The sequence below is a fragment of the Gluconobacter potus genome (assembly GCF_015244705.1).
GTDB lineage: Bacteria > Pseudomonadota > Alphaproteobacteria > Acetobacterales > Acetobacteraceae > Gluconobacter > Gluconobacter potus.
In genome coordinates, this window is record NZ_JABCQF010000005.1 from 1 (window position 1) to 57,671 (window position 57,671).

The 57,671-nt window shown below is 60.3% G+C and carries 43 protein-coding genes and 1 riboswitch (1 of these 44 running past the window's edge); of the genes, 26 read left to right on the top strand and 17 right to left on the bottom strand.

Features of this window, described 5'->3' with window-relative positions:
- Window positions 1-238: 238 nt before the first annotated feature.
- Both HKD31_RS09245 and HKD31_RS09250 read right to left on the bottom strand, forming a co-directional pair.
- Complete coding sequence (locus HKD31_RS09245) at window positions 239-1,930, bottom strand: alginate export family protein (protein ID WP_194264832.1); 1,692 nt, start codon at window positions 1,928-1,930, stop codon at window positions 239-241.
- A gap of 99 nt (window positions 1,931-2,029) precedes the next feature.
- Window positions 2,030-2,617, bottom strand: coding sequence for an IMPACT family protein (locus HKD31_RS09250; RefSeq protein WP_194264833.1), 588 nt, complete (start codon window positions 2,615-2,617; stop codon window positions 2,030-2,032).
- A gap of 80 nt (window positions 2,618-2,697) precedes the next feature.
- On the opposite strand from HKD31_RS09250, the gene HKD31_RS09255 reads away from it, so the two are divergent.
- The 4 genes from HKD31_RS09255 to HKD31_RS09270 all read left to right on the top strand — a co-directional run bounded on the left by HKD31_RS09255 (window position 2,698) and on the right by HKD31_RS09270 (window position 10,389).
- The gene (locus tag HKD31_RS09255; RefSeq protein ID WP_194264834.1) at window positions 2,698-5,286 is read left to right on the top strand and encodes an MMPL family transporter; all 2,589 of its coding nucleotides are present in this window, start codon (window positions 2,698-2,700) and stop codon (window positions 5,284-5,286) included.
- Window positions 5,287-5,397: 111 nt separating this feature from the next.
- A complete protein-coding gene (locus tag HKD31_RS09260; protein WP_194264835.1) occupies window positions 5,398-5,961 on the top strand; it encodes a VOC family protein in 564 nt (187 codons plus the stop codon).
- Complete coding sequence (locus HKD31_RS09265) at window positions 5,958-6,473, top strand: cupin domain-containing protein (protein WP_194264836.1); 516 nt, start codon at window positions 5,958-5,960, stop codon at window positions 6,471-6,473. The genes HKD31_RS09260 and HKD31_RS09265 overlap by 4 nt, the downstream gene beginning before the upstream one ends.
- A gap of 712 nt (window positions 6,474-7,185) precedes the next feature.
- The gene (locus tag HKD31_RS09270) at window positions 7,186-10,389 is read left to right on the top strand and encodes a TonB-dependent receptor domain-containing protein (RefSeq protein WP_228120436.1); all 3,204 of its coding nucleotides are present in this window, start codon (window positions 7,186-7,188) and stop codon (window positions 10,387-10,389) included.
- A gap of 140 nt (window positions 10,390-10,529) precedes the next feature.
- Here the strand turns inward: HKD31_RS09270 and HKD31_RS09275 are convergent, their stop codons facing one another.
- The 3 genes from HKD31_RS09275 to HKD31_RS09285 are packed head-to-tail and all read right to left on the bottom strand — an operon-like array spanning window position 10,530 to window position 13,020.
- Window positions 10,530-11,765 carry an NAD(P)/FAD-dependent oxidoreductase gene (locus tag HKD31_RS09275; RefSeq protein ID WP_062496435.1) on the bottom strand — a complete coding sequence of 412 codons (1,236 nt, stop codon included), beginning with the start codon at window positions 11,763-11,765 and terminating at the stop codon, window positions 10,530-10,532.
- A 38-nt stretch (window positions 11,766-11,803) separates the two neighbouring features.
- A complete protein-coding gene (locus tag HKD31_RS09280) occupies window positions 11,804-12,772 on the bottom strand; it encodes a nucleoside hydrolase (RefSeq protein ID WP_194264837.1) in 969 nt (322 codons plus the stop codon).
- Window positions 12,769-13,020, bottom strand: a complete 252-nt coding sequence (locus HKD31_RS09285; protein ID WP_041112680.1) for a DUF3297 family protein — start codon at window positions 13,018-13,020, stop codon at window positions 12,769-12,771. The genes HKD31_RS09280 and HKD31_RS09285 overlap by 4 nt, the downstream gene beginning before the upstream one ends.
- Before the next feature lie 181 nt (window positions 13,021-13,201).
- Between HKD31_RS09285 and HKD31_RS09290 the strand changes: the two genes are divergently transcribed.
- The 4 genes from HKD31_RS09290 (at window position 13,202) to HKD31_RS09305 (ending at window position 20,623) form a co-directional block, all read left to right on the top strand.
- Window positions 13,202-14,407, top strand: a complete 1,206-nt coding sequence (locus HKD31_RS09290) for a lipase family protein (protein ID WP_194264838.1) — start codon at window positions 13,202-13,204, stop codon at window positions 14,405-14,407.
- Window positions 14,408-14,487: 80 nt separating this feature from the next.
- Entirely contained in the window at window positions 14,488-15,291 is an 804-nt protein-coding gene (locus tag HKD31_RS09295) for an SDR family NAD(P)-dependent oxidoreductase (protein ID WP_194264839.1), read from the top strand.
- Window positions 15,292-15,371: 80 nt separating this feature from the next.
- Window positions 15,372-18,677 carry an efflux RND transporter permease subunit gene (locus HKD31_RS09300; protein ID WP_194264840.1) on the top strand — a complete coding sequence of 1,102 codons (3,306 nt, stop codon included), beginning with the start codon at window positions 15,372-15,374 and terminating at the stop codon, window positions 18,675-18,677.
- Between the two features lie 20 nt (window positions 18,678-18,697).
- A complete protein-coding gene (locus HKD31_RS09305; RefSeq protein WP_194264841.1) occupies window positions 18,698-20,623 on the top strand; it encodes an alpha/beta hydrolase family protein in 1,926 nt (641 codons plus the stop codon).
- A 34-nt stretch (window positions 20,624-20,657) separates the two neighbouring features.
- On the opposite strand, the gene flgA is transcribed toward HKD31_RS09305, so the two are convergent.
- From flgA to HKD31_RS09335, 6 genes are all read right to left on the bottom strand, one after another.
- On the bottom strand, window positions 20,658-21,650 hold the full coding sequence (gene flgA, locus HKD31_RS09310; protein ID WP_194264842.1) for a flagellar basal body P-ring formation chaperone FlgA: 993 nt from the start codon (window positions 21,648-21,650) through the stop codon (window positions 20,658-20,660).
- A 2-nt stretch (window positions 21,651-21,652) separates the two neighbouring features.
- Window positions 21,653-22,444, bottom strand: coding sequence for a flagellar basal-body rod protein FlgG (gene flgG / locus HKD31_RS09315; RefSeq protein ID WP_011252520.1), 792 nt, complete (start codon window positions 22,442-22,444; stop codon window positions 21,653-21,655).
- A gap of 34 nt (window positions 22,445-22,478) precedes the next feature.
- On the bottom strand, window positions 22,479-23,219 hold the full coding sequence (gene flgF, locus HKD31_RS09320) for a flagellar basal-body rod protein FlgF (protein ID WP_041111478.1): 741 nt from the start codon (window positions 23,217-23,219) through the stop codon (window positions 22,479-22,481).
- A gap of 82 nt (window positions 23,220-23,301) precedes the next feature.
- Window positions 23,302-24,483 (bottom strand): GNAT family N-acetyltransferase, encoded by a 1,182-nt coding sequence (locus HKD31_RS09325; protein ID WP_194264843.1) that lies wholly within the window; start codon window positions 24,481-24,483, stop codon window positions 23,302-23,304.
- Window positions 24,484-24,508: 25 nt separating this feature from the next.
- The gene (locus HKD31_RS09330; protein WP_062496420.1) at window positions 24,509-24,976 is read right to left on the bottom strand and encodes a RidA family protein; all 468 of its coding nucleotides are present in this window, start codon (window positions 24,974-24,976) and stop codon (window positions 24,509-24,511) included.
- Window positions 24,977-25,075: 99 nt separating this feature from the next.
- Entirely contained in the window at window positions 25,076-26,854 is a 1,779-nt protein-coding gene (locus HKD31_RS09335; RefSeq protein ID WP_062496418.1) for a chloride channel protein, read from the bottom strand.
- A gap of 167 nt (window positions 26,855-27,021) precedes the next feature.
- Between HKD31_RS09335 and HKD31_RS09340 the strand changes: the two genes are divergently transcribed.
- From HKD31_RS09340 to HKD31_RS09350, 3 genes are all read left to right on the top strand, one after another.
- A complete protein-coding gene (locus HKD31_RS09340; protein ID WP_194264844.1) occupies window positions 27,022-27,789 on the top strand; it encodes an alpha/beta fold hydrolase in 768 nt (255 codons plus the stop codon).
- A 221-nt stretch (window positions 27,790-28,010) separates the two neighbouring features.
- Window positions 28,011-28,739, top strand: coding sequence for a hypothetical protein (locus tag HKD31_RS09345; protein ID WP_194264845.1), 729 nt, complete (start codon window positions 28,011-28,013; stop codon window positions 28,737-28,739).
- Between the two features lie 209 nt (window positions 28,740-28,948).
- On the top strand, window positions 28,949-31,312 hold the full coding sequence (locus HKD31_RS09350; RefSeq protein ID WP_194264846.1) for a putative bifunctional diguanylate cyclase/phosphodiesterase: 2,364 nt from the start codon (window positions 28,949-28,951) through the stop codon (window positions 31,310-31,312).
- Window positions 31,313-31,327: 15 nt separating this feature from the next.
- Here the strand turns inward: HKD31_RS09350 and HKD31_RS09355 are convergent, their stop codons facing one another.
- Window positions 31,328-31,978, bottom strand: coding sequence for a DNA-3-methyladenine glycosylase family protein (locus HKD31_RS09355; protein ID WP_370543917.1), 651 nt, complete (start codon window positions 31,976-31,978; stop codon window positions 31,328-31,330).
- Window positions 31,979-32,215: 237 nt separating this feature from the next.
- Here HKD31_RS09355 and HKD31_RS09360 point away from each other — a divergent pair, with 237 nt between their 5' ends.
- The 7 genes from HKD31_RS09360 to HKD31_RS09390 all read left to right on the top strand — a co-directional run bounded on the left by HKD31_RS09360 (window position 32,216) and on the right by HKD31_RS09390 (window position 41,370).
- Window positions 32,216-33,334 (top strand): energy transducer TonB, encoded by a 1,119-nt coding sequence (locus HKD31_RS09360; protein WP_062446193.1) that lies wholly within the window; start codon window positions 32,216-32,218, stop codon window positions 33,332-33,334.
- A gap of 77 nt (window positions 33,335-33,411) precedes the next feature.
- The gene (locus HKD31_RS09365) at window positions 33,412-34,347 is read left to right on the top strand and encodes a hypothetical protein (protein WP_194264848.1); all 936 of its coding nucleotides are present in this window, start codon (window positions 33,412-33,414) and stop codon (window positions 34,345-34,347) included.
- A gap of 267 nt (window positions 34,348-34,614) precedes the next feature.
- Entirely contained in the window at window positions 34,615-35,337 is a 723-nt protein-coding gene (locus tag HKD31_RS09370; protein ID WP_228120438.1) for a hypothetical protein, read from the top strand.
- Window positions 35,338-35,489: 152 nt separating this feature from the next.
- A complete protein-coding gene (locus HKD31_RS09375) occupies window positions 35,490-36,422 on the top strand; it encodes a ribose-phosphate pyrophosphokinase (protein ID WP_062496406.1) in 933 nt (310 codons plus the stop codon).
- A gap of 50 nt (window positions 36,423-36,472) precedes the next feature.
- Complete coding sequence (locus HKD31_RS09380) at window positions 36,473-37,132, top strand: histidine phosphatase family protein (protein WP_194264850.1); 660 nt, start codon at window positions 36,473-36,475, stop codon at window positions 37,130-37,132.
- Window positions 37,122-39,026 (top strand): glycosyltransferase family 2 protein, encoded by a 1,905-nt coding sequence (locus HKD31_RS09385; protein WP_194264851.1) that lies wholly within the window; start codon window positions 37,122-37,124, stop codon window positions 39,024-39,026. The genes HKD31_RS09380 and HKD31_RS09385 overlap by 11 nt, the downstream gene beginning before the upstream one ends.
- 403 nt (window positions 39,027-39,429) lie before the next feature.
- Window positions 39,430-41,370 (top strand): M61 family metallopeptidase, encoded by a 1,941-nt coding sequence (locus HKD31_RS09390; protein WP_194264852.1) that lies wholly within the window; start codon window positions 39,430-39,432, stop codon window positions 41,368-41,370.
- Between the two features lie 127 nt (window positions 41,371-41,497).
- On the opposite strand, the gene HKD31_RS09395 is transcribed toward HKD31_RS09390, so the two are convergent.
- The 4 genes from HKD31_RS09395 to HKD31_RS09410 all read right to left on the bottom strand — a co-directional run bounded on the left by HKD31_RS09395 (window position 41,498) and on the right by HKD31_RS09410 (window position 48,362).
- On the bottom strand, window positions 41,498-43,018 hold the full coding sequence (locus HKD31_RS09395; RefSeq protein ID WP_228120439.1) for an efflux transporter outer membrane subunit: 1,521 nt from the start codon (window positions 43,016-43,018) through the stop codon (window positions 41,498-41,500).
- Window positions 43,015-46,125 carry an efflux RND transporter permease subunit gene (locus tag HKD31_RS09400; protein WP_194264853.1) on the bottom strand — a complete coding sequence of 1,037 codons (3,111 nt, stop codon included), beginning with the start codon at window positions 46,123-46,125 and terminating at the stop codon, window positions 43,015-43,017. Before HKD31_RS09400 ends, HKD31_RS09395 begins: the two co-directional genes overlap by 4 nt.
- Before the next feature lie 18 nt (window positions 46,126-46,143).
- Window positions 46,144-47,280, bottom strand: coding sequence for an efflux RND transporter periplasmic adaptor subunit (locus HKD31_RS09405; protein ID WP_194264854.1), 1,137 nt, complete (start codon window positions 47,278-47,280; stop codon window positions 46,144-46,146).
- Window positions 47,281-47,558: 278 nt separating this feature from the next.
- Window positions 47,559-48,362 (bottom strand): OmpW/AlkL family protein, encoded by an 804-nt coding sequence (locus HKD31_RS09410; protein WP_062495070.1) that lies wholly within the window; start codon window positions 48,360-48,362, stop codon window positions 47,559-47,561.
- A gap of 271 nt (window positions 48,363-48,633) precedes the next feature.
- Between HKD31_RS09410 and HKD31_RS09415 the strand changes: the two genes are divergently transcribed.
- Window positions 48,634-49,230: a Crp/Fnr family transcriptional regulator gene (locus tag HKD31_RS09415; protein WP_194264855.1), complete on the top strand. Its 597-nt coding sequence runs from the start codon at window positions 48,634-48,636 to the stop codon at window positions 49,228-49,230.
- A gap of 73 nt (window positions 49,231-49,303) precedes the next feature.
- Entirely contained in the window at window positions 49,304-49,759 is a 456-nt protein-coding gene (locus HKD31_RS09420; RefSeq protein ID WP_194264856.1) for a hypothetical protein, read from the top strand.
- A gap of 44 nt (window positions 49,760-49,803) precedes the next feature.
- Here HKD31_RS09420 and HKD31_RS09425 read toward each other — a convergent pair whose 3' ends face one another.
- Entirely contained in the window at window positions 49,804-51,243 is a 1,440-nt protein-coding gene (locus tag HKD31_RS09425; RefSeq protein ID WP_194264857.1) for a cryptochrome/photolyase family protein, read from the bottom strand.
- 200 nt (window positions 51,244-51,443) lie between these two features.
- Between HKD31_RS09425 and HKD31_RS09430 the strand changes: the two genes are divergently transcribed.
- The 6 genes from HKD31_RS09430 to HKD31_RS09455 all read left to right on the top strand — a co-directional run.
- The gene (locus HKD31_RS09430; protein WP_024716914.1) at window positions 51,444-51,635 is read left to right on the top strand and encodes an entericidin A/B family lipoprotein; all 192 of its coding nucleotides are present in this window, start codon (window positions 51,444-51,446) and stop codon (window positions 51,633-51,635) included.
- Between the two features lie 163 nt (window positions 51,636-51,798).
- A riboswitch (FMN riboswitch) is annotated at window positions 51,799-51,956 on the top strand.
- 117 nt (window positions 51,957-52,073) lie between these two features.
- Window positions 52,074-53,123 (top strand): bifunctional diaminohydroxyphosphoribosylaminopyrimidine deaminase/5-amino-6-(5-phosphoribosylamino)uracil reductase RibD, encoded by a 1,050-nt coding sequence (gene ribD, locus HKD31_RS09435; RefSeq protein WP_228120441.1) that lies wholly within the window; start codon window positions 52,074-52,076, stop codon window positions 53,121-53,123.
- On the top strand, window positions 53,105-53,743 hold the full coding sequence (locus HKD31_RS09440; RefSeq protein WP_062495078.1) for a riboflavin synthase: 639 nt from the start codon (window positions 53,105-53,107) through the stop codon (window positions 53,741-53,743). Before ribD ends, HKD31_RS09440 begins: the two co-directional genes overlap by 19 nt.
- Window positions 53,740-54,993 (top strand): bifunctional 3,4-dihydroxy-2-butanone-4-phosphate synthase/GTP cyclohydrolase II, encoded by a 1,254-nt coding sequence (locus HKD31_RS09445; protein ID WP_062495079.1) that lies wholly within the window; start codon window positions 53,740-53,742, stop codon window positions 54,991-54,993. Before HKD31_RS09440 ends, HKD31_RS09445 begins: the two co-directional genes overlap by 4 nt.
- The gene (ribH, locus tag HKD31_RS09450) at window positions 54,990-55,469 is read left to right on the top strand and encodes a 6,7-dimethyl-8-ribityllumazine synthase (protein WP_062495082.1); all 480 of its coding nucleotides are present in this window, start codon (window positions 54,990-54,992) and stop codon (window positions 55,467-55,469) included. Before HKD31_RS09445 ends, ribH begins: the two co-directional genes overlap by 4 nt.
- Window positions 55,470-55,738: 269 nt before the next feature.
- A protein-coding gene (locus HKD31_RS09455) for a hypothetical protein (RefSeq protein WP_155723135.1) crosses the window boundary here: on the top strand, window positions 55,739-57,671 show its 5' portion. The gene runs 182 nt beyond the window's last position; 1,933 of the gene's 2,115 nt are visible here — the first part of the coding sequence; its start codon is at window positions 55,739-55,741; its stop codon lies off the right edge, out of view.

Consider the following 57,671-nt stretch of genomic DNA (forward strand, 5'->3'; position numbering starts at 1 on the left):
CAACATCAAAGAAACCAGGCTGCTTCATCTGCCATCATCCCCAATCAACGCAGGAGAGATGGAATCACAGAGGAACCCTCAAATCCAGAAGGTTTTTCGAACCCTCCAGGTCCGGGCCGGACGGCGGCTTCTGAAAACCCGTTTCTCGGCACAGGCCGTTATCGCCGCCCTCTCCCCTGTCCTGCCAGAGGTCTTTCCAGCGGCCGAATCCGGCCCGCCCGTCCTGAACTGAGACGCCTCAGAAGCGGAACACGACATTGGACTGGGCGTAGCTTCCGCTTTTACCGCCCGCCGCATGCAGCCCGTTCGAGGCCATGAACCGTGCGCCATAGATCTGCCAGGTCAGATGCCGGTTGAGCTGGAGCTTGAGCGACGCCTGCGGCACCACACCAATATAACCACCGTGATAGGTCTTCGAGAATGTGTACGGACCGGACGAGTTCCAGATCGCGCCATCCGCATTGTCCCGCCACATGAACGGCACCTTGAACTGGATGCTCGCAAAGCCTTTCCAGGGCGTGACACTGAGGACCGGTGAAACACTGACGAGGTTGGACGGCTGGATATAGGTCGTGGTGTCCAGATAGTTCGTCTGCGGATTGAAGGGCGCCATATAGGTCTGGACCGGCCCGTTCGTTCCGTCCGCGCCGCCGGAATACAGATCCGCCTGAACGCCGATGAACGGATGCAGCGGAGACGGCGTATGGCGGTATCCCACGATCGTGTTGACCGAATAGGCCTGGACAGCACTTTTGTGCTCGCTCCCGGATTTCTGGAACGTTCCGTCCTGATAGAGGCCGCCGAACGAATATTCGAAAGACGCAGCGGTGCCGTACCAGCGGAAACCCACATTCCCGCGTGAGGACGTCCCCTTCAGGGAGCCGGATGCGAGCGGCACGACCGACAGACTGCCGCCATAGCGGTATCCGTAATAGAAGATGTCCAGAAACGAGTGCACCGTTTCTCCGCCAATGAAGAACTGCGGCACCAGAGCGGTGATATCCCCGCCATACAGGCGCGTGCCGTAATCTTCGGTGTCATGGAACATCAGGGTCGCGTCCGTCTTGGTCTGGACGAAATCGAACGCATCGACCCGGATATTGGGCCAGATCGCATAGATGCGGCCACCATTCCAGGACAGCGGCACGTTGGGCGTCTCGCGGTTATACAGAACGTAGGACGGCGCATCGAGGAACTGCTGACGACCGAACATGAAGCCGGTCTGCGCCCCCGCCAGCTTGCCCTTGAACTCGATGAAAGCCTGCTGAAGATCCAGCCGCTTGCGGTACGTCGTGTTGTAACCAAAACCTTTCCAGCCGCCTGCATCGGCGTTGATGAGTTGCCCAAACAGCCGGACATGCTCGCCTAAATGCAAATCCGCGCCATACAGGTTCCGCACGCCGAAACGGCCGGAATTGCTACCGCCCTTCTTTCCCAGAAAGGGCGTCTCTTCATACCAGTTTCGTAGCCGCGTCTCGCCGGAAAAGGAGAGCCAGATCGTCTTTGCATCGTTCAGGGCAATGAATTTGAGCGGATCGAACGGATCATCGCGCCGGCTTTTGTCCCGCAGGAAGCTCCAGTCTTCTGCCCAGGGCGCCACACCATAACGACCAACCGGCCCGAAGCCCGCTGATTCGCCGTTGCCGTAGCTGAACGCGCCCCACGGGCCCTGCCGTCCCTGCGGCGCATGGTTCTGACTGGCCACGACACGGCGCGGCTGACCCACGACACCGGCATGGGGATAGTTCTGGATGGGCGGACGTTCCGTAGACGGGACATGGATCCATTCCTCCGTCTGCGTGACTTGCGCAGGCGTCACCGGCGCTGCGGGTGATGAGGGCTGAGCTGCCACAGCCACATGCGGTGCGCAGATTTCCAGCGCCATCAGGGCCAGAAGGGACCGGTTCCGGTATGAATGATGACGCGACATGCCCTGAAAACTCCAGACGGGGTTCGCAGAACATTAGGCAGCGCCGCAAAAACATCAATCGTCATAGTTTTAAATAATTTATACGATTTATTTTAGTTTTTATTCAGGTCGCGTGATGTCCATCTGTCCCCGCGTCAGATCCCGCAGCCAGTCCGTGATGGCGTCCGCTTCTTCGACCGGCACGGCCAGCGTCATCCAGGCGCCTTCCCCATCGAAATCACATTCCAGCCGGGTCGCACGCCAGCCATCGATCTTCGATTCCACCATCGCAAAGCTGGAAAACGGACAGTGAAACCGCAGCTTCACGGTCTCGATCCGCTCGATCCGGTCCGCTTCGCGCAGACAGGCCGACGCCGCGCCGCCATAGGCCCGGACAAGCCCCCCGGCCCCGAGCTGCACGCCGCCATACCAGCGCGTAACGACGATCATGACATTGTCGAAATCCTGCCCTTCGATGGCAGACAGAATCGGCCGCCCCGCCGTGCCCCCCGGCTCTCCGTCATCGCTGCACCGGAAGCGCTGGCCCGTTTTGAAAGCCCAGCAGTTATGGGTCGCATCCAGGACGGCCACCTCGCGAAAGAAGGCCATGGCGGCGGCTTCATCTTCCACCGGGGCGGCGGAAGCACGGAAAACACTGTTCCGAATCACACTTTCGTAAGTCGCAGGGCCGGGAAGAGTCCATGTCATGGCTTTCCTTCTGCCTCAGGATCGCTGAAATGTCAGGATGGGGTAGGGAAACGCTGCACGTTCTGTTAAGGGTAGGCCCCATGTTTTCGGATCTGACCGGTCGGCTGAATGCCGTCTGCGCGCGTCGTGCGCCCCTTGTTCTGGCGCTGTTCGCACTGCTCTGTGCTGGCTGCGTTGCCCTGAGTGTCACACGGATCAGTGTAACGACTGACACGAGCAAGATGTTTGCCAACACTCTGCCGTGGAAAAAGCGGAGCATGGAGCTGACGCGCCTGTTCCCGCAGGACAGCAACCAGCTCGTCGCCATCATCGACAGCCGCATCCCCGAACAGGGACGCATGGCCGCGAGACAGCTCGCTGCGACGCTGGGTCAGGACCACACGCATTTCAAGACGGTCAGCCTGCCCGGCGACAACGCCTTCTATAACAGCCACGGCTTCCTGTTCCTCGACACGAAGGATCTGGAGCCGCTGCTGGATTCGATCGTCTCCGCGCAGCCCTTCCTCGGCACGCTGGCGGCTGACCCGTCCGCCCGCGGCCTGTTCGGCGCGCTGGGCCTGATCGGCGAGGGTATCAAGGCCGGACAGGGCATCCCGAGCGGCTTCAATGGCGCACTGGACGGTTTCGCCAACGCCCTGACAGCGGCGGCAAACGGCCATCCGCAGGACATGTCCTGGCAGAACCTGCTGATCGGCAAGCTGGCAGAGCTGGGCTCGCAGTACGAATTCGTCGTCACGCAGCCGAAGCTCGACTACAGCTCTTTCCAGCCGGGCGAGGGCGCCACGACCGCCATGCGGCAGGCGATCAACAATCTCGAATTTGTGAAGACGAAGCAGGCGTCGGGCATCATCACCGGTGAAGTGAAGCTGTCGGACGAAGAGTTCTCCACCGTCGCACACGGCATGGTGCTGGGCCTCGTCATCTCGCTCGTCCTCGTGGCGGTCTGGCTGATCCTCGCTGTCCACTCCCCGCGCGTCATCATCCCCATCCTGCTGACCCTCATCAGCGGCCTGCTCCTGACGACGGGCTTTGCGGCTCTGGCAGTGGGTGAACTGAACCTGATCTCAGTGGCCTTCGCGATCCTGTTCGTCGGTATCGCCGTCGATTTCGCCATCCAGTACAGCGTGCGCCTGCGCGGACAGCGCAATCCGGACGGCTCACACCCGTCCCTGCATGACGCCATCATCCTGACAGGTCAGGAAAGCGGCGCACAGATCCTTGTCGCAGCCCTCGCGACAGCCGCGGGCTTCCTGGCGTTCTATCCCACGAGCTTCATCGGTGTGGCACAGCTCGGCCTGATCGCAGGCTTCGGCATGCTGATCGCCTTCTTCTGCACCATGACGCTGCTGCCAGCGCTGCTGTCCATTTTCCATGCGAAACTGGGCAATGGCACCCCGGGCTTTGCCTTCATGGCCCCCGCAGATGCATTCCTGCGCCACAAGCGGCACAAGGTCGTCGGCGTCTTCGCGCTTCTGGGAATCGTGGGGCTGGCCCTCATGCCGCTCCTGAAATTCGATGCCGATCCGCTTCACACGAAAGACCCGAACACCGAGGGCATGCGCGCCCTGCATCTGCTGGAAGCTAACCCGCTCACCACGCCCTACAGCGCGCAGGTCCTGACGCCGAACCTGACGGAAGCCGCCCGGCAGGCCGCAGCGTTCTCGAAGCTGCCGAGCGTGCATGACGTGCTCTGGCTCGGCGCTCTGGTTCCCGATGACCAGAAGACCAAGCTGGCCATGATCGAGGACACGGCCTCCATTCTGCTGCCGACCATCACGGTGCCCAATCCTGCACCCGCGCCGGACGCCGCGGCCATCCGCGCCGCCGCCGTTACGGCCGCGCAGAAGCTCGATGCCGTAAAGGATCAGCTCCCCGCCCCGCTGGAAAAGATCCGCCAGGCCCTGCACACGCTCTCGACGGCCCAGGACAACACGCTGCTTCAGGCCAGCACGTCCCTGACGCGTTTCCTGCCGGACGAACTATCGATGCTGCGCACGGCACTTCAGCCCACGCCGGTCACGATGGAAAGCATCCCGCAGGATGTGCGTCAGGACTATGTCCTGCCCGATGGTCGCGCCCGCCTGACGATCCACCCCAAGGGCCAGATGTCCGAAACCCCGGTGCTGCACCGCTTCGTCAAGGAGTTGCGCTCAGTGAATCCGGACGTCGCCGGCCCTGCGATGGAAATCACGGAGAGCGCCAACACGATCGTCCATGCCTTCACGGTCGCGGCCATCTGCGCGCTCATCGTGATCGCCATCATCCTGCTGGTCGTCTTGCGCCGCCTGCTGGACGCGGCCCTCGTCATGGCACCGCTGCTGATGTCCGCGCTGCTGACGGTCATTCTGGTCGTCACGGTGCCGGAGACGCTGAACTACGCCAACATCATTGCCCTGCCCCTGCTGCTGGGCGTGGGCGTGTCGTTCAACATCTATTTCGTCATGAACTGGCGCGAGGGCGTGAAGGGTCCGCTGACATCGCCCACGGCGCGCGCGGTGCTGTTCTCGGCCCTGACGACCGCCACGGCCTTCGGTTCGCTGGCGCGCTCCGGCCATCCGGGTACGGCCAGCATGGGTCGGCTGCTGCTGATGTCGCTTGGCTGCACGCTGCTGTGCACGATGGTCTTCGTCCCGGCCCTGCTGCCCAAGCGTCCGATCGACGAGGCCTGACCCAGGGCACGCTCTACCGGCCTCTGACATGGTTTGCAGCAATGTGACACACATTCTGGCAACCGTGCGTTTCCTCAGGGGTTGAGATCTTCCAGAACGGAGGATCTCCCCTTGAGCACAGAGCATTCAGGCCTGCCGCGTGGCATCGACCATGTCGGCGTCACCGTCCCGGACATCAACGCCGCCATCCGCTTTCTTGAAGAAGCCTTTGGCGCCGTTGCCCTCTACCGCAACGTCACCCGCACCAAGCCCCAGAAAGGCCCGGAGACGGAAAAGATCCTCGGCCTGCCTCAGGGCACCGCCGTCATCGAGATGTGCATGATGGCGCTGGGGCATGGGCCGGGAATCGAACTGTTCGAAATGAAGGGCCCAGACCAGCGCGAGGCCGCACGTCCGTGTGACTGGGGCCTTCAGCATTTCGCAGTCTATGTCGATGACATCCATGCCGCCTGTCACCGTTTCCAGGAAGCAGGCGGCACCCTCCTGACCGAACCGCAGGGTCAGCCCTCGCTCGAAGCCGCGCCGGGCAACATGTTCTGCTACGGCCGCACGCCCTGGGGCATGATCGTGGAACTGATCAGCACTCCCCATCAGGAACGCTTCAACGACATCGCCCCTATGGACCGTTACCAACCGCCCCCGCGTGCCACCCCGCATAAAGGATCAGACGCATGACCCGCTTCATTCCTCTGGCCGCGGCCCTGCTGGCCGCTTCCGTTTTTGGGAACGCGCATGCTGCCGATCCCACTCCGCCAACAGCCTGGTACTGGCACAACTGGACCGATCATGACGGTGTCAGCCACATGACCCGCTGCCCGTTCCATGATTACGATCTGAAAACCATGTCCAAACCTGCCGGCCCGCAATGGCAGGATCATGTGCATGAAGGCAACGCGCACATCATTTCCACCGTGCAACCTGCCCATTGGGATGGAAGCTGGCACCCCGATCCGAAAGTCCAGTGGATCATTCCGCTGAAGGGGTCCTGGTACGTTACGGCCATGGACGGAAAGAAAGTCGTCATGGGGCCTGGCGACGTCTCTCTTGGCGAGGACCAGATGAGCCGCCGGGACGCAAAGGGACATATCGGTCATTTCGCCGGGAATATCGGCGACGGCCCCGTCACACTGATGGTCATCCAGACCGACGAACAGCCGACCGTGGATAAGCCCTGCCGCTTTCATTAAAACTTCAGAACAAACTGCTGTTCAGTTCAGATCCGAACTGGCCCACCCGTTCGCGCACCCCTGTTATGGGAACCGCAACAGGATATAGAATCGGGTAACAACACTCCGTTCTTGTTAAGAGTTCGCAAAAGAGCTGAACAAACCGATTTTTCCTTGGTTTTCAAACAATCACGCCATGAAAGATCCCTCGCAAAGACACCATGACAAACCGTGACTAAGTAACATTGCCAAAAATACAGAATGACAACCCAAGAACTTCACGAGAGTTTAAATTGAAATAAAAATCCAGAAAAATCGGACAATAAATACGATTAAAATAAATTATGAAACAAACATTATAAATAAAAAAATAAACCAAAATAGCAATTTGATTACATATTTTCATATATAGTTTACTTACAAAATAACAACAGAACAAAAACATCTCTTATTATATATTTAGATTTTCTTTCTGTATTTTTTTGACACATACTTCAAGAAAAACGGAATGTGACATAAGCGCAACGCCTTTCATGACATGTGACAGGCATGTTGCATTCTTGTAGCAAAAGGATTGCACACCGTTTCGATTTCCGATGAAAATGTGGCCAGAGATACAAAACTTTCTTGCGACCTTATTCGAGAAGGGACCACGGCCGCGATGACCACCTCTGTGCAACATTCACTGAAAAGACGCACACCTGCACCCCGGACGGTTGTCCGGATGTTCCTGATGGCGGGTATTTCCTACAGTGTCCTGCCAAGTGTCAGTGCGCACGCCCAGACCACCACGACCGCACCCGCAAAACATGTTTCCGCTCACAAGAGCGCAGCCAGGAAAAAGGCTCCGGCAAAGGCTGCCACGACAGCCAGAACTGCACCCGTCGCCGCTCCGGCAGCCACTGCCGCAACCCCGGTTGCAACCGCGACGGCGACTGCTCCGGTAACCCAGTCGAACAGCAAGGTGTTGCAGCAGGGAACGGAAGCTTCAGACACAGCTGAAGTCGTCACGGTCACCGGTACACGTCTGTCCCAGACGCGCCTGACAAATGTCATGGCCGGAACCTCGCTCAGCGCCGACCAGATCAAGAAGCGCGGCTACACCGATATCGGCATCGCGCTGATACGTGAAAACCCGGCTTTCGGTATCGGCGACAACTCTCCGATCGGCACCCAGGGCAGCTTTGGTGCTGGCCAGTCCTACACCTCACTTCTGAACCTCGGCAGCCAGCGCACGCTGACGCTGATAGACGGCATGCGTATGGTCGGCGGCGAGACAGCCTCGCTCTACGGCGCAGGTTCGGGCTCGCAGGTTGATATCAGTGCCATTCCGACATCCCTGCTGAAGGGCGTGGACACCAAGCTGGGCGGCGCAGGCGCGGCCTATGGTGCGGATGCCGTCGCAGGTGTGGTCAACTACCAGCTGGACGATCACTTCACCGGCGTGGACTTCAATGCCCAGGGCAACTGGAGCCAGAGGCTTGATGCGCCCGGCGAGAAAATCACCTTCAAGGTCGGCCATGACTTCGACCACGGCAAAGGTGGCATGGTATTCGACGTCGAATACCGCAATCAAGGCGGTATGCTCGACAATGACCGGATCAACCTGACCGGCCGGAATGCCACGACCTATGTCCGTGAGCCCATTGGTTCAACGTCGCCCTACACCTATGATTTTGCCCGCGGCGCCCGTAACGTCATCGCATCCGTCACCGGTGTTCCGCAGCTGACCGGCGATAGCCCACCAGTCTACGGCGGCCAGGTCCTGAGCGGCATTTCCAATGCTGCTGGCCAGCCCCTGATGTTCAGCAGCAATGGCCAGTCCCTCGTCCCGATGACGTGGAACTACGCCACCAAGAGCCCGACAACGGTCGTGGGCGGTAACGCAACGGCACTTCAGGATTACGGCCAGCTCTATGCCCCGACCCAGAAGCTGAACCTGACCCTGCTCGGCCATTACGACATCACCGACCACATCCACGCGACGTGGCAGGGCTGGTACGCACGTGGCACCGCATCCAGCGAAGTGGCGCAGGGCACCTGGAATACGCCGCTCTTCGCCGATCCGCTGACGATGGACAACTACCATAACTATGGTGAAGTGAACGGTGCCTACGCACTGAGCACCAACAATCCGTATCTGTCCTCGGCCGCACGCACGTCGATCGTGAACGCCCTGTCCGCAGCTGGCCTGCCGACCGATACATTCTACATGTCGCGTCTGAACCAGGATCTGGATGCGGGCATGTATCAGACGACGATGCAGATGTACCGCTTCCAGGGCGGGCTGAACGGTGACTTCGACGCCGTCGGCCGTCACTTCGACTGGAAAGTCCGGGGTGAATACAGCCGCTATCTGAACGATACGTGGCAGCCTTCCATCGTCACGCAGAACCTCATCAACGCGCTCGACGCCACGACGGACGCCAGCGGCAACATCGTCTGCGCACCCGGCTACACCAGCGCCCCCATCAAGACCCGCAGTTCCACCTGCGCCCCGTTCAATCCGTTCGGCAACGGCCAGTCCACACCGGCAGCACGGGATTACATCATCGCCGACGCGCACCAGAAGAACGCCAACGCACAGCGTGACCTTCAGGCCGAAATCTCCAGCACGGTCATGCGGCTCCCCGCCGGCGACGTGCGCTGGGATATCGGTTACGAGCACCGCCGCGAAGGCTATCGCTTCAACCCGGGTGCCTTCTCCCGCGGCTGGGAACAGGACGACGGTTCGTACCTGCAGTACGGCAACTCGACCTCGCTTCCGCCCACGGGTGGCGCGTACCACACGCATGAAGTCTTCGGCGAACTTGATGTTCCGCTGGTCTCGCCCAACATGCACGTTCCTGGTGTCTACAGCCTGTCCGCCACAGCGAACGGCCGTTACATCAACAACAGCATGACCGGCGGCTACTGGACCTACATGTTCGGTGGAGCCTGGTGGCCGACGCAGGACATCGGCCTGAGCGGCAACTATGCCCGCTCCGTCCGTAACCCGTCCGTTACCGAACTGTTCGCGCCGCAGAGCACGGACTACGAAGACGGTATCGATCCCTGCTCGTCCGCTGGCCTCAATGCCGGCCCGAACCCCGCCGTGCGTGCAGCCAACTGCGCCAAGGCCGGAATCAAGCAGCCGTTCGAGTCCAACTTCAACAACTTCACCGTGCAGGGAACTGCGGGTGGTAACAGCAAGCTGAAGAACGAAGTCTCCACCAGCTACACCGGCACCCTGGAACTTCGTCCGCACTTCATCCGTGGTTTCGACTTCCGCGGCTCCTTCGTGGACGTGAAGATCAACAACGCGATCACGTATCTTGGTGCCCAGGACATCATGGACGGCTGCTACGACTCGACGTCCTATGGTCCGGGCAACGCCTATTGCGCCGCCTTCACACGCGGAGCGGATGGCCAGCTCGAGAACTTCACGGCCGGCTATTACAACATCGCCAACTACGAGACGCAGGCTCTGCAGGCCAATATCGAATACAACACTCCGCTGTCACGCTTTGGCCTGCCGTCCTCGGCTGGTGAAATCGGCCTGACCGGAAACTATGTCCACTATCTCAAGAGCCAGCAGAGCTATCTGGGCAACACCTATCTGCTGACCGGCACGACGGGCTCGCCTAACGACAACTTCACGCTTAACGCGAACTATATCCGTGGTCCGTTCACCCTTCAGTGGCAGACCCTCTGGTATGGTCCGTCCCACTACGCGGTCCAGGTCCCTGCGACCCAGTACTTTGCCAACAAACGTCCGTCTTTCGCCATGTTCAACCTGACGGTTGGCTACGAAATCACCCGGAACTTCAGCGCAAACTTCATGGTGAACAACATCACGAACGCGCTGCCGAAGTACCCCGGCGCAGTCAGCCTGACGCGTTACTACGATGCGATCATCGGCCGTTCCTTCCAGATGAACCTCGGCGTTCATTTCTGATCCTCCGGTCAGACGGAACACTGGAAAAGAGGGGCTTCGGCCCCTCTTTTTTTGTCTGTCGTCCCAAACGCAGGCACAAAAAAACGGGACGGATTTTCATCCGCCCCGTTTCCCGTTCCAGCTCCCGGTAAGGGAAAAGGTCAGCCCGTCTCTTTGGGCGTGTGCTTGACCTTGATGTTGTAGCCTTTGAGCATTCCGTACCAGTACAGACGGGGAAAGACTTCCGTCTTGAGGAACCAGGCGAAGCGGCTGGGCTTGCGCTGGTCATAGGGAAAGCTCGGCGCAACCTTGCCGCCATACAGAAACTCGGCCAGCACGACCTTGCCGTAAGACACCGTCAGCGGGCAGGCGCCATAACCGTCATAGCTACCCATCTGCGGGCGGCCATCGAGCGAAGCCAGCAGGTTTTCCACAACGACCGGAGCCTGTTCGCGGGCAGCAGCGGCCGTTTTGGCATTGCTGGTTCCCAGAACGTCACCGGCGCCGAAGATGTTGTCATAGGTCTTGTGGCGCAGGACGGTCGGATCAACGTCCAGCCAGCCGGCTTCATTGGCGAGCGGGCTTTTCTTGACGAAATCCGGAGCGCTCTGCGGCGGCACGACATGCAGCATGTCGAACTGGCGCACCACGGTCTGGTCCGTTCCGACGATCTGGAACGTGGCCTCGCGCTTCTCACCGTCCACCTTGATCAGGTTTTCCTTCAGATGAAGGTTCACGCCGTAATAGTCGATCTCGCGCTGAAGCGAAGGGACGAAATACGGCACACCGAACAGCGCGTTTCCGGCCAGCGAGAAATCGACCTCCGTGCGATGCAGCGAACCTTCCCGACGCCAGTGATCACACGCCAGATAGACAATCTTTTGCGGCGCACCGGCGCATTTGATTGGCATGGGCGGCTGCGTGAACAGAGCCTTGCCACCATCCAGATGTCGGATGCATTCCCAAGTATAAGCAGCCGTCTCGCGCGAATAGTTGGACGTCACACCATTGCGGCCCAGCGTTTCGGGCAAGCCTTCGATCTTGTCCCAGTCGAGCTGAAGGCCGGGGCAGACAACCAGACGGCGATACTCGACAACGCGGCCACTTTTCAGCGTCACGGTATTGGCTTCGGGCTGAAAGCTCTCAACGCTGTCGCGCAGCCACGTGACATTGCGCGGAATCAGGCCGCCTTCCTGCCGCAGCGTTTCGGGCAGCGTCATCACGCCCGCGCCCACAAGGGTCCAGCCCGGCTGGTAAGCGTGAGTCGTGGACGGTTCGATGATGGCTATCGACAGATTGGCGCGCTCGCGCCTGAGCTGGGCTGCGATGGTGATGCCGGCGGCACCGCCACCAACGATGACGACTGAGAAGCGATCCTGCTGGGTCGGGTCTGCCATGTTCGGTTACTCCAACGTCATTGTACGACGGAAAGAGTCTAGTCCAGAAGGGCAAGTCTTTCCGTCAGAAGGGAATAGAAGGCGTCTGAATCAACGTCATTGATCCATAACGCATTCGGAACGCGATCGGTTACGTTCCACAGGTCAACAACACTCTGACCCACACACAGCGGCGCGTCGACCTCGATTTCCACATTGCAGTCGCGCCCCGAGAACAGTTCCGGCTTCAGAAGCCAGCCGATGGTGAGCGGATCATGCAGCGCACCGCCCTCCCAGCCGTATTTCAGCTTCTCGAAGCGGTCTTCCGCGCCCAGCATCCGCACCACCATGTTCGTCACCGGCGTGCCGACCGCGGCAATCGGCGCCAGACGTGCTGGGGTCGCAATGGCGCGATGCGTCACATCCAGCGGCAGGAGCGTGATGGGGATGCCGGAATGCATGACGATCCGGGCCGCATGAGGGTCCACGAAAAAATTGAATTCTGCGGTCGGCGTGATGTTGCCGCCTTCGCGCTGGGCCCCGCCCATGGCCACGACTCCCGCGATCCGGGACGCGATATCCGGCGCATGGGTCAACGCCAGAGCCAGGTTCGTCATCGGGCCGAGGCAGACGAGCGTGATCGCGCCCTCGGGTTCACGACGCAGCATGTCCACGAGCCAGGTCGCGGCATCAATCGCCTGCGGCCGCAGAGTCGGCTCGGGAAGATCGGCGCCGGCCATGCCCGTTTCGCCATGAACGTGCTCGGCGCTGATGGGCGCGCGATGCAGGGGACGAGCCGCACCTGCAAAAACAGGAATATCGGTGCGGCCTGCCAGTTCGAGCAGGGCACAGGCATTCTTCGTCGTCAGGGCAACGGGCACATTGCCGGCAACGGTCGTGATGGCCTCGACCATCAGTTCCGGCGAGGCCAGCGCCAGCAGGATGGCAACCGCATCGTCCTGACCCGGATCGGTGTCGATGACGATGCGGCGGGGTGCGATCGGTGCGGAGCCGGCCTGTGTCATCATGCTTCTTCTTCGGAGTCCTTGATCCAGACCTCAACCGGTCCCGTAACCTTGATCGTCATCGGGCGGCCACGACGATCCAGCGTCTTGCCAACGGCCAGACGGACCCAGCCTTCGCTGATGCAGTATTCCTCGACAGTGGTGCGCTCTTCGCCCTTGAAACGGACACCGATGCCGCGCGAGAGCAGCTCTTCGTTGTAATACGGGCTGTCCGGGCTGGCGGAGAGACGATCGGGAATGGTGTCGGTCATGGCGGGGATATCCTCGTTGTATCAGATCCGATCGTGTCGGACCGGCTCGTCAGAGGTCTTCTCTGTAGCGCCGGATGCGCGGCTCTCCAAGTCCGTCCCCGTTCCGGAACAGGACATGGCCGCTCCCACAGGACGCAGAGCGCTGCTATGAGAGACGCTCCCCGTCGGAGACAGACCTCTCATGCCGTACCGCTCTTTTCGCCGCAAACCGGAGCGCCGCCTTCCCGGACTGACCGCTCTCGCATCGCTTCTGATGCTGCTGACGGCAGGAGCCGCCCTCTCCGGCTGCGCCTCGGATGACGATGGCGACAACTGGTCCGTCAGCGCTCCGGTTTCGGCCGGTCAGGCCATCCGGCTGGACTCCGTGCCGTCCCATGAGCCGGCCTCGGTCTATCGCCTGACCTATCGCAGTACGGATGCGCGCAATCCGCAGCAGCTCGTCCGCGTCTCCGCTCAGGTTCTGGTGCCGCGCGGTCGTGCGCCGGCAGGCGGCTGGCCTGTTCTGGCCTGGGCGCATGGGGAAAGCGGCCTGCACCTGACCTGCGCACCGTCCGTCATGGGGATCGGCACCGTGCAGGCGCATTTCTATGACGGCTGGCTGCGTCAGGGCTTTGCAATCGTCGCAACCGACTATCCCGGCATGGGCGAGCCCGGCGCGCCACTTCTTCTGAATGCACGCTCGGAAGGCATGAGCATGCTCGATTCCGTCCGCGCCGCCCGCGAGCGCCTGCCGGACCTGTCGGAGAACGTGGTCCTGAACGGTCATGCACAGGGTGGGCAGGCTGCCCTCGCCGCCGCCGCGATGGCCTCCACCTATGCGCCGCATTTGCGGATTCTGGGCACAATCGCCGCTGCCCCGCCCTATCTTGACGAGCAGACGGTGCAGGAGCTTCTGCACCCCAGCAATCCGCGCAGCTTCTCGCCCGCCGTGCCGGAACTGCTGACCCTGGGGCAGTCGCTGGTCGAAGCCGATCCGTCCACGGATATCAACGAGGCCTTTACGCCCCGGGGACAGCGCCTTTTGCATGAGGCCGGGTCCATGTGCGCGTCGGATTTCTTCCCAATCGCCAAACGCTCAGGCCTGACGCCCGCAACACTGCTCGAACCCGAAGCCAGCCGTGTGCTGGCGCCGGTTTTTGACTGGGCGAAATATCCCGGCTTCTCCCTGCCCTCGCCCGTGCTCATCGAGTCCGGCGCGCAGGATCTGCACACCTCCACCAGCCAGCAGAAACGCCTCGTCACCCGTCTCTGCACCGCCGGAACCGCCGTGACGCACCGAATTCATGACGCCAGCCATAACGGCACCCTCGCCGCCATGATTACGGAGGCCCACAGCTTTGCAGGGCAGCTTCTGCAAGGCACGAAACCCCGTTCGGACTGCAATTAACCAGACCAAGCACAGGGGCAGAAGATGTTTTCACCCCGGCGGGGGTCGCATCCCGGAAACACTCTGTTAGACTCTGCCGGATGAATATCCTGATTACAGGGGCCGCATCCGGCATCGGACGCGGTCTTGCCCTGAAGCTGGCCCGCCCCGGCGTTTCCCTGCACCTTTGCGATCATGCGGCAGACGGCCTGATGGAAACGGCCTGGCAATGCGACAAACAGGGCGCCAGAGCAGTCCCAGCCGTTCTGGACACACGAAACCGGCAGGGCATGGCGGACTGGATCGCAACCGCTTCCGGCGAGCGGCTCGACATGGCGTTCCTCTGCGCAGGCATCACGGGGGGTTTGCCTCCTGAAGCCGATGACGGTCTGGTGCTGGAACGTGAAGAGCGCGTGTGGGAGATGCTCGACACCAACCTGACAGGAACGCTCAACACGTTCTTTCCGGTCGTGGCGGCCATGCACAGGCAGCAGCGGAATGGCGAGAACCTTCGGGGGCGGATCTGCGTGATGGCGTCCGTCGCGGGATTCGTCTGCTATCCCGGCACCCCCTCCTATTCCGCGTCCAAGGCCGCGCTGGACCGTTTCATCGTGGCCAATGCCGCCCATCTGCAGCGCTTTGGCATCAGCCTGACCAGCGTGTGCTGCGGATTTGTCGATACGGCCATGGTAAAGCAGAACCGTTTTCCGATGCCGGGTCTGGTGCCCACGGAAGAAGCCGTCCGCCGGATCCTGCGCGGCACGCTGCGCCAGACGCGACGGGTAATCTTCCCATCCTGGCTGGTCATGGGCTCCCGACTGATGGACCTGCTACCACCCCGGCTGGCCGAGCGGTATTATATGACCCAGCCCTCTGCCCAGCCGGCGGGAATGCCCGATTTCTGACTCCCTGCACGGCGGATAACTGACATTTTGTGTCCTATCAGTAATGACCTTCGGCGCGGTTTTATGGATAAACTGGCCGCATGAATTTCTGCCGCCTGTTCATAGACCGCCCGGTCGCGACGACACTGATGTCCATTGCCATCTTCATGGCGGGCTTCATCTGCTATCCGCTCCTGCCTGTCGCCACGATGCCGGACATGACCACAACGTCCATCATGGTCGTGGCCACCCAGCCGGGCGCGGACCCGCAGCAGATGGCGACATCCGTCACCACACCTCTGGAGCGCAGGCTCGGATCGATTGCGGATCTGGAAAGTATTGAATCCGATACCAGTGCCGGACAGGCCCAGATTTTCCTTGAATTCTCGTCGTCGCGGAACATCGACGGCGCTCTGCGTGACACGCAGGCCGCCCTGCGCGCCGCGAGAGCCGACCTGCCGACCGGGACGATGGATGCCGATCCGCAGGCCTTCAAGATGGATGGTGGCGGCTTCCCGGTCTATCTGATGAGTCTGACCGGCGACCAGAAAACCCAGGCCGAGCTCTACGATATCGCCAATATCCGCATCAAACCGCTTCTGGCCGAGGTCAAGGGCGTGGGCCGTGTGGAGGTCGTGGGATCGACGAACCCCGCCGTCCGTGTCGAGCTCAATCCAGGTCCGCTCTACAAATGGGGCATCGGCTTTGAGGACGTCCGCACCGCCCTTGCCTCGGCCAATGCCTTCACGCCCAAAGGCTTCATCGACAGCAACGGGCAGCGGATGATGCTGTCCACCAACGACCAGGCCATCAACGCGTCCCAGTACCGGGACCTGATCGTTGGCTATCGCAACAATTTCTATCCGGTCCGGCTAAGCGACATCGCCACCATCACCAACAGCGTTCAGGACGTCTACCAGACCAGCTACATCAACGGGCATCGCGCCGTTACCCTGGTCGTGACCGCCCAGCCGCATGCCAATACCGTGGCCATCGTGGACGGCATCAACGCCAACCTGACGCATCTGCGCGACGCCCTCCCCGCGGACGTCAATCTGGTCGTGGGCCTCGACACGTCGCGCTCCATCCGGGCATCCCTCGCGGATGCACGCCTGACGCTGATCCTGTCCGTCGTGCTGGTCGTACTCGTGATCCTGCTGTTCTTCCGCAAGCTGATCACAACGCTCATTCCGGCTGTAACGGTCCCCATCGCCCTCTCCGGGACACTGGCCGCCATGGCTGCGTTCAACTTCACGCTCGATGTCCTGTCACTCATGTCCCTGACCATCGCAGTGGGTTTCGTGGTCGATGACGCCATCGTCGTGCTGGAAAACATTGCCCGCCACATGGAAGAAGGGAAAGACCGCTACGAGGCCAGCCTGATCGGCGCTTCAGAAATCGGCTTCACGGTCCTGTCCATCAGCGCCTCACTGGTCGCGGTATTCATCCCGCTGCTGTTCCTGCCCGGCAGCGCTGGCTCGATCATGTTCGAATTCTGCATGACGATGATTTCCGCCATCGTGATCTCGATGTGGCTCTCCCTGACGCTGACGCCGATGATGTGCGCGCATCTGCTGGAAATCGACCACGGTGAGGAATCCCGGAAAGGCATCCTCGGCCACATCGCTTTCGTCACGGAAACCTCGCTGGGCTGGACGCTGAAACAGTATGGCCGGTCCATGCACTGGTGCCTGCGCCATCCGGTCCTGATGGGTCTGACCCTGCCGCTCAGCTTCGTGGTGCTGGTGGGTTCGGTCGTGCTGATGCCCAAGGAATTCATCCCCTCGCAGGACATGTCGCTGCTGGCCGGACGCATCAAGGGCGATGCCACCATGTCATTCCAGGAAATCGACCGGCGCCTGCGGGAAATCGGCGCCATTACCCAGACGGACCCGGACGTTACATCGACAACCATCTTCAGCGACGACAAGAACAGCGGTGAACTCTACATCCACCTGAAGGAAAAGGAGGAGCGCGCGTCTGCCGAGGTCATTCTGGACCGTATCCGCAAGCGCCTGCCCGATGAGCCTGGGGCCGACATCTCGTTCTGGAGCGTTGGCGGCAGCAGCCAGGGCGGCAGCAGTTCCAAGAATACCGGCAGCTACCGCTACGTCCTGCGTGGAGACAACGTCGCCGACCTGTTCGGATATCTCCCGACCCTGCTGAGCGCCCTGCGCGCCTCGGGCAAGCTGGTCAATGTGTCTTCCACGACCGAGGGACAGTCGGTTGCGGCCTACATCACCGTTCACCGCGACACGGAAGCACGCTATGGCATCACGCCGCAGCTGATCCAAAACGTGCTGTATGATTCCTACGGCCAAGCCATCGTTTCCACGATCCACCTGCCTACGACCGAGCACCGCGTCGTCATGGTGCTGGCTCCGCAATACCGCATGGACCCCGAAATGCTCCGGCAGGTCTGGATTTCCACGTCCGCAGGCACGGCAGCCGGTGGCGTGGCCTCCAACCTGATCCGGGTCCGCAGCGACGCCAGCACGTCCGCGAACAGCTTCACGTCCCTGGCCACGGCCTCCATCCAGAACTCGCTGGCCAACCAGATTTCGGGCAATTCCTCCAGCGGCGCCGCAGTCTCCTCCTCGACCGAGACCATGATCCCGCTGATCAACGTGGCTTCCGTCCTGTGGAAGCCACAGCCCCTCGATATCACCCATCGCGGCAGCTATTATTCCGCCAATATCTCCTTCGATCTGGCGACCGGCGTGAGCTATAATGATGCGGTCGAACTGATCAAGCAGACCATGCAGGACACCCACGCTCCGGACGGCGTTCTGGGCGACTTCACCGGGACGGCCGGCGATACCCGCAAGCTCATGATCAATGGCGGTCTGGCGTTCCTTGCCGCGATTGCCGTGATGTATATCGTGCTGGGCATTCTCTATGAGAGCCTGATCCATCCCATCACGATTCTTTCCACCCTGCCCTCCGCCGGGATCGGCGCGGTTCTGGGGCTGTGGATCGCGGGAGAGTCTTTCAGCATCATCGCCATGATCGGCATCATCCTGCTAACGGGCATCGTCAAGAAGAACGCCATTCTCGTCATCGATTTTGCAATCCACGCTGAACGTATCGAAAAACTGTCCCCGAAAGATGCCATCTTCAAGGCGTCCATTACCCGCTTCCGCCCCATTCTGATGACGTCCCTTGCCGCCGCTCTGGGCGCGGTCCCCCTCATCATCAGTAACGGGTATGGCGCGGAAATGCGCCGGCCGCTGGGCGTTTCGATCCTGGGCGGCATGGTCGTCAGCCAGCTTCTGACACTGTACACCACGCCGATCGTCTATCTATGGATGGATGCCATCGGCATGAGAAGTAAACGTCTTTGCCACTGGTTGCTCGGCCTTGTGCGTCGGCACAGCGGCACCGAGCCCTCCGCCAGACAGATCTGAACCCGGACGACAAACGACCCATGACCCTATCCCGTCGCATTGCCTTGTTGGCAGCCATGTTCCCCATGACGGCACTGGCCACCCCCGTCCAGCTTTTTGACCATATTTCCATTTCCCCGGATGGAAGCCGGCTGCTTTCTCTGGAGGAGCCGACCGGAGACACCGCACAGCCCGACAGTTCACGGCCCGTGCTGTACACGCTTCCGTCCGGCACCCGCAGCGATCTGGCTCTGTGTCATGGTTGTGAAGCAAGTTCGTTTGCCTGGCGCCGGGACGGGCAGGCGCTGGCCTATGTCCTGAAAGATCCTTCGGTCAAAACCCTGTCGGTCTGGCAGGCGGACCGGGACGGTCACCATGCGGTGCAGCTCTTGACTTTCAAGGGAACGCTTCAGTCCCTGTCCTACGGACCAAAAGGCCAGCTTGGTGTTCTGGCGATCGAAAACGCACATCGCCAGCCCGGCGCGATGGAAGCAGGAGCGCCTCCATCCGGAGAAATCAATGCGCAGATCGATGAACAGCGGATCGCCACGATTGAGAACGGTCACCTGAACTGGCAGTCGCCAGCGGATTTGTATGTCTACGAATATGACTGGCGGCCGGACGGACAGAGCTTTGTCGCCACGGCAGCCCCGGGCAACGGGGATGATCACTGGTGGGTCGCAAAGCTCCACGCCATTGAAAACGGCCACGACACCGTCCTTTACACGCCACCCCAGCAACAGCAGCTCAACCTGCCACGGGTCTCCCCCGACGGAACAAAGGTCTCCTTCATCGGTGGCCTGATGAGTGATTACGGGGCGATTGGCGGCGATGCCTATAGTCTGGACCTGACGAAGCCCGGCGCCCAGCCGGTCAATCTGACACCGGGTCTGAAAGCGACTGTCACCGACCTGTCCTGGGACTGCGGACCAGGCCTCATCGCCACGGGCCTCAAGGGAGATCGCAGCGTCATCTGGTCCTTGCAGGGTGGACTGAGGCCGCTATGGGAAGAGGCCATGATGCTGTCCAACGGCCGATCCGAACCCAGTCTTTCCTGTGCCGGACAGCACACGGCCATCATCCGGCAGAGCTTTGAGAAAGCCCCGGAAACCGCCGCCGGTCCTATCGGGCAGTGGAAGCCTGTCAATCGCGATAATGCCGCCCTGCCACCCCATCTCAAGGCACGCAGCCTGACGTGGAAAAGCGATGGCTATTCTGTACAGGGCTGGCTTCTGGAACCTCTGAAGCGCAAGTCGGGCGTGGAACAGAACGGCAAGGTTCCGATGATCGTGTACGTTCACGGTGGCCCGTCCAGCGCTTCAAACCCGCGCTATTTCCGCGACAATAGCAAGCTAGCGATGGCACTCTTGAATGCGGGGTATGACGTCTTCATGCCCAACCCGCGGGGCAGCTATGGACAGGGCGAGGCCTTCACCGCAGCAAACCGCCGGGACTTCGGGCATGGAGATCTGCGGGACATCCTGCGCGGCGTCGATATGGCAGAAAAGGTCGCGCCCATTGATGACCACCGCCTTGGCCTGACCGGTTTTTCCTATGGTGGCTACATGACAATGTGGAGCGTCACCCAGACAGACCGTTTCCGCGCTGCTGCTGCAGGTGCTGGCATTGCGAACTGGCTATCCTATTATGGCGAGAACAACATCGACAGCTGGATGCTGCCGTTTTTTGGGAAATCCGTTTACGACGATCCGGACATCTATGCCCATTCCTCGCCCATTCTCTATATCCGGCAGGCGCATACGCCGACCTTCATTTACGTTGGTTCAGCGGATGAGGAATGCCCGATGCCACAGAGCCAGGAATTCTTCCACGCGCTCCAGACGCTGCATGTTCCAAGCTCACTCGTCATCTATCCCGGGCAAGGGCATGGCATGAGCAACCCACAGGCTTGGGAAGATGCGGTCCAGCGCACCATTCACTGGTTTGATCGTTATCTGGTGAAATAACAGCCAGAGCCTGGACCTTCCTCTTTCTGAAAGCTCAGAGAGAGGGAAGCGCTGTGGTCTGCTGATGCGTCCGGTTGTCGGTGGAAAGCGGCATGATGCCGGGGATGACTTCCACTTCCGTCCGATCCACAACACGCCCCGTCAGGACCATGCGGCTGCTGGCATTGTAGACATGCACGGTGTCACCTTTGCCGCCTGCTTCCAGAACGGTTCCTGAAACCGTTAGATGAAGGCTCGGGCCGGAAAATGCCGCGACCACCGGCGATCCGCGATGCACGAGTTGCGGATGCGCGAGTTCGGACACGCTGAGGACCTGACCGGCGGCGAGCACACCCCGCGCCTCAAGACCGACAGCATCTTCGGGAGACTGAAGGGCATCATCCGGAATCAGGCCGATGCGAACAAAGGTCATGGTGACGTCTTCTGGCAGAATGGGCTGTCCCAGATGCATGGCGTGACGCAGGGTCACGGCCCGGACTTCCATGGTCGCCGTTCCGCTCACATTGAAGGCCGTCCCCTGTCCGCCGCTTGCAGAGGCAACTTCAAGGCGCGCGGTAAAATGCTCGCTGCCATGAGGGGGACGATCGATATGCAGGATCGTCGGTGCCGCCTGATCCGCGACGGGAACCGCAACAGGCTTGAACCCGGTCAGGGCCACCTCAACCCGGGCCTCGGACGGAAGCTCCAGACCTTGCCGGATGACGGGAAGCACATCATCAACCGTGATCATGCGCGCCGCATGCGTCACGGTCACAGAAACTAGCGGAGAAGCATCGGGCCAGTCCACGCCGAACTGGGCGGCGATGGCTGTCAGCTGCGGACCACCGACCACATAGCTTGCCCCCAATGCCGGGGCGTCGCCGATCTCGGTGTCCTGTCCCTTGCCCAGATCGGCGAACAGGTCGGACAGACGCACGCGGGGATGATCGACATTGACGTTTGTCCGCAGGGTTGCGGCAGAGGCGGACGACAGTGCTGTGCATCCTGCCAGCAGCAGGATGCCACCTTTCAGCAGGATACGGCTCATGCTTAGCCACCACCCAGATTGGTCACGGTCTTCATCATGTCGTCCGACGCGGTGATGACCTTGCTGTTCATCTCATAGGCGCGCTGGGCAGTGATAAGATCGGTGATTTCCGTCACGACATTGACGTTCGAGTTTTCGACGTAACCCTGCATGATGCTGCCGTAACCGACAGCTTCAGGATTGCCCATCATGGCGTCGCCCGATGCTGTCGTCTGGGTGAACAGGTTCTGTCCCATCGCAGCCAGACCGTTCTCATTGGTGAAAATACCAAGCTGAAGCTGCCCGACAAGCGTCGTGTTGTTCTGCCCGGCAATCTGCACACTGACCTGACCGGACTGATCGACGGAGATGCTCTGGGCATTGTTGGGGATCGTAATGGTCGGGCTGATGAGATAGCCGTCCGCCGTCACGAGAGAGCCGTTATTGTCCATCGAGAACGTGCCGTCACGGGTATAGGCAAGCTGCCCGGACGGAAGCTGGACCTGGAAATAGCCTCGTCCCTGTACAGCCAGATCCAGGGAATTGCTGGTCTGTTCGAGACTACCCTGATCGTTGATGCGGTAAATCGCGGCCGTCTTCACACCAAGGCCAACCTGAGCACCCGCCGGAATGGTTGTACCCGTATCAGACGAACTGGCGCCGACACGGCGGATGTTCTGGTAGATCAGATCCTGGAACTCGGCACGGGAGCGTTTATAGCCCGTCGTGCTCATGTTCGCGATGTTGTTGGAAATGGTTTCGACGTTGGTCTGCTGGGCCTGCATGCCCGTTCCGGCGATGTCGAGTGCGCGCATGGAGCGTTATCCTTGTCCCGTAAGGGTCGGTAAATCAGGCCGAGACCTGAACGATCTTGTCGATGGCGTTTTTCTGGCGCGTTGCTTCGGCGTCCACGAACTGCGCCATGAAGTCGAAGTTCCGCTGGATTTCCATCATCTGCGTGACTTCGGTCATCATCTGGACGTTGCTGCCTTCCACCATGCCCTGCACGATGTTGGGCCGCTCGACAGCGGTGGTCGGCTGGTCGGAACGCAGCAGCCTGCTGCCTTCGGCCTGGAGCCTGTTGTTATCCTGCGCCGTCACGATCCCGATCTGGCCCTGCTCGCCCGTTTCAGTCGAGATCACGCCATCTGCGGAAATGGTGATACGATGGTCGGTCTGGGGCAGTTCGATCGGCTGTCCGTCACGATCCAGCAGGGCATTTCCGTTTTCATCGACAATGGCGCCATCCTGCTGTTCCTCGAAACGACCGGCCCGTGTCAGACGGACGCCATTGGCAGTGCGCACCTGAAAATAGCCCTCGCCACCCAGTGCGAGATCAAGGGGATTGCCGGTCGACTGCATGTCGCCCTGCTGGAAGTCCCGATATGTCGCACGGTCCTGCGTATAGGATTCCGTATCCGCACCTTCGGCCTGTTTTGAGCCGTGCTGGTGGGACAGGAAGTCACTGAAGAGGACATTTTCGCGTTTGTAGCCCACAGTCGAGGCGTTCGACATATTAGCCGCGACCACGGACATGGCGCGCTGCTGGGCATCCATGCGCGAAAGCGCGATATAGGTACTGTTCTCCATGGGCTTTACAGGCTCCGGTCAATCCCGATTTCGGAGCACAGCGTAGCGGCAAAAAGCTTTCCCAATCGTTAAACGAACGGTCTTAACTCGACTCGTCGTGACGATATGGTGAAAGAGTCAGCAGTTCCGCCGCCTCTGCCTGCATGGCGGTCCGCTCGTCGTCCACAAAGGCTGCGACAGCCTGACGCAGGCCAGGATCGAGAATGGCATGGGCGGAATGGGTGAAGGTCGGGAGGTAGCCGCGCTGGATCTTGTGTTCGCCCTGCGCCCCGGCTTCGACACGGGACAGGCCGTGCGCGATGGCAAATTCGATCGCACGATAGTAACACAGCTCGAAATGCAGGAAGGGCCAGTCCCCTTCGCAGCCCCAGTTGCGGCCGAACAGCGCGTTCGTGCCCATGAGATTCAGGGCCCCGGCAACCGCTTTTCCATCATGATGGGCCATCATCAGGACCACACGGTCTCCGAGCCGTTCGGACAGCATGGGAAAGAAGCGCTCGGTCAGATAGGCGCTGCCCCATTTCCGGTCGATCGTGGACTGATAGAAGCGGTAGAACGCTTTCCAGTCCTCCGGGGTGATCTGGTCTCCACGGAGCGTGCTGAAGGTCAGACCGCAGGATTGCGCGGCGCTGCGTTCCTTGCGGATGGATTTGCGCTTGCGGGAGGCTAAAGCGCCCAGAAAATCATCGAACGTGGCGTAACCGTTGTTCTGCCAGTGATACTGGATGCCCGTGCGCAGCAGGTAACCCGCTTCGGTAAAGGCCTCCATCGAAGCCGCATCGCAGAAATTGGCGTGCAGGGAGGACAGGCCGAGCTGCGCCGTGGCCTGAATGAGGGCGGAGGCCAGAGCCTGCGCCACGCCTTTCGGATCGGGCAGATCAGGCCGCAGCAGCAGCCGTGGGCCGGGAACCGGCGAGAACGGGACGGCGCAGACGAATTTCGGATAATAGCGACCGCCCGCAGCTTCGTAAGCGCGGGCCCAGCTCTGGTCGAAGACATACTCGCCCCAGGAATGGGACTTTCCGTAAAGCGGAGCGAGAGCCGCAATTGTTCCGTCCGGCGCCCGCAGCACGGCATGGCGCACCAGCCAGCCGGTACGGTCCGCGACGGAACCGCTGTCCTCAAGAGCGGACAGGAAGCCGAAAGAAACGAACGGATTATCCGCGCCCGCGCAGGTGTCCCAGGCGTCGGCCCCGATCTCGTGGATCGAGGCGTGGAGGCTCAGGCTCCAGTCAGGGGACGGGACGGTCTCCGGTTCTCCCATTCGGTCTCTCCCATCCCCAGGGTGATCAGACGATTTCGAACAGCGCCTCGACTTCAACCGGGGCGTTCACGGGCAGGCTCGGCACACCGATGGTGGAGCGGGCGTGACGGCCGGCATCACCAAAAACCTCGACGGCCAGATCGGACGCGCCGTTCATGACGGTGGCCTGATCGGTGAACTCGGGCGTGCAGGCAATGAAGCCGCCCAGACGGACAACGCGGGTAATGCGGGAAAGATCACCGTCCAGCGCCGCCTTGGCCTGGGCCAGAACATTGATCAGGCAGGCGCGGGCACAGGCCACACCGGCATGGACCGAAACCTCGTCCCCGAGCTTGCCGGTGATCAGCAGCTTGCCATCCACCAGCGGAAGCTGGCCGGAGACGATGAGCTGGTTTCCGGTACGGACGGTCGTGACGTAGTTCGCAACCGGAGCGGCTGCGACCGGCAGCGTGATCTCAAGGTCGGCGAGGCGGGATTCGGGGGTTGCGGTCATGGCAGGTCTCCGGTTGGGGCGCCCGAAGCGGGCATCTGATGGGACCGCATGTTGAAACGGGAACGCCGTAATGCCAAGGGGCAAGACCGCATCGGCGGATCAGGTCGGGAGGCTTTCGTCCCCCGCCAGACTCCGGCGGCTGCGTTCGAGTTCCTCGGCATAGCGGCGCAGGGCGTGCTGTTCGGTCAGGGTTCCGATTACCTGCCGGGACTGTGGGTCCTCGACCACGACCAGCGCGTCGGCCTCGGCTTTTTCGAACAGTTCGATCGCCTCGCGGATGTTCATCTGTGGCGTGAGCATAGCGTTGCGGAACAGCGCCAGCGTTGCGATCGGCATCTGCGAAGCCGGAACGGCGTGCAGCTCCGCCAGATGAACGATGCCATCATAATACCCCTCGCCATCAAGCAGGACAATCCGCTGGGCCGAGCCGAGCGGGAACAGGGCCTGCGCGCGGTTTACAGGCGTTTCCGCCGGGAGTGTGCGGACCTGTCCGCGCATCATCCGGCGCACATTGAGCGATCGCATCCAGCCGATATCGACGGCGGAGCGGATCGACTCACCGCGCAGATGGAAGCGCCAGGTCGCGAAGCTGTAGCCGAACAGCCGCCGCACGGTCAGGAGCGACAGCACCGCAGCCACAAGTGTCGCGCCGCTCATGGACACGCTGCCGGTCAGTTCCAGCATCAGGCAGATCATGGTCATGGGGCTGCCGATCACGGCGACAGCCATCGCGCTCATGCCGACCAGCGCACAGGCCGTGACGGAATCCGGCGCAACACCCAGCGGTTCCAGAAGCGTGCCGTAGATCGTGCCCGCCAGAGACCCAAGATAGAGCGATGCGAAGAACAGACCCCCGCGAAACCCGGACCCGATACACAGGCAGGACGCCAGAGCCTTCAGGAGTAGCAGGACAACGGCCATCTGCGCGGTGACGTTTCCGGCGAAAACAGCGCGCATGGCTTCGTGCCCGGCGGACAGGACGGACGGATGCAGCGTCGCCAGCCCACCCACGATCAGCCCGCCAACCGCAGGCCGCAGCCAGACAGGTCCGGGCATCTTACGGAACAGCGCCTCGGTCTGGGTGACGCAGAACATCAGGCCGATCGCCGTCAGGGCTGTCAGCACACTGATGATGACCGCCCCGGCCGTCCCTTCCCAGGACAGAGTGCCCGGAGATGGAATGACGATCCCCGGCGGCACACTCCCGAGCGAGCGTGTCACGCCTACACCCGCAAGCGCGGCAACCGCCACAGGAGATAGGCTCCCCAGAGAATAGGAACCGATCACCAGCTCGAACGCATAGAACGCGCCGGCCACGGGGGCATCGAATGCCGCCCCGATCGCAGCGCCTGCTCCAGCCCCCACCAGCACGCGCAGATCCTCTCGCCGCACCCGGAAGGAGCGCCCGATGCGGGAGCCGAAAGCCGCGGCAATCTGGGTAAATCCGGCTTCAAGCCCGATGGAGCCGCCCACCCCGTTGGACAGAATCGTCTGACAGACAATGACCAGACTGTCCCGCACCGACATGCGGCCGCCATGTAGCGCGTTGGCTTCAATGGGATCCACGGGACTGCGGGGCATGATTTTCGCGACCATGACGCCGAACAGCCCGATCGCCAGGCCGCCGCCGGTCAGCACGGCTACCGTTCGAAGCGGTGGCAGGGCGGTCAGGCCGGACAGATGGCCGCCGGAGACTCCCGAGACCCCGAACAGCATCCTGTGCATGAAGAACGTGAGATGGGTCATGACGACCACGCACAGACCCGACAGAACCCCGACACATCCCGCCAGAACGCTCAGCCAGATCTCATTTCCACGCACCAGGGTTCGCAGATTCGACGGCGCATGGGGAAACAGACGCGCCTGAAAGCGGTTCATCCGTTGACGCAGGACGCGGGACCTGTCCTGAAAACGGCCGGAAGAGCCGTCAGGAGATGCGGGCGAAGGGGCGGGACTGGTGGACAAGCGAGCTCCCGAGCGGCAGGTGTGATCCTGTTTGACGGCAAGCGCGTCGCTGATCAACAGCTGTCATGGAAGGATCATTGATGAAACTGCATGTCATCGAACGTGGCGAAGGCCCGGAAACGGTCGTCTTCCTGCACGGGCTGTTCGGACGGGCCCGGAACCTCGGCTTCCTCCAGCGCGGCGCGGCTGCCGATTTCCGGACCCTTGCGCTGGATCTGCGCAATCATGGCCTCAGCCCGCATGGCCCCGTCAGCTATGCACTCATGGCGCAGGACGTTCTGGAAACGCTGGATGATCTGGGGATCGAGCGTTTTGCCGTCGTGGGTCACTCCATGGGCGGGAAGGTCGGGATGATGCTCGCCCTGGCAGCCCCCGAGCGCGTCACGAAACTGCTCGTCGCGGATATCGCACCGGCCCGGACGGGGCATGGACATGGCGAGATGATCGCCCGGCTGGGTGCCATCACATTTCCCGCATCGCTCGAACGGCAGGAAGGACTGGATCTTCTGGAACCCGTGGCAGGCAGCCGACCCGTTGCCGAACTCCTGCTGCAGAACATCCGGCTCGGCGATTCGCCGGGGTGGAGCATCGGTTTTGACGATCTCGCCCGTGATATTCACGAAATCGAAAACTGGCCCGATCTGCAGATTGCGCCCTACGAAGGGTCTGTTCTTTTCCTGCGTGGCGGGGCGTCCCCCTATGTCCGCCCCGAGCATCACGATCAGATCCGGGCTCTTTTCCCCCATGCGCTGATCCACTCCCTGCCCGACGCCGGACATTGGCTGCATGCTGAACAGCCGCGCCCATTCCTCAGGGAAATGATGGAATTCCTGCGCACGCCGACCTGAGACAGGACGTTACGACATCAAACCGGATAACAGGATGGCAGTTTTGCGGGAATTATTTTGTTTCGATTAAGCAACATAAATAAAATCTAATATATTAATTTTTTGCTATTTTAATAAAACTCAATTAAAATTAAAGTAAAAAACTTACTTTTCTGAAAAATTAACGACTAAAACATCAAAGCCGGAACGGCGCATGCAATAACTTCATCAGGATTACGCGGATGTACGCTCTACTGTTCTCCGAGCCTTTGGTAAATCGTGCCGAAATGCGTGTCTTTACACGGGAGAAAATCTATTCTTCCGCGCTGGCCCGGGGCGCGGCCCATGGCGATAAAGAGACTATTCGGGCCATGATGATCGGATGGTGGCCTTTTATTCAGGCTTTTGAGCGCGCTATTGACGTGCGCGTCGGTCATCTTCCCATCAAGCCGCTCGTCCAGCGTTTCGGTCAGACCCGGATCAAGACGTTCTTTTCAGAAGCCCGCGAAGCTGTCCGGGAAATGAAGGAAGAGGAAGGCTCGCACGCCATCCTGTGGGCTGATGGCGCAAAGGAATTCGGCCTCGACCTGTTCGGCACCCATTACGACACGCTTCCCACCGTCCAGAAGCTGATCGCCAATGCCGACAGTGAAGATCCCGTGATCTTCTTCTCCTGGCTGGCCGCCGTGGAGTACATCGCCGAAGAACTGGCCGCCTATCTCTGCCATGCGCCGAAATTCACCAGCCTGTTCGCCAAGAAGCACTGGACCTGGGGTCTGGCCCATGACGAGCATGAGCATGACGGACCGTCCCATCTGGAAATCGACGAGGATCTGGCCCGCGCCTACTACCCGTCCAACGATCCGGACATCACGCGCGCAGCCCTGACCGCCAACATGCGCGAATGCATTGAAATGTTTGAAAAAGCGAGCTTCGAGATTTACGCCACGACGCCTGAAATGGCTCATTAACGAAATCTTAAGCCCTTATCGGCTATCTCCGTGCCCGGTGTGCCATAACCGAAGTGCGGAGATGTTGCCATCGACAGATTCGTCCGCCGCAAAGAAAAACTTCATAAATCCCTGTCATCGTGGCACCCTCCTCCTCTATTGGGAAGGTTCATGATGCTCCTGCCTGTCTCATTGGATCTTGCTGTCTCGTCCCGGTCAGGCGCAGCACAATGACCACCCTGCTGACTCTGATGAAACAGGTGCGGCTTGCCCGGCTTTTCTCTTTCCGGACAGAAATTCCGGAGGGAGCGGAAGAAGATATCCGACTGTCACGCTGCCGGGTTCTGCGAGGGCTGAACTTCTTTCATTTCGTCCCCCAGATCAGCTGCGGCCCTATCGCCGGCCTCTGCCTGATGCGGAACTACCCGACCTACGGCATGATCCTCTGCGGGGCCGTCCTGTTCCTGCTGGTGGTCTACAATATCTGCTTCTATGCGATCCCCACCGAGAAGCTGGTCGATACCAGGCAGTCCTGGATTCTCAAGGGGCTCAATTTCGCATTCGCGCTCTGCTGGATCACGCTTCCGCCCGTCGTATTTCCCTATGGCGACGCCAATGACAGGGTTCTGGTCGCCGGCATCATGGTTGGCCTGACGGCGACGACCATCACGCTGATGCCCCTGGCCGGCATGGGGGAGATCATTGCGCTCATGCTGGTCCTGTCCTGCTGCACCGCCCTGTTACAGTCATGGGAAATCGATCACAGCTCGTTCTATTTCTATATCGCCCTCGAACTGGGGATCTACCTGTTCTTTGTCCTGTCCCTGACCATGGCGGTCCGGACCCTGTTCGCGGCGTTTCTGGTCAGCCGGTATTCGCTGGAGCAGCGGAACAGCATCGTCCAGCTCCTGCTGCGGAATGCGGATGATGATACCGGCGACTGGCTGTGGGAGACCTGCGCGTCCGGGACCCTGCACAATGTCTCGGCCAGCCTGGCCTCCGCGTTCGGCAACAGCCGGGAATGGCTGGAAAACCGGAACTTCTTTGACATCCTGTCCGATCTGGCGGGCCCGTCAGCTTTCGACGGCGACGAACGGACAGGCCTGGGCCGTCTGCGACAATGCCTCGACAACCGCATCTTTTTCCGGGACATCGTGGTGTCGGGGACTCTCCATGGCCAGCAGCGCTTCTGGTCGCTGAGTGGCCGCCCCATTTTCCAGGACCGGAATTTCATCGGATATCGCGGCGTCGGAACGGACGTGACCCAGACGTACTGGGCCCAGGAAAGCGCCTCTTTCCGGGCAAGGCATGATCTGCTGACCGGTCTGCCCAATCGCGGCGCCTTCCTCGATGACATGGAAACCTATCTCATCGAGGCCGAACGCACGGGGGAAGCCTTCGCGCTACTCAATCTCGATCTGGATGGCTTCAAGCAGATCAACGACCGGTATGGCCACTCCGCGGGCGACGAGATGCTCCGGAAAGTCACGGTCGTGCTGAGCCGGACGCTCAGCGAGCGCCACAGGCTCTACCGGTTTGGCGGCGACGAGTTCATGTTGCTGGAACGTCAGACAACACCAGCCCAGGCGGCCACTACGGCCACGGGACTGATCCACGCGCTGACGAATGTTCCCATCCGCATCGGGGAAGGCGTGCGCTGCGCAGTCGGGCTCAGTGTGGGAATCGTTCTGTCTATCGGCGGTTCGGAACGGGTGGGAAGCCTGCTGGAGGCCAGCGACCTTGCGCTCTACGAAGCCAAGAGTCTGGGCGGCCACACGCACCGTTTCTACAATCCCGAACTGCGCACCGTGGCCAAGCGCAACCGCGACCTGATCCGTGCGCTCCCCGAGGCACTGGATGAGGGGACGCTGGGCATTGTCTACCAGCCTTTCTTCAACACGCAGAGCCAGAAACTCTGTGGATTCGAGGCGCTGATTCGCTGGTCCCATCCCGAATATGGCCGTGTCCCGCCCGAACGGATCATCCAGCTCGCGGAAGAAGCCGGGCTGATTCATCGCCTTGGCGTCTACGTCATGGAGAAAGCCTGCGTCTTTGCCCGCGAATGGGATGAGGGGCTGGTGCTATCGATCAATGTTTCGGTCGGCCAGCTCGAGGCCCCGGCTTTCCTGAAGGATACGTTTCGGGTTCTTGAAAAGACCGGATTCCCGCCCCGCTGCCTTCAGATCGAGATGACCGAAAACATCTTCATGGAGCCGGATGCCGCAACATTCACCCTGCTGAGCCGCCTTCAGAACGCCGGGATTTCCATCGCGCTCGATGATTTCGGCAAGGGGTTCTCGTCGCTCGGATATCTGCGGTTCTTCCCGTTCTCGAAAATCAAGCTGGATGGTCTTTTCGTCAGGGACATGCTGCGCGAATCCCGTGCGGCTTCCATCGTGCGCGCCGTGGTCGATCTGTCCATCGATCTGGGCGTGGCGGTCACGGCGGAAGGGGTGGAAAGCCAGGAACAGCTGTCCTATCTCAGGCGCCTCGGCTGCACGGAAGTCCAGGGATATCTGCTGTCACGCCCGCTCTCCCCGGAAGATACCAAGCAGTTCATGGCCACGACCCCGGCCATGATGGAATCCTCGTAACCCCGAAGGCGGGACTTACGAGGTCAGCGGATTAGGCGCTGTTTTCTTCCCTTCCTCGGCCACACGCCAGCAATACCAGGCCAGCGTCGAGCGATGGGGGGCGAAACGTTCCGTTTCCTCTTTCAGCGCTTTCGGTTTGGGGGGCAGGTCCATTTTCCGGATGCGTCTCCACCCTTCCCGCACGCCGAAATCATCGACCGGCATCACGTCGGGCCGGTTGAGCGTGAACATCAGGAGCATCTCGACCGTCCATCGCCCGATGCCACGCAGGGTGACGAGACGCGCGATCAGCTCTTCATCCGTCATGACGGCTGCCTCGGCGCGACTGGGGACGAGACCATCCAGCCGGGCCTGCGCGAGGCCTTTCATGGCCAGAAGCTTGTTGCCCGAAAGACCGCAGGACCGCAGGCTTTCTTCGGAAAGGGACAGAATCCGCCCGGGCGTCGGAGGTGGTCCGTCAACGCTCTCCTGAGCACCCAGAAGACAGAGGCGGCCGAATATTTTCCGGGCCGCCGCGCCATGCAGCTGCTGCCCGGCGATGGCTCGCAGAAGCGCATCATAGGGTTCCTGCCCGTCATCCCCGCGCAGCGTGCATGGCCCGATACGGGCGATGACGGCTGCAAGATCGGGATCCGCGCCCAGAAACAGCGTGGCAGAATCAGCCATCAGGAGCATGCCTTTCCGGAAGTTAAGGTTTGCGTGACTCTTTGTGTCTTTCTTGGGTCTCGCATTACTGCCATGATACGCAAATACAGACGCCCACCCCCAGCCCCGGATAACCAGCCTGCCGGATGACAACCCCGACCGCCCTGGTGCAAAAGGTCTGGCGATGATGCGACGCCACCTTCTCTTCGCCGACCGGCTGTTTTCTGCCAGGTCCTTTCCAGACAGGCTGTGCCGCGTATGAGCGGAACGGTTACCGTCACGTCTGGAAAGCCGCAGAAGCGCGAACCCCAGCTCTTCGCCCCCTCGGCGCGGACCGCTCCTGCACGCCCGCAGCATGCCCCCGCCGGAACCCGGGAGCGGCTGAGGGATTACGTTCCGCCATCGGTTCCGGTCCGCCCGGTCCTGACGCCGATGATGCGGCCGCAGACCATCGTCGAGAACGGCCCGACGGTTCCGTTCATTTTCTCGGCGGGACTGCACGCGGCCGTCCTGGCGTTCCTCCTGATGCAGCATCACGGCATGCATGGCTCGCCGGCCGGGCAGGAAGAGCCGCAGGTCGAAATGGTCTTCGATACGCCGCCGTCGAAAAGCAGCATGCGTGGACCTCGCGCGCGGGACGAGGGCGGTGCTCCGCCTCCGCCTTCCGCACAGAGCCCGGAAGAGACACAGGAAAACCAGCAGCAGCCGCAGAAGGAACAGTCCACGCCCACGCCGGCCGTCCCGACCCCCGAGACGCCGTCCGCGCCTGACGTCCCGCAGGAACCCTCGGCTGAACTGCCCAAGACAGCGCCGACCCCGGCCCCCGTCACGCCGGGCGCGGCCCCGAGCCAGCGCAGCCAGCAGACATCGCCGCATGCCCATCGCTCGCAGCGTTCCGTCCGCTCCGACCGGAACAACCCGTTCGCGCATCCGATGGATCTGTCGTTCGGTGAGCAGCCCTCGCCCTATCGCCGCCGCCGTGGGCGTGCGTCCGGTTCCGGCGGCCCGATCGACATGTCCCTCGGCCCGCTCAGCATGAACGGCGCCATCAACGCGCCGTATCAGACCCGCACGAGCGTCAAGGGCGTCAGCGAGGATTACGGCGGGGAAATCGACCGCTGGATCCGGGCTCACATGTACTATCCGGAAGAAGCCGCCCGCGCCGGCGAGGACGGTCCGTCTTCGGTGCATGTCGTGCTGGACCGTTCGGGCCATGTGAAGTCTGTCCGGCTGATGAGCCAGTCCGGCTCGTATTCGCTGGATGCCGCGACGACCGGCATGTTCCAAGGCGCGCATCTGCCGCCGGTTCCGCCGGACATGAAGGGCGACCATTTCGACATCGACGTGACGATCAACTACATCCTGATCCGCCGCTAAGGAGGGCACGCGGCTTCGACAACGGAGCCGCAATCCCATACAGTCCACCGGGTCACTGCCCTGTTACCGGAGCCCCGATGCGCCGCCTCTGTCCTGTTCTGCTGCCTCTCTGCTTTCCCCTTGTCCTGGGGGGATGCTTCAGCCTTTCGCGGCCTTTCGCCGATCCCGGGCAGCAGGCCAGATATCTGACGGCGGCCAATCTGCCCCCGGCCCGGCTGGCCGTTCCAACGCCCGCGGAGTCCCTGCTGTCTGACGATGCCGCCGCGCTCTGGGCCCATGACATGGCGCAGGCGATGGTTGGCCAGTCCGTCCCGGCCATCGCACAGCCTCGCAAAAAGGGAGACTGGTGGCTGAAAATGAGCGCGGCCACACGGAACGGCGCCGTCGTGCCCCATTACGTCATCATGACACCGGAGGGAAAAATCCGGGCGGAAACGGATGGCCCTGCCGTGGATATGGCGGGATGGAGCGCTGGCGACAGGCTGGCACTTCAGGGCGCCGCGGTTCAGGAAGCTCCGCAACTGGCGAACCTGCTGACGGGCATCCAGGCCAACATGATGCAGCAGGACCCGCACAGCCTCATGAACCGGCCGGCAAAGATCTGCTTCAAGGGTGTCACCGGTGCCCCCGGAGACGGAAACATCGCCCTGGCCCGCGCCTTCTATGCGTCACTGCCGGACAAGACCAACACGGTGACAACGACTGAAAAGGGCGCGGATTTCATCGTTCGCGGAACGGTTGATCTCAAGACAGGCGCAGCAGGTAACACCGGACATCCAGTCGATCACATCGAGATCGCCTGGCATGTCCTGACACCGGATGGAAAGGAAGCCGGGGCCGCGACCCAGCTTCACGACATCGCCCCCCATTCACTGGACGGGGCCTGGGGCGATACCGCCGACATGGCTGCCGACGAAGCCGCAGAGGGCGTACGCACCATCGTCACCAACTATTCAGGCCGTAACCACGCCCCCCTGCCCGAAACAAAACCCGCACCGAAAAAAGCGGCCTGAGACTGGCAGAAACAGATTTCTACCGGCTAAATGTAACTCTTGGTATCGTTAAGTAATATTTCTTGTTATGGGACTCCGGCCTTTTTACCGGAGTTCCTGATGCGTCCCTCATGCCGTCTACTGCTTTCCAGTCTAGCCCTTTGCGCCGCTTCTGTGCCTGTCATGTCCGCCTTTGCGGACCCGGCACCTGTCATCGCCGTAAACCGTGAGATCGGCCTTTCGATGACAGGCACGTTCCGTAACAGCGTCAGCGGTTACAATTCCCATATGACGGAGCAGGACACATCCAGCCATTCCGGTTTCACCGAGGAATCCGCAAGCTCTTCGCGCTACCGCACCATTGGCTGGACCCCAGGATTTCAAGTTGATGCATCGATCATGTTCAATGCTTTCGGAATGGAGAACCTTTACGGTGCCCTGCATTTCTCGCTTGAAGATGGCCAGAGGAACTACAAGTCACGCTATCGCGCTTACTCAAACCTTTCTGCTCCGTATGGATTTTCGGCCGGTGGAAACGACAGTTCCAACGGCACCGACAATCGTGGAGAAATCGGCAAAGGTTTCCTCCTGCTCTCCAACAGTTTTCTCCTGACGCCTTTCATCCAAGGCGGGTATACCACCAGCAGCAGTAACGGCGATTTCGGATACGGATACGGACTTTACTTTGCCGGCGCAGGTTTGAAGACCGATTATGCCCTCACATCCCGCCTCGTCCTTCGTGGGCGCTTCGGATGGGCTGAGGTCCTCAATTCCGGTATCTCGTATAACAAACAACCCCGGCCCCTTTGGGAAGGTGGTCTCGGCGTGGATTGCCGCATGACCCGACGGCTTCATCTGACGGCAGGTGGCGATTATTCGTATATTTCCTATGGCCGCAACCGGAATGCCGAAACCAGCATGGGATTAGAGCATTCCTACTCCTATTCAGACATCTCCAGCGGCCTGACAAACGGTCTGAAGCTGCATGCCGGACTGGCCTGGCAATTCTGAGGTCACCAGAGGAAGTGTACCCGGTCGGCACGTCATGCAGACGCCGACCGACAGGTACGCATAAAGAATAAGTCTGGATGGATGACAGGGCGGCCCTGCACTGTTAGAAGGCCAGCAACTTCCCTGTCGGACACCGGACGAGGCCGTTTTTTATGAAGATCGTAGCCTGCAACAGTAACCTGCCGCTGGCCCGTGCGGTCGCACATGAACTGCGGATGCCGCTGTGCAAGACCGTGGTGAAACGTTTCGCCGATGGCGAAGTGTTCGTCGAGATCCAGGAAAACGTCCGCGGTGAGGACGTCTTCGTCGTGCAGAGCACCTGCATGCCGACCAACGACCATCTCATGGAACTGCTGGTCATGCTGGATGCGCTGCGCCGCGGGTCGGCCAAGCGTGTCACGGCTGTCATGCCGTATTTCGGCTATGCCCGGCAGGATCGTAAATCCGGCCCCCGCACACCAATCAGCGCCAAGCTGGTGGCGAACCTGCTGACGGAAGCCGGCGCCAACCGCATCCTGACGATGGACCTGCACGCCATGCAGATCCAGGGCTTCTTCGACATTCCGACCGACAATCTCTACGCCGCGCCACTCTTCGTGCGTGATCTGAAGACCCGCCTGCCGGACCGCGAACTCATCATCGTCTCGCCAGACGTCGGTGGTGTGGTCCGTGCCCGTCAGCTCGCGCAGCGCCTGAACGTGGACCTGGCGATCATTGACAAGCGTCGCGAACGTGCAGGCGTGTCGGAAGTCATGAATGTCATCGGCGACGTCGCCGGCCGCTACTGCGTGCTGGTAGACGACATCATCGACAGTGGCGGATCACTGTGCAACGCCGCCAACGCCCTCATGAGCCGTGGCGCGGAAGGCGTTGAAGCCTATGTCACTCACGGCGTTCTGACTGGTAATGCCTGCCAGCGCGTGAAAGACAGTCCGCTGAACATGCTGACGCTGACTGACAGTATTCCGGCAACCGAGGCCCTTCTCGAGACCCCGAACATCCGTCAGATCACCACAGCCAACCTGCTGGCCCGGGCCATGAGCGCCGTTGCCGATGAAAGCTCGGTCTCTTCTCTCTTCGACTGATTTTTTCACCGGCCCGTTTCACGGTCCAGCTTTCGTGAACGGACTTCCCCATGTCACAGATTGCCCCCAAACCCTACTGGTATCTCCGTCACGGTGAGACCGACTGGAACCGTCAGGGACTGGCGCAGGGAAGGACCGACATTCCGCTCAACGAAACCGGCCGACAACAAGCCTTACAGGCTGGCAGGATACTCGCCAGCCTTTTCGAAAATGGACAAAAGCCTTTCGCACGCATCGTGTCCTCTCCTCTGACACGCGCTTTCGTGACTGCAGAAACTGTTCAGAAAACAATTCAGGACTGCACTGGGATCGCCATACCTCTGCATGTGGATGATAATTTAAAGGAAGTCTGCTTCGGGATTCAGGAAGGCACCCCCATGGGGGACTGGTACAGACCTTGGATTGAAGACGGTCTTACTCCCGAAGATGCCGAAAGCTTTAGAGCATTGACAGACAGAGCCCGCCTGGCCGTCAATCATGCGTTGGAAAACCCCGATATTCCCCTGATTGTTGCACATGGTGCCCTGTTCAGGGGATTGCGACATGCAATGAATCTTCCGGTCGACATACGCCTTCCCAATGCAGTTCCAGTCGCGTTGAAATTCACGCGAACGGGTTGGCAGACCGAGATGCTGGACCCATCAATCCCCGCGACAAACTACACTCACACACATTCCAGAGACCCTCTTGAATATAAAAGTGAACAATGATCTTATGAAAGATATTATAGAGGAGAATAATGGAATGGAATTCTTCCATTTAAAAACCTTTCATGGGACCACTCTATTTTTCTGCTCAAAAGAGCGTACCTTAAAACATTCACATGAGAAGCAGGCGTCATATATCGACGTCGTTATTGCCCAATCCCCGAAAAATCCAGCTTTCTTCATTATTGCACCCGTCAATATCGGGGAGGACGTGGAAAAAATCCGTCCTGAAGAAAACATCCTTTTCAAGGACAGATTTTTCGTTTTTGAAACCGGCTTCCACAGCAATAACAAGCTGTCCCTACTTTCTCTTGAAGAAAAAAAGTTTTTTTCAGCGGACCCTTTTGGAAACCTTGCCTTTAATCGAGATGAAAGCCGGGATTGGGAGGTCTTTTCCTTGTTCCCGTATCAGACTGCATTAGACGAAAAATCCATAAAAATATTTGACGACATAAATCGGTTTATTTCAAATAAAAATAACATTGAAAAAACGATTCATGAAATAAGCCTGTCGAACAAAAATATCAGGGTTGAGCTTTTTAACCTGTTTTCTCGATCTCTGGACTCAACACGACGCAAAATTTTTTCCAAAGTTCTCACAAATGCCTTCTTAAATCTCCCTGATGAAAATTATTTCAATATCCTTGAAATAATCAACCATATCCCTCACGCAGAATGGGTCCACAGAGCACTTTTGGAACTGGCACAATGGAATGTGCGTAGAAACAGCTGTTTTATCAGAAAATCTGCACAAGAATTTGACTTCTTGGGATATGGACACATCAGAGATCGTGGAAACGGGATTTACTGGGGATCTGTAATCCTTGGTATTGCCCGGGAATCGATTAAAAGCAGAAAAGATATTGCGCTTCTGGCAACAGCCCGGGATGAAGGGATTTACTTCCTGGAGTGGATAGCACACCACCGCGTCATCGGAATAAAAGATTTCTTTATTTATACCAATGACAATACGGATGGTTCTGATGCCCTACTGAAAGTTCTTGCGGAAAATGGAGAAATTACCTGGATCAACAATACCGGGAACCATGTTCCGGGTATCAACATGCAATACAAAGCCTACAATCATGCTTTGACAACGCTTCCTGAAATTCTTGATTTCCGCTGGTGCGCGGTTGTCGATATCGACGAAGCCATTCTTCCATCAGAAGGAAGTAAAAATAGCATATTTCCCATTATTTCCGCCCGAGACGAGCAGGGCGTAGACTGCTTTTCTCTGAACTGGAGAGTGTATTATCCTAATAATCATTTGACATGGTCAAATGAATTGTCTGCAGAACGCTTCATAGAAGGCGACAAGCATCCCCTTGTTAAGTCCATTTTTAAAACGAATCTGTTTAACTATTCCTACGCACACCATCCGGAATGCTCATACTCTGGAAGAATATACGCGACCGTAGATGGAAATATTTATTCCCAGAATCAGACGACAAACGAAGATCTGAACTTTACGCAAACCCCGACGGAATGGGCTCATATCTGTCACTACCACCTGCGCTCCTTAGAAGAATATGTCTGGAAATTTTCTCGCGGAGAAAATGACGGCAAAGGGGTCATTAAAAACAAACATTTCAGATACAATAACCCTGCCATTTTTGCTTTATTCGCGCAGACTTTCAAAGTTGAAGGGACTTCTGCTGCTTCCCGACTTGCTGAAGATATCCGTGCAGAGATGCATCGTCTGTTAGGAATTCCTGGCGTCTCAGAGGCAATGCAGGACATTATTTCCAAATATCATAAAGCATCTGCAATTTTCGTTGAAGAAAGTCTTCAAACCATGTCGATTGATGACCGCATTGACTCGAACACCAAACAGACATGGGAAAATTTATGTTCGTCCTGGAGACAGGAAAGAACGCAAAAGGGAACTCATATTTAAGAAGAAATAGAGCCCGTTGCGCCTACATGTTTTTGAAAGCCATGTAGCACTGATATCTACAGTCTTATCTGCATATTCCAGCACAATAGACATCAAAATCCTTCCGGGTCTGGTGCTTCGGATGGCTTCAGAATAAACGAACAGGATATCCACTCCATGATCCCTTATCTTGCTCGTATTTTCTCGATTGGAGGTTATACGGTCCGAACCTTGGAAATGCGGACAATTAAGAGCATCCAGTTTTCTTGGTTTCGATCAGATTCTGTTCTTTGGAGAAAAGGCTTCATAGGGAACCAGCGGTCCGAGCCGGCAAATAAGACCAGTCTTTCAAGCTTCCCTCTTGTGAAGGTCCGCATGGCCGGTTAGGGCTTGAAGTAATTTGATTTACAAGCGGAATATCCTCATGTCCTCTCTGCGTCTTCTGGCCGCTCTGACGGCTTTCAGCGGTCTGGTCTCTCCTGCGCTTGCCCAGAGCCAGCCCATGCCGCTGCCCATGCCGGCTCCCATTCCGGAACCGCAGGACCGTCCTTTCCCGGGCAACCTGATGGTTTCGGTTGATGCGACCGATACTGTCCATCACGTCATGTCGATCCATGAAACGGTTCCGGTGCCGAAAGAGGCGCAGCAGAAGGGTGAGATGATCCTTCTGTATCCGATGTGGATCCCAGGCGACCATTCCCCGACGGGCGTGCTCGAACAGTTCGCCAGCCTGCACGTACAGAGCGGTGGCCGCACGCTGGACTGGAAGCGCGATACGGTCAACGTCGCCGCCTTCCACATCCCGGTCTCCAGCAGCACGCCGACTCTGGATCTGCATTTCCAGCTTCTGACACCGATTGCGCCAGGCCAGGGCCGGATGGTCATGACGCCGTCCATCGTCAACGTGCAGTGGGATCAGGTCTCGCTCTACCCGGCCGGATACTTCACCCGCGGCATTACGGTGCAGCCTTCCATACGCGTGCCCCATGGCTGGCAGATCGGCTCGGCCCTCCGCGCCGCCACCTATGGTGACGAAACGCATTTCAACGCCACGACCTACAACACGCTCGTGGATTCGCCGATCTATGCCGGGCGCTATTTCCGCAAATTCGACCTGACCGGCCCGGACCATGTTCCGGTCTCGCTGGATGTCGTGGCGGATGATCCGGATTCACTGGACGCCACGCCACAGCAGGTTGCCGCCCATCAGAACCTCGTGCGTCAGGCCACGTCCCTGTTCGGATCGCACCACTATGACCATTACGACTTCCTGCTCGCCCTGACGGAAGAACTTGGCGGCATTGGCCTCGAGCATCATCAGTCCAGCGAGAACAGCGCAGCTCCGGGCTATTTCACGGAATGGGACAAGACGTTCCCCACACGTGACCTGCTGGCCCACGAATACACCCATTCGTGGAACGGCAAGTATCGCCGTCCGGCTGATCTGTGGGCGCCGAACTTCAACACGCCACAGCGTGGCTCGATGCTCTGGGTCTATGAAGGGCAGACGCAGTACTGGGGCAATGTCCTCGCCGCGCGCTCGGGCCTGGTGACGAAGGATCAGGGCTTCGAAGCCCTGGCCTATATGGCGGCGTCCTATGACAACCAGACGGGCCGTCAGTGGCGCCCGCTGGAAGACACGACGAACGATCCGGTCATCGCCCAGCGCGCGCCGCTCTCATGGCGCGACTGGCAGCGTTCGGAGGACTATTACGTCGAAGGCCAGCTCGTCTGGCTGGATGCCGATACGCTGATCCGCAAGCTGTCAGACGGTCACAAGTCGCTGGATGATTTTGCCAAGGCCTTCTTCGGCACGAACAGCGGCAGCTTCGTTGTGAGCCCCTATCAGTTCGACGATGTGGTTGCGACGCTCAACAGCGTGCAGCCCTATGACTGGGCCAAATTCCTGCATGACCGTCTGGACACGATCCAGCTTCACGCTCCCCTCAACGGCCTGACCAATGGCGGATACAAGCTGGTCTACACGTCCAAGCCGACCTCCTTCATCAAGGCCAGCGAAGCCGCGCGCCACACCACGGACCTGTCCTTCTCCCTCGGCCTGACAGTGAATGGCGCGGGACATGTGGGACGTGAGCACTGGATGAGCCCGGCCTTCAAGGCAGGTGTGGTTCCGGGCATGACGATCCTGGCCGTCAACGACATGAGCTTCACGCCGCAGCGTCTGCTCCATGCCGTCACGGACGCGCAGAAGGACCCGAAGCAGGATATCCACCTGATCGTGAAGTCCGGCGACCATGTCAGCACGGTCTCCATCCCCTATCACGACGGTCTGCGTTACCCGCATCTGGAGCGCATCGAAGGCACGCCAGATCGGCTGAGCGCGATTTACGCACCGCGTCCGTAAGGGCGTGTTTTCCGGGGCTCTGCCCCGGAACCCCGCAAAGGGACTCAGTCCCTTTGATCCCGATTCCAACTAAGCGGTTTCCAAAGGCCCTCGGCCTTTGGCGGGTTTCAGGGCAGAGCCCTGAACATCACCAGGGAACCAACGACTTGCCGAGCGCCTTCTGAGCCGCTGGCGTCATGCCCATGTCATTGCGGTTCCACCAGCCGCCACCCAAAGCCTGAAACAGCCCCACGCTGTCGGAGAAACGCGCGCCTTCGGCCTGTACGTAAGCCAGACGGGCCTGCGCATTGGTCTGCTGGGCCTGAAGCATGACCAGTTCGCTGACATCGCCAAGACGAAGCTGCCCCTGGGCAATTTTCAGGCTCTGGGACGTTGCCTTCAGCGTATTCTCATTAGCCGTCAGGGCATCGGCGTCGAACGTGACGGCATGCAGACTGTCCGCCACGTCCTGGATCGCAGACAGGACCGTGGCCTTGTAGGTTTCATTGGCCTGAAGCAGGTTATCGCGCGCCTGACGCTCGGCATGGAGCAGCGAACCACCCTGGAAGATTGGCTGCATGACGGTCGCGGCGATCGTCCAGTTGCCATAACCAGGCTTGAAGAAATCACTCATGACCCCGACCGCCTGCGCCGGCGTGGCGCTGAGCTGCACGTTCGGCAGACGGTTGGCGATGGCCACGCCGATCTGCGCACTGGCAGACTGGATCTGGGCCTGCGCGGCGCGGATGTCAGGCCGCTGGTTCAGCAGGTCCGAGGGCAGCGAGACCGGCAGCGTCTTCGGCAGGGTGAACTGCTCAAGCCGGAACTCCGGCAGCGGAGAATTGGGCGTCACGCCAACCAGCACGGCCATCTGATCCCGCGTCTGGGCCAGTTGCAGGTTCAGACCCGGCAGCGTCGCCTCAAGCTGGGCCACGGATGCCAGCTGCTGGGCCATGTCCTGCCGCGACGCATTGCCGAGACCCTGCTCGGCCGTCACGGTTTTCAGCACGGCGCGCTGGCTGCGGATGAGCTCGTTCGTGGCGTCAATTTCGGCGCGGATCGTGGCTTCCTCGATCGTCGCATTCACGAGATCGGAAATCATGGTCAGCGCGGTCGCTTCAAGCTGGAACTTCTGCAGATCCGCCTGGGCCCCGGCCGCCTCGATCGCCCTGCGCGTGCCTCCCCACAGATCCGGCACATAGCCGATATTCAGCTGCGCGGTATGGACGTTGTACAGCCAGACATTGGCGTTCGGGATCGGCGAGTAGACGCGCGATGTCTTGTTGCGTGTCGGGTTGAACGAGGCGGAGAGCGTCGGATACAGCCCTGCGCCCTCGATCCGACGCTGTTCCCAAGCGGATTTCAGCCCCTGCTGCATGGCACGCAGGGACTGGTTGTTCGCCAGCGCCTGATCGACGAGCGCATTCAGGTTCGGATTGCCGAACACCGTCCACCACTGGCCCGGAATATCCAGACCCGCCCGGAACTGCTGCTGCACGGTCGCACCAACTACGCCATGCCCGGCCGTGACTGTCAGGGGCGCGCCCTGATAGGCCATGTTCTTCGGGAGATCCGGGCGATGGAAATCCGGGCCGACCGCGCACGCGGAAAGCGCCGTCAGGCCCAGCAGGACCGCAGCCCGGCGGAAAGAAACAGAGCGCAGCATCATGATCCGGATCCGTCTGCGGCAGGTTTCGGACGCTTCTTCGCATCCCGGCGTTCAACCCACATTTCAAGCTCGCTGAAATAGACCGGCAGAGCGAACAGCGTCAGCAGCGTGGCAATACCCAGACCACCGACCACGACCGTCGCCAGTCCCCGCTGCACATCCGTGCCCACACCTGTGGCGAGCGCTGCGGGGAACATGCCTGCTGTTGCGACCGTGGCGGTCATGAGGACCGGGCGGAAGCGTTCGGCCGCACCGGCGATGGTCGCATCGCGCACGCCCAGACCTTCAACACGATGACGGTTGATGCTGGCGATCATGATAATGCCGTTCTGCACCGCCACACCGAACAGCGCGATGAAGCCCACGGCGGTCGCAATATTCAGCGTCTCACCCCGGACATGCAGCGCAATCAGGCCACCCAGCGTTGCTAGCGGCACGACGCTGAGGATCAGCAGGGCCTGACGGATCTTGCGGAACTCGGCGAACAGCAGCACCAGCATGACGGCGAACATCACGCCCAGCGCAATCATCAGGCGCTTCTGCGCCCGTTCTTCCTGCTGGAAGGAGCCCGCCCATTCGAGCGTGTATTTTTCCTTGTCGTAATGCAGCTGCTGGTCGATGCGCCCCTGCGCATCCGCCAGATACTGCGAGAGCGGTCGCTTGCCGTTGTCCACGCGGATGGTGATCTGGCGATGGCTCATTTCATGGGCGATGTTGCTCTCGCCCATATGCAGCCCGACATGCGCAACCTGTGACAGCGGGATATAGGCTCCTTCCGCATCCAGAAGCGGAATCTGCGACAGGGCCTGCATATCCTGCAGATCCTTGCGGCGGATATGCAGCGTCGCGTTGTAGAAACGGTCGTCCACATAGACGGTCGTGATGGGCGCATCGCCGATGGCGTTCGACACCACATCGGAAATATCCGAGATGTTGATACCGTAACGGGCCGCGGCCAGACGGTCGGCCACCACGTCAATCTGCGGAATGCGCGGCTCCTGGAAGATCGACGCCTCGGCCGTTCCCGGAACCTGATGGAGAATGTCCACGATCTGCTGGCCGATACGGCGCAGTTCCTGGAAATCATTGCCATAGACGCGCAGGACGAGCGGGCTGTGCGCACCGCCGACCAGATCGCTCATATTATCCTGGATCGGCTGGCTGATGCCGAAATCGATCCCCGGAATCCTGGACAGACGGGCGCGCAGACGCTCGACGAACTGCGACTTCGTCTCGCCGGAGGGCCACTGGTCATAGGGCTTCAGCCCGACCGGCATTTCGATATGCGACGGCGTCCAGGGATCGGTGCCGTCATCCGAGCGGCCAAGCTGCGTGATGGCGTAGGATGTCTCGGGGAACTCACGAACGGCATGCCGCAGTTCGTTGGCAATGGACTCGCCTTTTTCCAGCGAAATCCCCGTCGGCATCTGCACCTGAAGCCAGAGCGACCCCTCGTCCAGATCCGGCAGGAACTCACGTCCGATCGTCGCGCCCAGGATCACGACTGCGACCATGGCCGCAACACCGGCACCATAGGCAATCAGCGGACGGTCAATGAAGTGCCCAAGCCAGTGCGTATAACGCGCATGCAGCCATTCCAGCGGACGGTTGTGCCAGATGTGCCTCGGCTTGTGCAGGGCCAGATAGGTCAGGGACGGAATGAGCGTCAGGGCGCAGAGCAGCGCACCGAGCAGCGCGAAACTGACGGTATAGGCCATCGGACGAAACAGCTTGCCCTCGCTGCCCTCGAAGGCGAAGAGCGGGCTGTAGGCCACGATGATGACGAGCGTGGACGAGAAGATCGCCCGCCCCGCGCGCTGGGCGACGGGCAGGACTTCAGACGGAACGAGCGCCTCGGTCGGGCGCTCCTCGCGGATGCGGAGGATCGTCTCGGTGATGACGATGGCACCATCCACAATCACGCCGAAATCGATGGCGCCGAGCGAAAACAGGTTCGCCGACATGCCGAAGCTGTGCATCAACACAAACACGACCGACAGCGCGAGCGGGATCGTCACGGCCGTGACGATGGCGCTGCGGGGACTGCCGAGGAACAGGGTCAGGATCACGCCGACAAGGAGGATGCCCTCGATCATCGTTTCCGTGACCTTGTGGGTCGTGGACAGGACCAGATGGTCACGGTCCATATACGGCACGATGCGAACATGGCTCGGCGCGAGCTGCTGCTGGAGCTTGGCCACCGTACTATGAAGCCCGTCGAGCACGAGCGAGGGGTTTTCCCCGCTCAGCATCGTCACCACGCCTTCGATGGTATCCGGATTCTTGTCCTTGCCCAGAATGCCCTGACGGACCTGATGCCCGAACTGGACCTGCCCCAGATCCCTGACGAAGACCGGCACGCCGCCGTGGCTGGCGACGACGATATTGCCCATGTCGTCCAGCGTATGGATCATGCCGATCCCGCGGATGATGTAGGACTGCTCACCCCGGCTGACACGGCCGCCGCCGGCATTGGCGTTGCTGTTGCGGATGGCTGTCAGCACGTCCTCAAGCCCAACGTGGTAGCGCATCAGGGAGGCCGGATCGAGAACGAGCTGGTACTCGCGCGTCAGGCCGCCGAAATTGTCCACACTGACGACGCCGGGCACATGCTGGATCGCCGGGATGATGGTCCAGCGCTGGAGATCGGACAGTTCCAGCAGGTTCTTGTCGTCGGATTCCAGCGTGTAGCGGTAGATCTCACCGCTCGGGCCGGAAATCGGACCAAGTGCCGGCATGGCGCCGTTGCTCAGCGGGTTGTTGGCAAGCTGCGTCTCGACGAGCTGGCGCGCCGCGTAGACATTCGTGCCCTCACGGAAGATCAGCGTGATGAGCGACAGGCCGAAGGTACTGGTGGAGCGGCTGTCCGTCACGCCCGGAACACTGGCCAGCGTCCGCTCGAGCGGGATCGTGACCTGCTGTTCCATTTCCTCGGCGGCCAGACCCTCCTGCTGCGTCGTGATCGACACGCTGACCGCACCCAGATCCGGATAGGCCTCGACCGGCAGGATCTTCCAGGAAAGACCACCGAGAAGCGCCAGGATCAGGGCGGAAAAGAAAACGATGTTCCGGTGATTGAAGCACCAGGAGATGAAACGTTCGATCATCAGCTCAGGGCCACCGGATCAGTCATCATTCAGAAGAATGGCACCGCTCGTCACGATGCGTTCACCGGCGGAAAGCCCCTTGAGCACACGGACACTGTCGCCCTCGTCATAGCTGATGACGATGTCGCGCCGCTGGAATGTCCGCGGTGCAACCTCGACGAAAACGGACACCTGATCGTTGTTCATCAGGAGTGCGGTCTTGGGGATGATGACGTCACTGCCCTGCGGAACATTCAGCGTCGCATCCACGAACATGCCCGGGCGCAGGGCGCCATCGGTGTTCGGGCAGGCGATATAGGCGTTGACCCGGCGCGTATCGGGATGAAGCGCCGGATCGAAGCTGACGACACGGCCGGAGCAGGTCCGCCCCGGGAATTCATCAAAGCTGACCGAGAGCACATTGCCGTCGCTGATCTGCGCCAGACTGTCCTGCGGAATGGCAGCCGCGACCCACACTTCCGACAGGTCCAGAACCGTCATCTGAATCGCGGTCGGGTCGGTGATGTTCTCGCCCGGCGCCATGGTCGTCATGGACACGACACCGTCCACCGGAGAGACGAGTGGGGCCTGTCCCTGCGCCGAATAGCCCGGACGCGCCCCCAGAACCTGAAGCCTGCGTTGCGTCCGCTCGGCTTCCGCCTGGGCCTGGGCCAGATCATTGCGGGCGGATTCCAGATCCTTGACCGCATTGCCGCCGATTGCCTGAACGCCCTGGGCGCGGGCATAGGCCCGGCGCGCGAAATCGAGCGCCGCGCGGGCACGGGTATCGTCAGCCCAGGCCTGATCCAGATCGCCGGCGGCAATCGTGGCGAGGACCTGTCCGCGATGGACCTTCTGGCCCAGATGGACCGAGACGCCAGTAATCCGCCCGGTGACGGGCGCGTAGACATTCACCTGCCGGTCGGGTTCCGTCATGACCTGTGCGGGCAGCATGAGACCATGCCCGCGAGAAACGCTGGCAACCTCCTGGATGATCAGGCGTTTCTCAAGCGGACTGCCTTCGCGCACGACAAGATGGCCCTGCGACTGCGTCACCATGGGGGACTCGGCCGTTGCAACGGGCGAATGCGGGGTTCGGAACCGCAGGACGACAACGAGAAGAATGGCCAGGCATAGCAGGCCTATGGCCAGCGCGCCGACGCGTGAAACGCGCATGCTGATAGAAAACCCCGTAACTCTGTCAGGACAGACGTCCCGTTTCGTCCGAAACGTCTGGAAAATGATATATCTGCCATCAGTCGGACGTTTTCATGGCAGACGGTCTTACCATGCCCATGGCAGGGCGCCAGATGTCACATAAGGAAACGAAGGGACTTTTGCACTTCCCGAATGATCGAATTGCAAAAGTTTTATGAGATTGCCACAAAAATGCAAAAAAAGCGGCCCTTCCGGAGAAGAGCCGCTTTCCTGACGTCCGGGTCCTGATCGGAAGATCAGAAACGGTATTCGATACCTGCGCCGACGACGGTCGGATCGAGGGAGTCGTGCGCCGTGATCTTCGTCGTCTCGGCACTGTCCTGGGCCCATGCGTGGACACGCATGAACATCTGCTTCACGTCGAAGTTGAAGAACCAGTTGCCAACGACCTGATAGTCGAAGCCGACATTGACGGACGGGCCACCGGTCACACCGATGTTCACCTTCTGCGTCAGGCCATTGTTGGCCGGAGAGATATTGTGGAACCATGCCAGCGTCGCGCCAACACCCACATACGGGTTGAAGCGCTTGTGCGGGCGGAAGTGCCAGGCGAACGTAACCGTCGGCGGCAGGACCCAGGCGCTGCCGACATCGACCTTACCCAGACCCGGAACGCCTTCAGCGGCGATTTCGTGACGGGTGCTGGCGGCGATCAGGTCAACCGACAGATTGTCCGTGAAAAAGTATTCAAACGTCAGTTCCGGCATGACCTGACGCGTCGTCTTCACGCGGCCACCAAGATGGGCGCCGTTCAGGGACAGGCTGCTGTCACGGTCTTCCGGCAGGACGCCGAGGGCGGACAAACGGACGATGAAGTCGCCCTTGCCGAGCCCGATGCGCGTATTGGCGCAGGTCTGGAACAGACCGCAGTGCCCTGAAGCCGGCGCATGGATGTTCACCGAAGGCACCGGAGCTGCCGTCATGGGCGCGCTGACCATGACCTGAGGCGCGGCAGGAGCGGCGGCCGGGGCCGTCTGGGCAAACGCCGGAGTGGCAACGGCACCGACTGCGGCAGCCAGCGCGAAAGCGTTAAATTTCATCTGGATGTTCCATCAACATTTGTTGAGCCTCACAAAGCACTCCTCCCCACCCATCACCTTGACCTGAATCAAGTCTGGTAAATTATGTGGTAGTGTGGCTGAAAGTCTTCAGGCTGAGGTCAGCGCAACGCAAACGGGGTTCATCATGTCAGCGTCACATAGTCCAGAGGATGTCCATGATCGATGCGCCCATTGCGTGGGGCGGCGTCTGAGTATCTGTAGCAGCATTGACGACTGTGACCTGGCCATCCTGGCCAGTGAATCTTCCCGCATGACAGTCGCGGATGGCCGCTCCTTTATCGAGGAAGGCGCGCCAGCCAATGATTTCTTTGTCGTGACCGGCGGGCGGGTCAAGCTCTTCACCCTTCTTCCGGATGGCCGGCGCCAGATCACCGGCTTTGCGGAAGGCGGGGACTTCCTGGGACTTGCCGCCTCGACCAGCTATGCTTTCGGCGCCGAGGCTCTCGGCGGTGCCACACTCTGCCGCTTCCCCCATGCCGGCATGCAGCGCCTGACCGAACGTTTCCCCAGCCTCGAACACCGCCTGCGCGAGGAAGCCTCCCGCGAGCTGGCCCTGATGCAGGCCCGCATGACGCTTCTGGGACGCAAGACGGCCCGTGAACGCGTGGCCACATTCCTGATCGAACGCTGCTCCCATCTGGACAGGCCGGACCCGGCCCACCCGATCGAACTCGATCTGCCGATGCCCCGCACCGATATCGCGGATTATCTCGGACTCACTATTGAGACAGTCAGCCGGATCCTCAGCGCATTCAAAAAAGAGAAACTTATCAATATCAGAAGCATTACCCATATCACGTTACTGGCGCCCGAACGGATATCGATGATTGCCGAGGGCATGGAATAGGCATTTTCAGAAGAGGCCACATTCCCGCCATCAGGGCGTGCTCTGTTTTACTGATCCGTTTACAGGAGATTTTATGAACTTCACCCTCTTTTCCCGTTCGATGCTTGCCGCAGGATTGATTGCCGGGGCGGTTTCCCTTGCGCCGCAGGCCCATGCAGCGGACAGCACGACCTCGAGCACCTGCCAGCAGAGTGGTCAGACCGGTGTCCTCGGTCGTCTGGCACAGCGGGAAGACTGCCTGAACAACCGGGTTCAGAACTATCAGAAGCAGTCCCAGGACGCGCAGGCTGCCCGTGAAAAGCGGCTCCAGGACCTGAAGGACAAGTACACGAACGCCCCCGCCAACCAGAAGGCACGCCTGCAGAAGCAGATCACCAGCGAGCAGTCCAAGCTGACCAGCATGCGTGATCAGCAGACCCAGCGCCTGCAGCAGCTCAAGAATGCACCGCAGGAACAGCGCGATCGCGTCAACGCCCTGGGCACCAAGACGCGCGGCGACGTGAACAACTTCCTCAACGGCGGTCTCTGATCCGCTCGCCCCGGCCCCTCTGACGGGGCCGGAATTTCAGGGTCTCAAAGGGCCCTGAACGCCTGAAGGGCGCGGTCCCGCCCGTCCTTCAGATCGACGATGGGGCGAGGATAGGTGCTGCCCAGCACGACACCTGCTTTGCGCAGATCCTCGTCTCCTGCCGCCCATGGCTCGAACAGGGCCTTGCCGGAAAGACGGCGCAGTTCGGGAACCCACTGGCGGATATAGTCGCCCTCCGGATCGAACTTCTCGGCCTGACGCGTGGGATTGAAAATCCGGAAGAACGGCGCCGCCTCGATGCCCGTTCCCGCGACCCACTGCCAGTTCATGGCATTGTTGGCGAAATCCGCATCTACCAGTGTGTCGCGGAACCAGGCCTCTCCCTCCTTCCAGTCGATCAGCAGATGCTTCGTCAGGAAAGACCCCACGATCATGCGGGCCCTGTTGTGCATCCAGCCGGTCTGCCAGAGCTGACGCATCCCGGCATCCACGATCGGCACCCCCGTCTGCCCGCGCTGCCAGGCTTTCAGATCAGACGCGCTTTTCCGCCATTGCATTCCAGAAAATTTGGGGCTGAGATTTTCAAACGGCAGTTTCGGCAGGTGATACAGCGTGTAGCGGGCGAACTCCCGCCAGCCGAGTTCCGACAGAAAGATCCGCGGACCCTCCGTATGTGCGCCATGCTTCTGAAGCGCGGCCCAGACCTGCCGGGGCGATACCGCGCCGGAGGCGAGATAGGGCGACAGGCGGGACGTTCCTTCCTCCGCCACCCGGTCCCGGCCTCTGGGATAGCCTGCGACAGAATCTTTTAGAAAATCCTCAAGATGCTCCTGCCCTTCGGCCTCGCCCGGCTCCCAGGTTTTGCGAAAACCCGCCGCCCAGTCCGGCGCCTGCGGACAGAGGCTGTCCTCGTTCAGCCGGGCATCGGACAGGACAGAGGCGGGGACGGCGTGGAACGACAGGCTGGACGGCGCTTCGAGCGGTTCGGGAACGGCATGCGTCTGAAGCGCTTTCCAGAACGACCCGCAGACCTTGTAAAATCCGCCCTGTTTCGTCTGCACGGTGTCCGGATCGACCAGAACCGTGCCCCAATGCGCGTGGACCTCACATCCCTGCTCTTCCAGCGTGCGCCGGATGCGGTCATCCTGTACCCGCTCCCGTTCATGCAACCGGTGATGCCAGTGGACAGAGGCCGCATCCGTCTGTTTCGCGAGCTGCGGAAGCAGCTTTTCAGCCGAGCCGGAAAGCGTCAGCAGCGTCCCGCCCTGCTTTTCCAGGTTCCGTCGCAGATCGGCCAGCGCCCCATGAAGCCACCAGCGTGCGGCGGCTCCGAGAGGGTGGAGAGCCGGCGTGACATCATCAAGAATGTAGAGACAGATCACCGGTCGGCCGGAAGCAGCGGCTTCATGCAGGGCAGGATGGTCTGCCATGCGCAGATCGTCTCGAAACCAGACGATGGCAGGGCGGTTCTGGAAGCTGGACATGGATCCTCACAGCAGGGGAAAACATTTCATAAAGCGCGTGACGGCGCAGGTCGTTCAGAATGAGCCCCGTCAGAACGATATCAAGTCATTTTCCTGGTCCAAGTGGCTCATTACCTGAGAAAAAATTTCTCTTCCTGTTGTGAACCATTGTCATCGGATGTCGTTTACAAGGCAAAACGCTCTTTAGAGGATTTTTACCTATGTCCACCAAATCCATCGCACGCATTGCCCTGTCCCTGGCTCTTCTGTCCGGTGCCGGTGTTTCGCTTTCGGCCTGCAATACCGTTCATGGCGCCGGTCAGGACGTGAGCTCGGTCGGGCATGACGTTTCCCGCGGGGCCAATGCAACGCAGAACGCCATTCAGCGTAACACCCCGGCTTCCCGGAACTGAGCCTCTTTTCCGGGCTATCGGGTCTATCGGACAGGCCGCCAGATCTTCGGATCTGGCGGCTTTTTCGTATCTGCCCGGCAGACCGGATCTGTCCTCACTGGAATGCGAACGCATTTTTGCTTGTCATTCACTACAGGACAGTCCCATAGTTTCTTTTGAACAAAGACGTTCTCAGGGCGGGGTGAAACTCCCCACCGGCGGTATTGGCGGATTTCTCCGCCTCAGCCCGCGAGCGCCTTCCGGATTTCGGTCCGGAAGGGACAAGCAGATCCGGTGAGACTCCGGAGCCGACGGTTAGAGTCCGGATGGAAGAGAACGCAGCACTTGTCCGGTGACGGATGGGTTAGGGTGCTCTTTGCCCTGCCTGTATTCCGTATCGGCTGAGGGCGGCGTGCGCCTTGCGGGCGTCCCGACTGTAACGGGACCAGAAGACGCAACTTGGCTGACCAGACTACCCTTTCCGACACAGTTTCGCTGACCGCGATCCGCCAGGGCTTTCGTTCGGCCATCGCGCAGGCTGTCGAGACTTTCGGCGCTACGGCACCCAACCCGTCTGTGGGCTGTGCGCTGCTGGATGCGGAGGGCCGTATCCTCACGGTCGGCGTCCACCCGCGCGTCGGGCAGCCCCATGCTGAAGCCATGGCTCTGGCGCAGGCCCGGGCGGCAGGTGTGCTGGATCAGGCGCGCGTGGCCCTCGTGACGCTGGAGCCCTGCAACCATACTGGGCGCACGCCGCCATGCAGCGAAGCCCTGCGCAACAGCCCGGTTCATGAAGTCTGGATCGGTGCGGCCGATCCGAACCCGCAGGCTGCCGGCGGAGCCGCGCGACTGCGCGAAATGCCGGGCGGAAAGCGTGTGGTTATGCTGGCCGATCGGCCGGACATGGCGGATCTGGCACGGGACTGCCGGGCCCTTCTGGCCCCTTTCGCAAGCCGCGTGGTGCGCCACCGCCCGTGGATCAGCGTCAAGCAGGCGCTGGACGAACACGGCTCCATGGTGCCGCCCCCGGGACAGAAAACTTTCACATCTCCGGACTCGCTCACCCTTGCGCACCGCCTGCGCCGCGCGACGGATGCGATCATCACCGGCGTCGGCACCGTTCTGGCGGACCGCCCTCGCTTCACGGTCCGGCATGTCGCGGATCATGAGGAGCGTTCGCCACGCCTGCTCGTCGTCTGCGACCGCCACGGCCGCCTTCCGGCAGACTGGGTTGCCGAAATGACGGAAGCCGGGTTCGAGGTTCTCCCCAGTTCCGATCTGCTCTCCGTCCCCGCCATGCTGGCGGAGCGGGGCGTGAACTGGGCGATGATCGAGGCCGGTCCGGCCCTGCTGGCATCCGTGGCCGATGCCGGGCTGTGGGACGACTGGCTCACCATTCACAAGACCCCGGGCCACAACATTGCGGGCGCTGACCGCATCGACCTGAAATCGCGGGACGAGAGCCCGCTGCGACTGCTGAGGGAAAACGCATGTTCTCTGGAATCATAGAGCGTCTGGGAACCGTCCGCTCCGCTTCCGTCCGTGACAAAGCGATGGACCTGACCGTGGAAACCGGATTCCCCGATCTGGAACTCGGCGAGAGCGTGGCCGTGAACGGCGTGTGTCTGACGGTCGAGACCTTCGATGCAGCAGGCGTGGCGACGTTCCATCTCAGCGGCGAAACCCTGTCCCGCACCCCGCTGGACCAGCTCAAGGCCGGATCACGCGTCAATCTGGAACGCGCCGTTGCCGCCAGCACGCGCCTTTCGGGCCATATCGTGCAGGGCCATGTGGATGGCGTGGCGACCCTCGCCAGCGTCGAAAAGGCGGGCGACTCCTATGCCCTGCGCGTGTTCGTCCCGCAGGCGCTGCGTCAGTATGTCGTGGAAAAGGGCTCCATCACCTTCGACGGCATCAGCCTGACGGTGAACGAGCTGCATGACGACATCACCCGCGGCAATCAGGCCGGTTTCGAAGTCGGCCTGACGATCATCCCGCACACCTGGGAACACACCAACCTCTCCACGCTGTCGGTCGGGGACCGGATGGATGTGGAAGTCGACGTGCTCTCCAAATATGTCGAGAACCTGCTGCGGTTCTCGCCCAGTCTTGCAAAGGCCGCATCATGAAGCCGTCCCTGAAAGCGGCCATCGAGGCCATCCGCGCTGGCGGCATGGTCGTCATGGTCGATGATGAAAACCGTGAGAACGAAGGCGATCTGGTCATGGCGGCGCAGTTCGCCACGCCAGAAGCCATCAACTTCATGGTCCGCGAGGCGCGCGGGCTGGTCTGCCTGCCGCTGGAAGCCGAACAGGTGGACCGCCTTGGCCTGCCGCCCATGGTCACGCGCAACCGCGACCCGCGCGGCACGGCCTTCACGGTCTCGATCGAAGCAGCAACGGGGGTGACGACCGGCATTTCCGCCGCCGACCGTGCACGCACGATCGTCGTTGCGGCCAATCCGGCGGCCACGCCGGACGACGTCGTCTCGCCCGGCCACATCTTCCCGCTCCGCGCCCATCCGGAAGGCGTGCTGGGCCGCAACGGCCATACCGAAGGCTCCATTGACATCGCGCGTCTGGCCGGGCTGGAACCGGCAGCCGTGATCTGCGAAATCATGGCCGATGACGGCAGCATGATGCGCCTGCCTGAACTGCGGAAATATGCGGCGAAGCACAACATGCCCGTGGTCAGCATCGCAGACCTTCAGGACTGGTGCCGCGAGCATGGCCGTGGCCCTGTCGCAGGTCATGACCTGATCTGCACGCCTGTCCCGGCCGCTGGCGAAATGGTTGCTGAATCCGCCCTGCCGAGCATCTTTGGCGGCCATGACCTGCGGATCCATGCCTTCCGTGCCGTCGATGGCGTGGAGCATGTCGCGCTGGTGAAGGGCGATCCATCCAGGGGCGTACCGCTGATCCGGCTGCATTCGGAATGTGTGACGGGCGATGCGCTTGGCTCCCTACGCTGCGACTGCGGCGCGCAGCTCCGCGAGGCGCTGGAGCGGATTTCGGCGTCGGAATCCGGCGTGCTGGTCTATCTGCGGGGCCATGAAGGACGCGGGATCGGACTCGCCAACAAGATCCGCGCCTACGAGCTTCAGGATCACGGCATGGATACGGTGGAGGCCAACGAGGCTCTCGGCCTGCCCGCCGATGCCCGCGAATGGGATGCGGCGGCCGACCTTCTGCGCCATCTGGGCGTGAGCTCGCTCCGCCTTCTGACGAACAATCCGGACAAGGAATCCAACCTCGTCCGCTTCGGCTTTGACGTAAAATCCAGCGAGCGTCTGGAAATCGAAGCCAATCCTTTCAACCGCGCCTATCTTGCGACCAAACGCACGCGGATGGGCCATTTCCTTCAGGAACAGCCGGCATGAGCAAGCACATCCCCGTAGCCCCCGATCTGCGTCTCTCGCCCGCGCCGAAAATGGCCATCGTGGTCAGCCGCTTCAACACGAACATCACGGGCGGCCTGAAAAACGGTTCGCTCGAATGGCTGGAAGAACGCGGCATCACGGATGTGGACGTCTATGACGCGCCCGGCGCTTTCGAACTGCCGCTGCTGGCCCAGCGTCTGGCGAAGTCCGGCAAGTATGAAGGCGTGATCTGCCTCGGCTGCGTCATCAAGGGTGACACCGCGCATTTCGAGTTCATCTCGCTCGGCGCCACCATCGGCATCATGCAGGCCCAGCTTGCGACCGAAGTGCCGATCGCCTTCGGAATCCTCACGACCTACACCGAACAGCAGGCCGTGGATCGCTCCCGCAAGGATGCCGAGAACAAGGGCCGCGAAGCGGCGGCGGCCTGCGTCGAGAGCGTAGCCTTTCTGCGGACCGTGCCCGCACTCTCCTGATCATGTCACGATCCCTGATGGTTTACGGAATATTCTCCGTGACCATCAGGAGTGGTCCTCATCTGCTCTGGATGCGCTCTCAGACGCTACTGGAATACTCGGAAAATATAACAGACTTGCAATTGAGCGCAGTTTTTGCTATACATTTACCAATGTAGAAGGGTTTTATTTTCCTTCACAAAACAATCATAAAATACCCTAAATGTTCCTTCCCGATGCTTCCGGGCTAAGGTCGATTACATCGTCTTCCTGAAAAATTGAGGAATTTAATGTTGAAGAAATTATTTTTCTTTTGCGTACTGCTGTCCAGTCCAGCTCTGGCATCGGATGTGATTCCGCAAGCCTATCGGGCAGCTGATAACCAATACCATCCCGTCATGATTACGTCTGGCCTTGATGCAACGGGAAAGCCTGTTGTCGGCGCCTATCAGGATCTGAAAGGACAATGGCATGATGCAACTGTCTCTGTTCAGGCCTGTGGGGTGGACGCAAATAATCATCCCATTCTTTGCCCTGTCAGTGTCACCGAAAATACTCTGCAGGACTATGTTCAGAAGTCTCTCATCAATACTGCCAACGGTATTGCATCGCTTGACAGCAACAATGATCTCACGAATCCACTGACATCCGGGGCCGACTGGTTGGGCGCATGGCAGAAAAACGCCACCAGCGTGGATGTATTTGCGCAGGGTTATGAAAGCGCGCTGTTCGGCGGCCAGACTGCGACGGGAGAAGGCAACAACACCTTCAATCCGCGATCGCTTCTCGTGCAGAGCGACCCCTACGGCCCTTACTCTGCGGGCTGCGCCACTGGCGTCGCCATGACTGGATCTGTCTACAATTCGCAGTTTCCAATTTCTCAGCAGGATCCTCATAATGGCGCCTCTGCCGTCGTAGGGGTCGGAGGCTATGATACGGTTGCAAACTGCGTTCTGGTCGCCGACACCCCTGCGCGGCTCATTCTGACAGCAACGGGCTATACCGCGACTTCCGTACAGCTCGCGACCCCGCTGACAGCGGCCCAGGCCGCCCAGATCCACCCGAACATGTACATCACTACCAACAGCCCCAATCCGGCACTGTCTCTCACGAATACCAGCGGCGCTCTTCCGAAGCGGAACCTCTATGCAGGCTTCGTAAGCACCTCCCCCTCGGCAGGTGATACATCCATCAGCGTTTATGCCTGGGACGTGCCAGGCTACGGGACAAAGGCAAGTGACCAGATCCCGCAGACAGATACCCTTGATACCGTATGGAGCGCCTATACCTCTCCGACAGTGTTTCTCGGCGGCGGTGCGGCTTCCAGCGCATTTGGGAATAACTGGTTTTTCAACCTTGATGCCAGCAACCTCACACCCTCAACATCCAATAAGTCACTGATCCATCAGATCACCCCCCTTGAGGTTGACCTGAATATCGTCAATGGCACCGCTCCGAACAACTCTGTCGACTGGCAGGGAATCAGCATGAATGCAGGAAACCAGCCAGCAGCGCTGACAACCGACAGCCGGCAGATCTTCCTGGGCGGGAACATAACCCAGCACCTTCTTTTCGACGGGGGTGAGGGAAACTGGCTCATCAACGGTGACAATATCTATGTCCCTTCTCTCAAAAACCAGTCACTGACCGCTCAGAACACAGCACAGCTCTATCAGGAGTGGGACCAGTGGATCGGCGGCGCCAACCGGATGCGCTTTCTTCTCTGGAATTCTTTCGACAACCCGACCGCGCCTCAGGGCTGGGAACAGGCTGTTTCGCATTTTGGTCCGACAATAGACGGAGACCCCGTCACTGAAGGCGATCCGGGCGGCTCCAAGCAGGCCGACATTGAATGGAACCGTGCAGAAAATTATGGTGGGCTTGATCTATGCGGGTACGGACATAATTGTGGCTTTACCCTGACAGGCGACGGAAATATTTCCGTTAGTGGCACGAGCACATTCAGCTCCAGCTTCTCCATCACCGGGGGCAATACACTCTATATCCAACCTTCAACACTCGACAACAACCTGTTTTCAGGATGGTGCGCTCCTGACAGCTACAGTATATCGCTATGTTCCAACATTGGTGCGTGGGTGTCCATTCAGTCAAAAGGAGATCTCCGTTCTACAGCAGGCGGAACAACTTCATCGTCGGCCTGGCACCCTGATGGTTACGGGAACTGGTATGCTTCCAACTCAAGTAATGATGGCGGAATTTCCG

Coding starts and splice junctions, on each gene's coding strand:
- HKD31_RS09245 (WP_194264832.1), bottom strand. CDS start 1,930: ATGTCGCGTCATCATTCATACCGGAACCGGTCCCTTCTGGCCCTGATG.
- HKD31_RS09250 (WP_194264833.1), bottom strand. CDS start 2,617: ATGACATGGACTCTTCCCGGCCCTGCGACTTACGAAAGTGTGATTCGG.
- HKD31_RS09255 (WP_194264834.1), top strand. CDS start 2,698: ATGTTTTCGGATCTGACCGGTCGGCTGAATGCCGTCTGCGCGCGTCGT.
- HKD31_RS09265 (WP_194264836.1), top strand. CDS start 5,958: ATGACCCGCTTCATTCCTCTGGCCGCGGCCCTGCTGGCCGCTTCCGTT.
- HKD31_RS09270 (WP_228120436.1), top strand. CDS start 7,186: ATGGCGGGTATTTCCTACAGTGTCCTGCCAAGTGTCAGTGCGCACGCC.
- HKD31_RS09275 (WP_062496435.1), bottom strand. CDS start 11,765: ATGGCAGACCCGACCCAGCAGGATCGCTTCTCAGTCGTCATCGTTGGT.
- HKD31_RS09280 (WP_194264837.1), bottom strand. CDS start 12,772: ATGATGACACAGGCCGGCTCCGCACCGATCGCACCCCGCCGCATCGTC.
- HKD31_RS09285 (WP_041112680.1), bottom strand. CDS start 13,020: ATGACCGACACCATTCCCGATCGTCTCTCCGCCAGCCCGGACAGCCCG.
- HKD31_RS09290 (WP_194264838.1), top strand. CDS start 13,202: ATGCCGTACCGCTCTTTTCGCCGCAAACCGGAGCGCCGCCTTCCCGGA.
- HKD31_RS09295 (WP_194264839.1), top strand. CDS start 14,488: ATGAATATCCTGATTACAGGGGCCGCATCCGGCATCGGACGCGGTCTT.
- HKD31_RS09300 (WP_194264840.1), top strand. CDS start 15,372: ATGAATTTCTGCCGCCTGTTCATAGACCGCCCGGTCGCGACGACACTG.
- HKD31_RS09305 (WP_194264841.1), top strand. CDS start 18,698: ATGACCCTATCCCGTCGCATTGCCTTGTTGGCAGCCATGTTCCCCATG.
- flgA (WP_194264842.1), bottom strand. CDS start 21,650: ATGAGCCGTATCCTGCTGAAAGGTGGCATCCTGCTGCTGGCAGGATGC.
- flgG (WP_011252520.1), bottom strand. CDS start 22,444: ATGCGCGCACTCGACATCGCCGGAACGGGCATGCAGGCCCAGCAGACC.
- flgF (WP_041111478.1), bottom strand. CDS start 23,219: ATGGAGAACAGTACCTATATCGCGCTTTCGCGCATGGATGCCCAGCAG.
- HKD31_RS09325 (WP_194264843.1), bottom strand. CDS start 24,483: ATGGGAGAACCGGAGACCGTCCCGTCCCCTGACTGGAGCCTGAGCCTC.
- HKD31_RS09330 (WP_062496420.1), bottom strand. CDS start 24,976: ATGACCGCAACCCCCGAATCCCGCCTCGCCGACCTTGAGATCACGCTG.
- HKD31_RS09335 (WP_062496418.1), bottom strand. CDS start 26,854: ATGAACCGCTTTCAGGCGCGTCTGTTTCCCCATGCGCCGTCGAATCTG.
- HKD31_RS09340 (WP_194264844.1), top strand. CDS start 27,022: ATGAAACTGCATGTCATCGAACGTGGCGAAGGCCCGGAAACGGTCGTC.
- HKD31_RS09345 (WP_194264845.1), top strand. CDS start 28,011: ATGTACGCTCTACTGTTCTCCGAGCCTTTGGTAAATCGTGCCGAAATG.
- HKD31_RS09350 (WP_194264846.1), top strand. CDS start 28,949: ATGACCACCCTGCTGACTCTGATGAAACAGGTGCGGCTTGCCCGGCTT.
- HKD31_RS09355 (WP_370543917.1), bottom strand. CDS start 31,978: ATGGCTGATTCTGCCACGCTGTTTCTGGGCGCGGATCCCGATCTTGCA.
- HKD31_RS09360 (WP_062446193.1), top strand. CDS start 32,216: ATGAGCGGAACGGTTACCGTCACGTCTGGAAAGCCGCAGAAGCGCGAA.
- HKD31_RS09365 (WP_194264848.1), top strand. CDS start 33,412: ATGCGCCGCCTCTGTCCTGTTCTGCTGCCTCTCTGCTTTCCCCTTGTC.
- HKD31_RS09370 (WP_228120438.1), top strand. CDS start 34,615: ATGACGGAGCAGGACACATCCAGCCATTCCGGTTTCACCGAGGAATCC.
- HKD31_RS09375 (WP_062496406.1), top strand. CDS start 35,490: ATGAAGATCGTAGCCTGCAACAGTAACCTGCCGCTGGCCCGTGCGGTC.
- HKD31_RS09380 (WP_194264850.1), top strand. CDS start 36,473: ATGTCACAGATTGCCCCCAAACCCTACTGGTATCTCCGTCACGGTGAG.
- HKD31_RS09390 (WP_194264852.1), top strand. CDS start 39,430: ATGTCCTCTCTGCGTCTTCTGGCCGCTCTGACGGCTTTCAGCGGTCTG.
- HKD31_RS09395 (WP_228120439.1), bottom strand. CDS start 43,018: ATGATGCTGCGCTCTGTTTCTTTCCGCCGGGCTGCGGTCCTGCTGGGC.
- HKD31_RS09400 (WP_194264853.1), bottom strand. CDS start 46,125: ATGATCGAACGTTTCATCTCCTGGTGCTTCAATCACCGGAACATCGTT.
- HKD31_RS09405 (WP_194264854.1), bottom strand. CDS start 47,280: ATGCGCGTTTCACGCGTCGGCGCGCTGGCCATAGGCCTGCTATGCCTG.
- HKD31_RS09410 (WP_062495070.1), bottom strand. CDS start 48,362: ATGAAATTTAACGCTTTCGCGCTGGCTGCCGCAGTCGGTGCCGTTGCC.
- HKD31_RS09415 (WP_194264855.1), top strand. CDS start 48,634: ATGACAGTCGCGGATGGCCGCTCCTTTATCGAGGAAGGCGCGCCAGCC.
- HKD31_RS09420 (WP_194264856.1), top strand. CDS start 49,304: ATGAACTTCACCCTCTTTTCCCGTTCGATGCTTGCCGCAGGATTGATT.
- HKD31_RS09425 (WP_194264857.1), bottom strand. CDS start 51,243: ATGTCCAGCTTCCAGAACCGCCCTGCCATCGTCTGGTTTCGAGACGAT.
- HKD31_RS09430 (WP_024716914.1), top strand. CDS start 51,444: ATGTCCACCAAATCCATCGCACGCATTGCCCTGTCCCTGGCTCTTCTG.
- HKD31_RS09440 (WP_062495078.1), top strand. CDS start 53,105: ATGTTCTCTGGAATCATAGAGCGTCTGGGAACCGTCCGCTCCGCTTCC.
- HKD31_RS09445 (WP_062495079.1), top strand. CDS start 53,740: ATGAAGCCGTCCCTGAAAGCGGCCATCGAGGCCATCCGCGCTGGCGGC.
- ribH (WP_062495082.1), top strand. CDS start 54,990: ATGAGCAAGCACATCCCCGTAGCCCCCGATCTGCGTCTCTCGCCCGCG.